38 protein-coding genes (1 of these 38 running past the window's edge) are annotated in these 42,364 nt (G+C 37.6%); 16 read left to right on the top strand and 22 right to left on the bottom strand.

What is annotated here, in order from left to right; all coding sequences use genetic code 11:
- Positions 1–464: 464 nt before the first annotated feature.
- From LIV57_RS18145 to LIV57_RS18130, 4 genes are all read right to left on the bottom strand, one after another.
- Positions 465–1,934, bottom strand: a complete 1,470-nt coding sequence (locus LIV57_RS18145) for a TolC family protein (RefSeq protein WP_227943739.1) — start codon at positions 1,932–1,934, stop codon at positions 465–467.
- Positions 1,927–5,088: an efflux RND transporter permease subunit gene (locus tag LIV57_RS18140; RefSeq protein ID WP_202839316.1), complete on the bottom strand. Its 3,162-nt coding sequence runs from the start codon at positions 5,086–5,088 to the stop codon at positions 1,927–1,929. Before LIV57_RS18140 ends, LIV57_RS18145 begins: the two co-directional genes overlap by 8 nt.
- A 15-nt stretch (positions 5,089–5,103) precedes the next feature.
- Positions 5,104–6,189 carry an efflux RND transporter periplasmic adaptor subunit gene (locus LIV57_RS18135; RefSeq protein WP_227943738.1) on the bottom strand — a complete coding sequence of 362 codons (1,086 nt, stop codon included), beginning with the start codon at positions 6,187–6,189 and terminating at the stop codon, positions 5,104–5,106.
- 105 nt (positions 6,190–6,294) lie between these two features.
- Positions 6,295–6,753 (bottom strand): hypothetical protein, encoded by a 459-nt coding sequence (locus tag LIV57_RS18130; protein WP_227943737.1) that lies wholly within the window; start codon positions 6,751–6,753, stop codon positions 6,295–6,297.
- 401 nt (positions 6,754–7,154) lie between these two features.
- Between LIV57_RS18130 and LIV57_RS18125 the strand changes: the two genes are divergently transcribed.
- A complete protein-coding gene (locus LIV57_RS18125; RefSeq protein WP_227943736.1) occupies positions 7,155–8,663 on the top strand; it encodes an adenosine kinase in 1,509 nt (502 codons plus the stop codon).
- 77 nt (positions 8,664–8,740) lie between these two features.
- On the opposite strand, the gene LIV57_RS18120 is transcribed toward LIV57_RS18125, so the two are convergent.
- A complete protein-coding gene (locus LIV57_RS18120) occupies positions 8,741–9,952 on the bottom strand; it encodes a winged helix-turn-helix domain-containing protein (protein WP_227943735.1) in 1,212 nt (403 codons plus the stop codon).
- 106 nt (positions 9,953–10,058) lie between these two features.
- Complete coding sequence (locus LIV57_RS18115; protein WP_202839323.1) at positions 10,059–11,006, bottom strand: beta-1,6-N-acetylglucosaminyltransferase; 948 nt, start codon at positions 11,004–11,006, stop codon at positions 10,059–10,061.
- Positions 11,007–11,348: 342 nt separating this feature from the next.
- On the opposite strand from LIV57_RS18115, the gene LIV57_RS18110 reads away from it, so the two are divergent.
- The 3 genes from LIV57_RS18110 (at position 11,349) to LIV57_RS18100 (ending at position 13,217) form a co-directional block, all read left to right on the top strand.
- On the top strand, positions 11,349–12,164 hold the full coding sequence (locus LIV57_RS18110; protein WP_227943733.1) for a DEAD/DEAH box helicase: 816 nt from the start codon (positions 11,349–11,351) through the stop codon (positions 12,162–12,164).
- Between the two features lie 54 nt (positions 12,165–12,218).
- The gene (locus tag LIV57_RS18105) at positions 12,219–12,413 is read left to right on the top strand and encodes a cold-shock protein (RefSeq protein ID WP_227943732.1); all 195 of its coding nucleotides are present in this window, start codon (positions 12,219–12,221) and stop codon (positions 12,411–12,413) included.
- 342 nt (positions 12,414–12,755) lie between these two features.
- Positions 12,756–13,217: a MaoC family dehydratase gene (locus LIV57_RS18100; protein ID WP_227943731.1), complete on the top strand. Its 462-nt coding sequence runs from the start codon at positions 12,756–12,758 to the stop codon at positions 13,215–13,217.
- A 134-nt stretch (positions 13,218–13,351) separates the two neighbouring features.
- On the opposite strand, the gene LIV57_RS18095 is transcribed toward LIV57_RS18100, so the two are convergent.
- Positions 13,352–13,627 (bottom strand): hypothetical protein, encoded by a 276-nt coding sequence (locus LIV57_RS18095; RefSeq protein ID WP_227943730.1) that lies wholly within the window; start codon positions 13,625–13,627, stop codon positions 13,352–13,354.
- A 16-nt stretch (positions 13,628–13,643) separates the two neighbouring features.
- Between LIV57_RS18095 and LIV57_RS18090 the strand changes: the two genes are divergently transcribed.
- Positions 13,644–15,314, top strand: a complete 1,671-nt coding sequence (locus LIV57_RS18090) for a lamin tail domain-containing protein (protein ID WP_227943729.1) — start codon at positions 13,644–13,646, stop codon at positions 15,312–15,314.
- A gap of 84 nt (positions 15,315–15,398) precedes the next feature.
- Here the strand turns inward: LIV57_RS18090 and LIV57_RS18085 are convergent, their stop codons facing one another.
- On the bottom strand, positions 15,399–15,863 hold the full coding sequence (locus LIV57_RS18085; protein ID WP_227943728.1) for a hypothetical protein: 465 nt from the start codon (positions 15,861–15,863) through the stop codon (positions 15,399–15,401).
- 515 nt (positions 15,864–16,378) lie between these two features.
- Between LIV57_RS18085 and LIV57_RS18080 the strand changes: the two genes are divergently transcribed.
- Positions 16,379–17,743, top strand: a complete 1,365-nt coding sequence (locus LIV57_RS18080; protein WP_227943727.1) for a hypothetical protein — start codon at positions 16,379–16,381, stop codon at positions 17,741–17,743.
- Between the two features lie 276 nt (positions 17,744–18,019).
- A complete protein-coding gene (locus LIV57_RS18075; RefSeq protein WP_227943726.1) occupies positions 18,020–18,838 on the top strand; it encodes a hypothetical protein in 819 nt (272 codons plus the stop codon).
- A 257-nt stretch (positions 18,839–19,095) separates the two neighbouring features.
- On the opposite strand, the gene LIV57_RS18070 is transcribed toward LIV57_RS18075, so the two are convergent.
- Positions 19,096–21,492 carry a hypothetical protein gene (locus LIV57_RS18070; RefSeq protein ID WP_227943725.1) on the bottom strand — a complete coding sequence of 799 codons (2,397 nt, stop codon included), beginning with the start codon at positions 21,490–21,492 and terminating at the stop codon, positions 19,096–19,098.
- A 347-nt stretch (positions 21,493–21,839) separates the two neighbouring features.
- Here LIV57_RS18070 and egtD point away from each other — a divergent pair, with 347 nt between their 5' ends.
- Genes egtD through LIV57_RS18050 form a run of 4 tightly spaced genes read left to right on the top strand, consistent with a single transcriptional unit; the run spans position 21,840 to position 26,518 of the window.
- Entirely contained in the window at positions 21,840–22,820 is a 981-nt protein-coding gene (gene egtD / locus LIV57_RS18065) for an L-histidine N(alpha)-methyltransferase (protein ID WP_227943724.1), read from the top strand.
- Between the two features lie 16 nt (positions 22,821–22,836).
- The gene (gene egtB, locus LIV57_RS18060; protein ID WP_227943723.1) at positions 22,837–24,027 is read left to right on the top strand and encodes an ergothioneine biosynthesis protein EgtB; all 1,191 of its coding nucleotides are present in this window, start codon (positions 22,837–22,839) and stop codon (positions 24,025–24,027) included.
- A gap of 8 nt (positions 24,028–24,035) precedes the next feature.
- The gene (locus tag LIV57_RS18055) at positions 24,036–24,956 is read left to right on the top strand and encodes an ABC transporter ATP-binding protein (protein WP_227943722.1); all 921 of its coding nucleotides are present in this window, start codon (positions 24,036–24,038) and stop codon (positions 24,954–24,956) included.
- Positions 24,953–26,518, top strand: coding sequence for an ABC transporter permease/substrate-binding protein (locus LIV57_RS18050; RefSeq protein WP_227943721.1), 1,566 nt, complete (start codon positions 24,953–24,955; stop codon positions 26,516–26,518). Before LIV57_RS18055 ends, LIV57_RS18050 begins: the two co-directional genes overlap by 4 nt.
- A gap of 100 nt (positions 26,519–26,618) precedes the next feature.
- On the opposite strand, the gene LIV57_RS18045 is transcribed toward LIV57_RS18050, so the two are convergent.
- The 4 genes from LIV57_RS18045 to LIV57_RS18030 all read right to left on the bottom strand — a co-directional run bounded on the left by LIV57_RS18045 (position 26,619) and on the right by LIV57_RS18030 (position 28,407).
- Positions 26,619–26,789: a lmo0937 family membrane protein gene (locus LIV57_RS18045; protein WP_047433678.1), complete on the bottom strand. Its 171-nt coding sequence runs from the start codon at positions 26,787–26,789 to the stop codon at positions 26,619–26,621.
- A gap of 56 nt (positions 26,790–26,845) precedes the next feature.
- The gene (locus tag LIV57_RS18040; RefSeq protein WP_202839340.1) at positions 26,846–27,163 is read right to left on the bottom strand and encodes a hypothetical protein; all 318 of its coding nucleotides are present in this window, start codon (positions 27,161–27,163) and stop codon (positions 26,846–26,848) included.
- 135 nt (positions 27,164–27,298) lie between these two features.
- Positions 27,299–27,847 carry a type 1 glutamine amidotransferase domain-containing protein gene (locus LIV57_RS18035; protein ID WP_227943720.1) on the bottom strand — a complete coding sequence of 183 codons (549 nt, stop codon included), beginning with the start codon at positions 27,845–27,847 and terminating at the stop codon, positions 27,299–27,301.
- Between the two features lie 107 nt (positions 27,848–27,954).
- Positions 27,955–28,407 carry a PA2169 family four-helix-bundle protein gene (locus LIV57_RS18030; protein ID WP_137904655.1) on the bottom strand — a complete coding sequence of 151 codons (453 nt, stop codon included), beginning with the start codon at positions 28,405–28,407 and terminating at the stop codon, positions 27,955–27,957.
- A gap of 450 nt (positions 28,408–28,857) precedes the next feature.
- On the opposite strand from LIV57_RS18030, the gene LIV57_RS18025 reads away from it, so the two are divergent.
- On the top strand, positions 28,858–29,529 hold the full coding sequence (locus LIV57_RS18025; protein ID WP_227943719.1) for a hypothetical protein: 672 nt from the start codon (positions 28,858–28,860) through the stop codon (positions 29,527–29,529).
- A 335-nt stretch (positions 29,530–29,864) separates the two neighbouring features.
- Here the strand turns inward: LIV57_RS18025 and LIV57_RS18020 are convergent, their stop codons facing one another.
- The 5 genes from LIV57_RS18020 to LIV57_RS18000 form a co-directional block, all read right to left on the bottom strand.
- Entirely contained in the window at positions 29,865–31,820 is a 1,956-nt protein-coding gene (locus LIV57_RS18020) for an AAA family ATPase (protein WP_227943718.1), read from the bottom strand.
- On the bottom strand, positions 31,807–32,280 hold the full coding sequence (locus LIV57_RS18015) for an ABC-three component system middle component 5 (RefSeq protein ID WP_227943717.1): 474 nt from the start codon (positions 32,278–32,280) through the stop codon (positions 31,807–31,809). The genes LIV57_RS18020 and LIV57_RS18015 overlap by 14 nt, the downstream gene beginning before the upstream one ends.
- A 31-nt stretch (positions 32,281–32,311) precedes the next feature.
- The gene (locus tag LIV57_RS18010; protein ID WP_227943716.1) at positions 32,312–32,890 is read right to left on the bottom strand and encodes an ABC-three component system protein; all 579 of its coding nucleotides are present in this window, start codon (positions 32,888–32,890) and stop codon (positions 32,312–32,314) included.
- 2 nt (positions 32,891–32,892) lie between these two features.
- Positions 32,893–33,234 (bottom strand): hypothetical protein, encoded by a 342-nt coding sequence (locus LIV57_RS18005; protein ID WP_227943715.1) that lies wholly within the window; start codon positions 33,232–33,234, stop codon positions 32,893–32,895.
- 165 nt (positions 33,235–33,399) lie between these two features.
- Positions 33,400–33,633, bottom strand: coding sequence for a helix-turn-helix domain-containing protein (locus tag LIV57_RS18000; RefSeq protein ID WP_047486272.1), 234 nt, complete (start codon positions 33,631–33,633; stop codon positions 33,400–33,402).
- Between the two features lie 214 nt (positions 33,634–33,847).
- Between LIV57_RS18000 and LIV57_RS17995 the strand changes: the two genes are divergently transcribed.
- Complete coding sequence (locus tag LIV57_RS17995; protein ID WP_227943714.1) at positions 33,848–34,387, top strand: hypothetical protein; 540 nt, start codon at positions 33,848–33,850, stop codon at positions 34,385–34,387.
- Between the two features lie 34 nt (positions 34,388–34,421).
- On the opposite strand, the gene LIV57_RS17990 is transcribed toward LIV57_RS17995, so the two are convergent.
- Entirely contained in the window at positions 34,422–35,639 is a 1,218-nt protein-coding gene (locus LIV57_RS17990; protein WP_227943713.1) for a DUF5412 domain-containing protein, read from the bottom strand.
- Positions 35,640–36,009: 370 nt separating this feature from the next.
- Between LIV57_RS17990 and LIV57_RS17985 the strand changes: the two genes are divergently transcribed.
- From LIV57_RS17985 to LIV57_RS17975, 3 genes are all read left to right on the top strand, one after another.
- Positions 36,010–38,514, top strand: a complete 2,505-nt coding sequence (locus LIV57_RS17985) for a PIG-L family deacetylase (RefSeq protein ID WP_227943712.1) — start codon at positions 36,010–36,012, stop codon at positions 38,512–38,514.
- A gap of 100 nt (positions 38,515–38,614) precedes the next feature.
- Complete coding sequence (locus LIV57_RS17980; RefSeq protein WP_227943711.1) at positions 38,615–40,306, top strand: sodium:solute symporter; 1,692 nt, start codon at positions 38,615–38,617, stop codon at positions 40,304–40,306.
- 35 nt (positions 40,307–40,341) lie between these two features.
- On the top strand, positions 40,342–40,860 hold the full coding sequence (locus LIV57_RS17975) for a DUF2911 domain-containing protein (RefSeq protein ID WP_227943710.1): 519 nt from the start codon (positions 40,342–40,344) through the stop codon (positions 40,858–40,860).
- A 131-nt stretch (positions 40,861–40,991) separates the two neighbouring features.
- On the opposite strand, the gene LIV57_RS17970 is transcribed toward LIV57_RS17975, so the two are convergent.
- From LIV57_RS17970 to LIV57_RS17960, 3 genes are all read right to left on the bottom strand, one after another.
- Entirely contained in the window at positions 40,992–41,675 is a 684-nt protein-coding gene (locus LIV57_RS17970; protein WP_227943709.1) for a hypothetical protein, read from the bottom strand.
- Positions 41,676–41,898: 223 nt separating this feature from the next.
- On the bottom strand, positions 41,899–42,216 hold the full coding sequence (locus LIV57_RS17965; RefSeq protein WP_227943708.1) for a nuclear transport factor 2 family protein: 318 nt from the start codon (positions 42,214–42,216) through the stop codon (positions 41,899–41,901).
- 20 nt (positions 42,217–42,236) lie between these two features.
- A protein-coding gene (locus LIV57_RS17960; RefSeq protein WP_227943707.1) for an SDR family oxidoreductase crosses the window boundary here: on the bottom strand, positions 42,237–42,364 show its final stretch. Its footprint extends 736 nt past the window's final position; 128 of the gene's 864 nt are visible here — the last part of the coding sequence; the start codon falls outside the window, past its right edge — the gene reads right to left on this strand; its stop codon occupies positions 42,237–42,239.

Below are 42,364 nucleotides of genomic sequence, written 5' to 3'. Positions count from 1 at the left end.
GTCAAAAGTGTATAAGAGACAGAAATTTATGAATCGTAAATATTTGATTTTTAATTAATTAATTCCATGTTTGAAAATGTTAAAAAATGTTAAAAAATAATAAAAAAGTTAATTTTCATGTGTGAATTAAAATTAAAATTAGAAGTCTATTTATTTTGTAGACTTTTTATTTATTTTATAGCTGTATTTTCATGATAATAAGGATAAGGAGCTTCATCCTGCTATCCGCTCATACTCCTCGCACCTGGCTGAATCCACTTTCTGCTGCGGGGTAACCGCTGCTATCAGGGCTAAGGACGGTTTGAATTATAAGTGATGAATGATCAATTATCAAGCATCAATTATGAATCATCATATAAAATTATCCCAAACCTCTGTGTCAATCCGTTAGATCTGCGGTGATAACAAAAAAAGAAGCCCATCTTTCGATAGACTTCTTATGAAAACAAGATTAAAATATGGATTTACTCTTTCTTAATATCCGGAACTGCCAACGGAGCCTGATCCCAACCACCGCCAAGCGCTCTGTAAACAGCAACACTCGCTTTAAGTTGGTTCACTTTCTTTTCTACAAGCTCAAATTTGGATTCCAGAGCATCCCTTTGGGTTAGTAAAACTTCCATGTAATCAGCACGGGCATATTTGAACAGGTCGTTGGAAATATCTATAGACTTTGTTAAAGCATTCACTTCCTTCGTTTTGATATTCACACTGCTTTCCAGATTATGAATTTTAGACAACTGGTTTGCTACCTCAATATAAGCTCCCAAAACAGTCTGCTCATAATGATACACTGCCTGAATCTGTTTCGCATTGGCATTATAATAGGCGGCCTTAATCGCCCTTCTGTTAATCAGCGGAGCCGTAAGTTCTCCTGCAAGAGAAAACAGAAACGACTGAGGCTTGATGATATACAGTGGATTAAAAGCCTGTAATCCGACTCCTGCAGAAAGATCAAGAGAAGGGTAGAACCTTGCTTTGGCCACTTTAATGTCAAGCTTGGCAGCGGCCAGTTCATATTCAGCCTGCTTGATATCCGGACGGTTTTCCAAAAGTTCAGAAGGAATTCCTCCATACACCGCTTGCGGAACAATAGAATCAAAAGAATTCTGACTTCTTTCCACGGGTTGTGGAAATCTTCCCACCAGATAATTGATCCTGTTCTCCGTTTCAACTATCTTCTGCTGGATGTCATACTGCATTCCTTGGGTTTTCAGAACCTGGGCTTCAAATCTCTGTACTGCCAGTTCATTGGATCGCGCATTCTTTTTTAACTCTTTGATAATATCCAGCGCATCATTCTGAATTTTAATATTCTGATTCAAAATAACCAGCTCATTATCCAGTGCCAGCAGCTCATAATAAGAATCTGCAATCTCAGAAATAAGATGAGTCGTCATGAAATTCTTTCCTTCAATACTGGCAAGATATCGCTGTACCTGTGCTTTTGTTGCATTATGCAGCTTTCCCCAGATATCCGTTTCCCATTGTGCCTGGGCACCAACACCAAAATCAAATAAAGGTTCCGGCATTTCTCTGCCGGGCTCTATTTCAGTATTGGCTTCCATGGCTCCGATATTGGTGTAACGGCTTACCTTGTCCACGCCAGCTCCGGCTTTTAAACCTACAGAAGGAAGATATTCACCTTTTCTGGCTTTGATTTCATTTTTAGACATTTCAATTTCCTGAAGGACAATATTCAGCTCCTGATTATTCTGAAGGGCCTGGGTAATCAGTTCCTGAAGATGCGGATCACTGAAATATTCATTCCATTTCATTTTTCCGGTATTGATGGTGTCATTTTCTGCTGAACCATATTTTTCAGGAACAGTTTTGTTCTCAGTACGTTGTGCTATTTCTATAGGTTTACAGGCAGTAAGACTTAATAAGAAGACTGCCAGACCTGCATATTGATATATTTTTCTTTTATTCATAATGGATCATGTCTTCGCTTAATGGAGATTCATCTTCGTCTTTAATCATTTTTTTACCATCAGACCACTTGGCAAATATGTAGTAGAGCCCGGGAATTACTATCACTCCGAATAAAGTTCCGATCAGCATTCCTCCCAGTGAAGATGCCCCAATGGTATGGTTTCCGATCGCTCCCGCACCTCTTGCAAAAACAAGCGGAACCAATCCTGCAATAAAGGCAAAAGAGGTCATCAGAATCGGTCTGAAACGGGCTTTGGAACCTTCTACAGCGGCTTCGAGAATAGAATCTCCTGCCTGACGTCTTTTCACGGCAAATTCTACAATAAGTACTGCGTTTTTACCCAGTAATCCGATAATCATGATCAATCCTACCTGCGCGTAGATGTCATTTTCCAGTCCCATCGCTTTTAATAACAGGAAAGACCCGAAAACTCCCACCGGTAAAGAGCAAAGTACCGCAAACGGAATAAGGAAACTTTCATATTGTGCCGCCAGAACCAGATACACAAATACCAAAACAACAAGGAATACATAGATCGCTTCATTACCACGTTGCGCCTCATCATAAGACAATCCTTCCCATGCCACTTTGTATCCGTGAGGAAGTGTTTTAGCTGCCGTTTCGTTGATAGCCTGAATAGCATCTGCCGTTGTATAGCCTGCAGCCGGAAGTCCGCGGATTGCCGCAGAATTGTACATGTTGTAACGGGTAATCTCGTTTGGTCCCTGTGTCTTTTTCATGGTCATAAATGCTGAATAAGGCACCATTTCATCACGGTCATTTTTCACATACAGATTCATAATATCCGTAGGAAGCCTTCTGAATTCCGGAGACGACTGCACATACACTTTGAAGAACTGTCCGAAACGGATAAAGCCCTGTTCATACGTACTACCGATCAGAATGTTGAGGTTGTCCATCGCTTTTCCGATAGAAACTCCTTTCTGCATCGCTGCATTATTATCAAAAACCAGCTCATACTGAGGATAATTAGCCGCAAAAAAGGTGAAGACTCCTGAAAGCTCCTTACGTTTTTTAAGCTGCGCGATGAAATCTTTATTGGCTTTATCAAATTCCTGGTAATCAGTCGTTCTGTTCAGGTCAAGAAGTCTCATAGAGAAACCTCCCGAAGATCCGAATCCCGGTACAGCCGGTGGTTCAAAGAATTCAATGGTCGCTCCGAGATCTTTTGATTTTTCTTCCAGCTCTTCCATAATTTCTTTTACAGAATGATCACGGTCGTTCCAGCTTTTAAGGTTGATCAGACAGGTTCCTGCATTCGATCCACGGCCTTCCGTCATGATTTCATATCCTGCCAGGGATGATACAGATTCCACACCGTTTACTCCCATACAGATTTTCTGCAATGTTCTGGAAACCTTATTCGTCTGCTCCAAAGTAGAACCCGGAGGAGTCTGGATGATGGCATAGATAGTTCCCTGGTCTTCATTCGGGATAAACCCGCCCGGAAGAACCTTATTGATCATCACAATTCCGGCACAGAATGCGATCAGAATTCCCCACGTTACTACTTTTCGGCTTACGATTTTTCTAAGGAATGAAGCATATTTTCCGGTTACTTTATCAAAACCGCTATTGAATGAGTCTAAAGCTTTGGTGAAAATATTGGCTTTTTTAGGCTTTCCATGGTGGTTTTTCAATAACATTGCGGCCAAAACAGGAGTCAGCGTAAGGGCTACTACCGCTGAAATCACAATAGAACTCGCCATAGTAATCGAAAACTGACGGTAGAAAGTTCCCACCGGACCCGTCATAAATGAAATAGGAATGAATACAGCTACCATCACGGCTGTAATGGCAATAATAGCACCCGCAATTTCACCCATCACTTCTTTTACTGCTTTATAAGGCGAAATATTACTGTCTTCCATTTTGGCGTGAACAGCCTCAATGACAACAATCGCGTTATCAACCACAATACCGATCGCCAGTACCAAAGCAAAAAGGGTAACAAGGTTGATGGTTAACCCAAAGAACTGAATGACAAAGAAAGTTCCGATCAAAGAAACCGGTACGGCAATAATAGGAATCAGCGTAGAACGCCAGTCGCCAAGGAAAATGAAAACTACAATGGCCACCAGAATAAATGCATCTCTTAAGGTATGTATCACCTGTTCAATAGAAGCATCAAGGAACTGGGATACGTCATAACTGATTTTATAATCAACTCCCGGAGGAAAGTTTCCTTTCATTTCTGCCAGTTTCGCTTTCACATCTCTGATCACGTCATTGGCATTACTTCCGTAGTTTTGTTTCAATACAATGGAAGCAGAAGGATGCCCGTCAAGATTGGAATAAATATCAAAGAATTCACTTCCAAGCTCTACCTTGGCAATATCTTTCAGTTTCACATTTTCTCCTTCGGCATTGGAACGCACGATAATATTTTCATATTCTTCCGGTTTGTTGTATTGCCCTTTATAAGTCAGTACATATTCCAGTGACTGTGCTGCGATACCGGAGCTTTGCCCGATTCTTCCCGGGCGTCCGATGATACTCTGTTCGCCGATAGCTTTCATCACCTCATCTACTGAGATGTCATAAGCACGCATACGGTCAGGGTTCAGCCAGATACGCATGGCATATCTTCGGCTTCCCAGGATCTGAGATTTTGCAATCCCGTGGATACGGTTAATTTCCGGGATGATATTCACCATAGAGTAGTTGTACAGGAATTTTTCATCCATACTTTTATTCGTACTGTAAAGGTTTACGTACATCAGCATACTCGGCTGAATCGGGTTGACAACAACTCCTTCTTTCTGTACCAGTTCCGGTAATAAAGGCATTACCTGGTCCACTCTGGTTTTTACCAGAACGACTGCCTCATTCGGATCGGTTCCGGGATCGAAGACAACGTTCACAGTGGCTTCTCCTGCACTGGTAGCATCGGTGGTAATGTAACGCATTCCCTGAACTCCATTGATGGCATTTTCAATCGTAATCAAAGATGATTTTACCAATACATCTGCACTCGCGCCGGGATAGGCAATAGAAACGGCTACTGTGGTAGGGGCAATTTTTGGAAACTGTTCCGTAGGAAGCTGCTTCATGGCGATACCTCCCATAAACAGGATCACAACCGATATCACAATGGCGAAAACCGGTCGGTGTATTACTTTTTTAAACATAATGCTGCTTTTGGGTTACTCGGCGTACAGATCCAGGTTCGACATTACTTTTTCAGGCTTTTGGTATTTTGAGCTGATCTTCTGGTTTTCCTGAACCATTCTAAGCCCTTCCAAAAGGATTCTGTCATCCTTTCCAAGCCCTGAAGCGACGACGTAAATATGCGGTAATTCAGCAGCAACTTTTATTTCTCTTGCATGTACCTTACCATCTTTACCGATCACATAGACATATTTCTTTTCCAGCTCTTCGAAAGTCGCTTTCTGTGGAATCATCATTGCATTGGCATAAGGTGAGGTGATAACGATGTTTCCGGTTTCTCCGTATCTCAACAGTCCTTTCGGGTTCGGAAAAGTGGCTCTGTAAGCGATATTTCCTGTTTCATTATCAAAATCAGACTCTATGGTTTGTACGATACCGTCTTGTGTAAACTCTTTGCCATTGGCCATTCTTAAACGTACATGCATTGGAGTATTATCCTTTTTGGCATCCATCTGATTAAGATATTCAGCTTCCGGTACATTGAAATATACCCACATTTTGCTGTTGTCGGAAAGCTCAGTTACAAGCTCGCCTTCATCTACAAGACTTCCTTTACGTACGTGTAGTTTTCCTACAATTCCATTGAAAGGAGCACGGATTTCGGTAAATTTTAAATGGGTATTCATTGAAGCAAGTTCGGCCTGGGCTTTTTCATACCTTGCTTTAGCCATAGCCATTTCCTGAGGGGCAACAATGTTTTTGTCAGAAAGGTTTTTGGTATTCTGATATTCGATTTGTGCGTATTTGGTTTCAGCTTTGGCACGGTTTACATCAGATTCATAAAGATTAGGCATGATTTTGAACAGCAGCTGCCCTTTCTGTACAAACTGTCCTTCATCTACATAAATAGACTGGATGTATCCTTTTTCCTGGGCTCGAAGCTCAATATGATTAATAGAACGGATTTGTGCAACATAATCTTTGTTCACCAAAGTATCTTTAATAAGCGGGCTTGTTACGTTGAATGACGCTGCTTCTGTTTTTTCCTTTTTTTCAGATTGACAGCTTACAAACAAGAGAATAAGGCACAAGTTGATATACATGAGACTTTTCTTGACCATGATAATATATTGTTTTATAATAATTTATAATTGAAAAAATAGAGTGATCGGCTTTCACAATAAAGTATGAAAGCGGATAAGGTTTTCGAAAAAATTAGTATAAAATCACAGTCGGATGACCCTGTACTGGAGGTACAGATCATCATGTAAGGTCTTTAAAAGTTCTGATTGGGCAAGTGAAACAGCGATTTGTCTGTTGTGAAATGTAGTAACGAAACCTGAAATCAGATGCCAGAAACCATCTTTGAAAAGAGCAAGAAGCTCGGTAGAACCAGAGGTCTCTACGTTGTCGTCATTTTCATTGTCGTTTTCAGAAAGATTAGCTCTGATTTTGTTGTACAGGGGATGGCTGACATTGTAAGTATCATGAGCTTCATTATTTTTAAGAAATGCAAAAGAGTCTTTGAAACTCTTTTTTTCGTGAACAAGAAGATCAGTGGTAAAATGAAGATCGGAAGAGATATCCGTTGAAATATACTGCTGAATTTGCCCGTAATACCATCCTAAAACGGTAAGCATCGCAAATAACAAGCTGTACAAATATTGATAAAATCTTTTCCGCATCCCAGAGACAAAGGTAATTAAACTTAAAAATAGGTGCAACGGCTAAAGATTAAAAAAGTGTTAAAAATTAGGCTGTTTCATTGAAAAAATAAGTAAAATTGTGTACGAACTAAGTTTTGAGCATCCATAATCCTTCACCAAACTGTTTAAAAATAACACCAGTCTTTCTCCTCTGCATTTCAGAACTTCTTTCCCGTAAAGGATGATAAATAATGTTTGATCAATATAAGTCTGTAGCATTGATGTTACATACTTTTTTATTCCATTATAATGACTTGGAGGTTTTAAAAATTTAATATTATTTTTGAATTAGCTTTATTTTGCACAATTTTTGCTGTAAAAAGCTACTTTTAACGGTTAAAGCATAGCCGATAGTACAAAAAACTCCTCCAATATTTATTATGATGAAAAAATACCTTATTTATATATCACTTTTTGGAGCACCCTTACTTTGGGGCCAGGGTAAAGTGACTGAAAAATCTATATACCAACAGAATCTGGCGTTATCAGAGACAGAAAATGCATTAGTGGCATTTGATGCTGATATAAAATTGTCTGATGAAGAAATCGCTTTGGATAAAAAACTATTCCAGATTCGTAAACAGTTTCTCAGTGATTCGGAAGCAAAGAAAATATCTTTATATAACAGCTCTTTTAATGAATTAAAACCATTAATAGAAAGCAGCAAGCTGTTTGAAATTCTTCAGGCAATGCCGAAAGGAGGTTTGCTGCATACCCATAGCGGTGGAATAACAGACGTAAAATGGATTATTTCAACGGCCAGAAAATACCAGGAATGCTATGTTTACGATCAGAAAGATAATGATCAGTACATTTTCGGACAGCTGGCTTTTTTTGAAAAAGGAAAAGTTCCGGACGGATTTGTAAGTCTTGATAAAAAGCTTACTTCAAACCCCGGTTTTGAAAAAGAACTGCAGGATCTTCTTACATTGAGACGAGACAACCTTTGCTCTTACACAGATTATTGGATTGAATTTGAAAAACGTTTTAAACGTATTAACCTGTTGCTTCCATACCGTCCTTTCTTTAAAGAATATTATCTGAAAGGATTTCAGGATTTGATAAAAGACAAAGTTCAGCACGTAGAAATCAGATATATCTTTGATGAGCTTTACGATTTTAAGCAGGGAAAATATCCTTTGAAAACTTCTGTTACAGATCTGCAGGACATTCTTAAAACAGTACACCAATCAGATCCGCAGTTCACCCTGAAACTGATTTATTCAAGTTTTAAATTCCTGGATAATGAAAGCATCGGGAAACAACTGGAAACAGCATTTGAAATGAAGAAAGAATTTCCGGATATGATCTCAGGTTTTGACCTTGTAGCGGATGAAGCAGCAGGTCATCATATCAGTTTTTTTGAAAAAAGCTGGGCAAAAATGAATGAACTTAGTGCAAAGTATAAGGTAGAGCTGCCTCTTTTCCTTCATGCCGGAGAAAGCAATTCTATGTTGAATACAAATGTTCTGGATGTAGCACCTCTCAATAATAAAAGAATCGGTCACGGACTGAATCTCATCTATTTTCCAAAAACCATGGAGCAGATCAGAAAACAAAACAAGCTGGTTGAGGTAAGCCCGATCAGTAATCAGATCTTAGGATATGTAAGTGATCTGAGAAATCATCCGGCAAGAGTTTTATTAAGTAACGGAGTACAGTGTTCCATCAGTAGTGATGACCCTTCTGTCTATGGATATACCGGTCTCAGCTATGATTTCTGGGTAACACAGGTGTATTGGGAGCTGGATGTGAAAGCCCTGAAAAAACTGGTTTTCAATTCCATTAATTATTCTTCTATGAATGATGGTGAAAAAAAGAAAGCAATAACTTATTTGAACCAGCAGTGGAATGATTTTGTTCAGAAAACAAATCAGAAATTAAATTAATAGGATTCTTTCCTGTAAAAATAAATCGCATTATTGACCTTCAATAATGCGATTTATCCTTTTAACAGACACGTCTGTTACTTTTTAAACTTTGCTCTGGACAATTCTTTTTTTACAGATGTACTCAACTTTGACGGACTTACTTTAGTCAGAACCAAAGATTCACAGCCATTGAAAACAGCAAAACGTTTTACGGTTTCTACGAAAGGTTTTAGCCATAACCCTATGTCTACAGTATTGTTTTCAATATGCAGATGAATAAGCTCCAGTTTTTTTTCCTTTCTGTGCGCTTTACAGTCAACCCTTCCGATAAACTGATCCCCAAACAGGATGGGCAGACAGAAATAGCCGTATTGTCTTTTTTCTTTTGGAGTATAGCATTCCAGGCGGAAATTAAAATCAAAGATCTGTTTGATTCTGTCCCGATGGATAATAGCGTTATCAAACGGAGACAAAAGCCAGATATTGGAATCTCCGGGATCAAATGTCTTTTCAAGAACATGGTTCAGCATAAAGACAGAAGATAATCCTTCTGTTTTCACCTGAGATATCAATCCTTCTTCAAGCATTGTCTGCAAGACCTTATTGACATCTTTCTTTACATCATTTCCCTTCCGAAGATGAGTGATCTGCTTTAATGTAGTAAATCCATAAGCTCTCAGATTGGTTTTTACCAGATATTCTGCAAACTCAAGTGGAGTAGGTTCTGTAGTATCAATAGAAGAAGGTAAAACCCTCTCGGTGAGATCATATGTTTTCTGCATTCCCGCACGTCCGCTTATCATCAGGTCTCCCTGCATGAAAAGTCTTTCAAGAGCCAGCTTGGCAGGTTTCCAGTTCCACCAGCTTCCTGTCTTATGGCTTTCATTTTCAAAATCTCTCGCTCTTTTAGGGCCTTCGTTACGAATGGTGTCTCTCACATATTCCATTACCCTGTGATCAGCATTGTAGTAACGGGATTCTCCTCTTTTAATCATCAGCATCTGAGGCAAAACATACCGGAAATCCTGCATAGGAAGATAAGACGCAGCATGAAACCAGTACTCAAATACCTTACGTTCTTCTACCAGTTCCTCCAGATAATCTGCATGAAAATCAGGGATTCTTGTCCAGAGAGTATGATGATGAGCACGCTCCACCATAGATAAAGTATCGATCTGTATATATCCAAGGTGCTCCAAAGCCTTAAGAACCACATCTTTTCCGGTTCCGAACGGCGCGTGTTGCGTTAATCCCTGGCTATCCAGTGTTGCAAGTTTCAATTGTCCTGATGCCAACTTCTTTTCCATATTTGAAATTCGGAGAAACAGCTTTTATGATGTTTCTATCAAATATAGTGATTTAAGGGAAAAGCACTGAACAGGATCTGTTAATACTCGGGGCGGCTGGTTAAAATCAGTTGTTTTGACGATTATCTCTTTTCAGCTCCCTTTCAATTTCATTCACATAGGGAAGAGGAGTAAGGTAACTTTCTTCAATATATTGTCTGATACTTTCATCCGTTTTTTTGTTAACCTTCCGGATAAAAAGCTGATTGCCGGATTTTAAAGATTGAATATAATTGAATGTATTCTGTGTATTTTGAAAAAAGGAGGTCTCAAGTACTGCTCTTTTATCATCATTGACGATAATATCATTGAATGATGTGTTCATAAGAACAGTCTGAAAAAATGAATCTGCCGGTAAAAAAGTATGAAGATAATAGTCTTCAAAATCCATTACCATTTTGTTGTTGGTTAAAAATAAGCAGGTTTCTCTTGTAAACATAAACCATTTACCACCTATATAAGGAATCACATCTTTCATAAAAGATCGTTTGTAGATGAAAGACGAGATCATATAAGCCAATTCCGTAAAGTGATTTTGTATTCTTTTCAGCGTGTCGGGTCTGTAAAACTTCTGATCATAATAAAAAAGATAATTCCTGCCTTTATTGATGGTAAGAAATTTACGGATAATATTTTGTGATTTCAGTGGATAATCTTCACCGCTCAGATTGATAAAATAATCCCATTCTTTACTTGCATTCAGGAGAAATTCCATAGCGTTCAATTCTGCCTGAACGATGTTGAAACCTCCCGAAACTATATTCATACTGTCCAGAATATAGACATTGGGAAAATGAACGATATAAAGTTGTATTTCTTCAATGAACTCTTGTTTCGCTTTTTTATCAATATGGATAAGATAAAACTGATCCCTTGTATAGATCTTCTCAAACATGTTTTTAAATACTTCAGGTTTATGATGTATCATAATGAAATAAGCAATTCTTACATGTGGGCCTGAATGGGATTCTAATATTCTGGGAGAAGGTTGGGGGATGGGGGAAGAAGTTTGCATATTCCGGAGTTTAAAATCATCCGCGTCAGCAAACAATTTGGTTAATTGGCAGAAGGTACGAATAAATTTTTGATAATCAGTTAATTAAATAAAGTTATGTTCGTTTTTTTTATTGTAGGTTTGCAGTACATTTATAAAAACAGGTCACTGCCTTTGCTATTCTGTCATAGTTTAAATCACTTTTTTCTTTCAGTTTTGCTTTTTCAGCTACCAATTTATAGTCTTTATTTTCATTACGGGAATAAGAGATTATAAAGTTCTATTGTAGATAAGAGCGACACGTTATTGCCGGTTAATCCATGATATATTCAAGGATATTATGATAGCTGAAGCAAGAAAAAGATGAGCAGAAAAGAATTCTCTTTTGTGTATCATTATAATACTCCAATTCAAATTCTGCCCAGCAGGTTTGTTTGTAAAATACCGGAATCCGGAATTATAATGAATTTTAAAAATTTAAATCTGATCAATCCTATTATCCGTGCGGTGACAGAAGCAGGATATTCCAGGCCTACTGAGATACAGTATACTGTGATTCCTCATATTTTAGCAGGAAGAGACATTATAGGATCTGCACAAAAAGGTGCCGGGAAAACAGGTGCTTTTGCTATGCCTATTCTGCAGCTGCTGAAAAGACAAACTCCGGATCATAAAGAAGTACGGACTTTAATCCTTACTCCAACAAGAGAATTGGCAATACAGATAGAAGAAAATTTAAAAATTTACAGTAAGTATCTGCCATTATCCCAGCTTTCCATTTATGAGGGCGTTTCCATTGGAAGCCGGCTTGCAGCACTCCGAAAAAGGGTAGATATTCTTATAGCAACACCCGCAGGACTGCTTGATGTAGAAAATCAGAGACATATTGATCTTTCTAAAATTGAGTTGTTTGTTTTGGATGATGCAGATAGGATGCTTGAAATGGGATTCATTAATCATATAAAAAAAATATTGAATCTGGTTTCCCATAAAAGACAAAACATGCTTTTTTCTGCAACAATGCCGGGAAGTTTAAAATATTTTGCCAAAACAATTTTGAATAATCCCGTAGAGATTATTGCAGATCCGGCTTCTTCAATACCCCAGATGGTGAAGCGCCCGGACCTTAAAAATATTCAACCAATGATGGGAAATACAATACCTGTCAGAATATCATAAATAAAATCTGTAGCGTTTACAGATCATAATACACAATTTTTAATAACAATTACAATGCAAGAAGGCACCGTAAAATTTTTCAATGAAGCAAAGGGCTTCGGTTTTATTACTCCGGCAGACGGAAGTAAAGATATATTTGTACATTCTTCAGGATTAAACACGAGAATGATTTGCGAAAACGATAAAGTAGTTTTTGAAGTACAAAAAAGCGATAAAGGTTTAAATGCTGTTAACGTAAAGTTAGCATAATAAAAATCTTGCTTGCAGATAGGTTAGAATAACATTCTTTGCCATATCAAGGTTCGTATTTTACATTTTTTCTCATTCAAAATTCATGAAACTTCAGGATCTGGATATTGTTTGAAAGAACATTGATGTAATGTAGATTATTTTTATTTTTTATTTTCATTATGTTCATTTGCCTCTTGCTTATATGTGAGAGGTTTTTCTGGGATTTAAGAAAATAAGGGCGCAATTGGTCTGAATATTGACACATTAAAACCGGATGCCCGGAAAATAAATAGGCAGACTTGATTTACACTTAATAGATGAGCTGTACATATTTAATCCCTCAAAAGGTTCAGAAAAGATATGATTATTATTAATAATTTTAATGAGTATAAGTCCCTTGAAGGGCAGATGTTAGGTGATTCTGACTGGCATACAATAAATCAGGATCAGATCAATAGATTTGCCGATGCAACCCAGGATCACCAGTGGATTCATACGGATCAGGAAAAGGCAGAAAAAGAAGGCCCTTTTCAATCAACTATTGCTCACGGGTATTTAACATTATCCCTGATTCCTTATCTCTGGAAACAGATTGCAGATGTGAGAAATGTAAAAATGGAAATCAATTACGGAATAGAAAACCTTAAGTTTGGAGAAGCTGTCCCTGTAAATAGTGAAGTAAAACTGCAGGCAACCGTAAAATCTGTGGTTAACCTCAGGGGAACTGTGAAAGCAATTGTGGAGGCCAGACTTCTGATCAAAGATCACATAAAACCTGCTTATACAGGGGATGTTATTTTTCTTTATCACTTTAAGGATTGATTTGTTTTTGAGTGTGTAAAAGGTTCGTATTTAATGTTTTCTTAGTTAATGAGCCACCATCTGGTCGAGTCTGTAAATAAATTCTTCGATTTCCATTTGCCTGGCATTGGCAAAACCTTTATCGGTACCGATTTTTATAAACCCACATTTTTCCAGAACTTTTTGTGAACCCAGATTATCAAAAGCAACACGGCCAAAACAGGCCTTGTGGTTTCCGTGGCTTGATGGTCAGTATTATGTCGTACGTACAAATGCCTATAGGCTACAGTAAAAATACCCGGCTTCAAAATCGGAAATTTATACCCTAAAATCCGTTCTTTTTTCACCGTTACTTTGGTATGTTCAAAAGAAGCTTCGAAACCCTGAACAACGGCAGCATCCGAAAAGCCAGCAAAAAGAGTAGGAACCATACCAAATGTTATTATCATGAAAAATCCAGAAAATGTTGCTCCCTTTGTAGAAGCATCACAAATTATCACAGAACTGAAAGACAGAGCAAATGATATTCTTTCCAGTGTTTTAAGTACAGACCTGTCTGCGATCACCATCAACGGTAAAGGAAATTTTCCTTACTACTGGCAGGATCCGTCTAATCTGAAGTTTAACAAGAAAACGTATGACTGGATCTCTTCCAACCTTAGAGCCAGTACTGAACCCGTGCAGCTGGATCAGGTATTTACCAATTATTTTATTGATGCTTTCTCAAAAGTCAATTATTCTCTATCATTAGAAGATACAGCTGTACTGAATGATGCCCATACAAGAGCTACAGATCAGCAAATGGCTTTGCTTAACGCCTGGGTAGCTGCTTATAATACCCTTCCTCCTGCTACCGACACCATGCAGCCTATTGATATCATTATGGATAAAATTGCTACAGAATGGGCAAATCCCGCTACTACTTTGTACCAGATTCAGAAAAGCGATAACCTCGATGCCTTACTGAATAAGACACCGGCGAGCGGAAAACCTATTATCCCTGTATTGGCCGGTTATCTGGATGCGCTGGGTGCCACCATATCTTTGCAGAACAATGTGACAATGAATAATGGATACTTATCCAAAGCCTTAAAGAATGTACAGAATCCTAAAAAAGAAAACGGCGGACTGCTGCTGAATGACGACAGTATCTTACCGGCTTTTGAGGTGACCACTCCGCTTGACCAGATTTTAAATGGCCTTAAAAATACATCTCAAACCGCTCAGATCGATATGGAAGTAAGCCGTGAATCTGATAGCCGTTTCCGAGTTTCCGTAGAGGGAAAAACGGGTTTTTCTATTCCTATCTTTGATTTCTTTACCTTAGGAATTGGGGGCAATGCCAACTATTTCAGTGAAAATATTGCGACAAGCAAAAACTCCATCAAAATATCCATGATGTTTACAGGGGTTACCCTCGTAAACTTTGGACCAAAAGATTTTAATATTGCCGGCAATATGTACTGGGCATGGTTTGACCCTATCCGTAAAGCACAGATCAACAGCAGAGACAAAGAGGAAGAAAAACACATCTCAGGATACAAGTTTTCTCCGGATCCGGGAATGAAGTTCGGACCTGAAGGACCTTTCGGTTTACTGAACGGGGTGGCCATTTCCAATTATCCTACGGTAGAAATCACCGTAACAGGTGAAGATTATAAAAGCATTCAGAAAACCTTTGAACAGTCTTCTTCTGCTACGCTTTCTTTCTTGGGAATTCCTTTGGCAAGTGTTAAAGAATCTACCTATTCTTCTTCCTTCTCTGTGGATCAGTCAAAATCTACGATCAAGATCACACTCAGCCCTCCGCCAAGTCTGGTAGCCGGTAATAATAGAGATTCCATAGCGTGGGTTCTTGGTGCTATTGTGGATTATCCTGCGGAAGTGAGTGATGATGTTGAGCTTCTTAATGATGAAGAGTTAGTAGCTAAAGGTGCTTATCCTAACTATCAGCTGTATAAAGATAACTTCGGAACGACCTATTGTTCTGTGAAAAAAGTAAAATCACATGCTGTAGGTGCTACATGGGTAAGTGAATGTCTTGCCGCCCATCCGGGTACAAGTCCTGCAGGAAAACCATGGACAAGCCCTAAGCAATCCGGGGTGATCTGGCCGTAACCAACAAAAAATAAATAATAAAAACAGACTGTCTCAACAAGGCAGTCTGTTTTGTTAGATTGTATCGTATTAAAGTTTTAAAAACTATTTGACCAAAAGATAGATTCCAACACCAATAGCGGCATAAGCCGTAACGGTAAGAATATCAGCAATAGGCTGTGAAAAGCGTTTTTCTGCAATTCTTTCGCTGTTGATCTGATTCTTATGGAACTTCAGGCTTTTTTTAGCGTTACGAACCGGGTGTACTACCAGACTGTCTCCTTCCCATCGGTCAACAATTACCTTATAACTTTTGCTGTCAACTTCAATTTTAACATTTTTACCAGCAGCCAGTTTCTCCTGAATGTTCACAGGGGCAGGCTGTACGCTAAGGCTTTGCGAGGCAGGGTTTGATCCTGTCATTTCTGCAGAAGTACTATTAGCTGCAGCGGTATTTTTTTTAGGAGCCTGATTATTGCCGGCAGCCGGATCCGCTGGCTTTTTTACCTGATAGGTATAGCAGCTGGTAAGAGTACATAATATAAGGATGAAATAAAAATTCTTTCGCATAAGCCAAATTTAAGAATTAAACGGAATATTTGAGAGTTTCTTTTGAAAGATGATGTTTTTTTTGAAGATTCTCACTGCTCTTCATGCAAAAAGTCTCCACGATATCAGCAGAGCAAAATAACAAAAATTAATTATTGTTTTGTTTTACATAATAAGATAAAGGTACTTTGCTCACAACCTTGTCAAATTTTAAAACCTTAACAGGGCATTTTTTTGCGACAAAAGATAGTGCAATAGTATTATTCTGATGAAAAATATATTAAATGTAATACCAGAAATGAGATGAAGAAATGAATGCAAAAAAAATGAATATGGAAATAAAAATAAATCTGTTACTTTTCAGATTTATAGCTAAAAACAAGTATAAAACAGACTTGAAATATGTCCCTTTAAATAAAGGGAAAATGCATAATTGATGTATGGAAAATTTACTGAAAGTGTATCATTGATGTATGTAGATATTGTTGGTGTACCCTCTTATCTCATTACTTTTGCGCCAACAAAATGATCAAATAATGAAAAAAAAATTTCTATTACTTGGAGGCTTAACAATTAGCCTTCAGGTGTTCTCTCAAGTAGGTATCAATACGCCAGATCCTCAGGCCAGCCTGGATGTGGTAGGTAAGCCCACATCTACAAATGTATTCGATGGTATTATTGCTCCCAGAATTACCGGAGCACAACTCAGAGCAAAGACATATACTCAAAAACAGCAAGGGGCAATGGTGTATGTAACAGCTGCTGATACAGCTCCCGGCGGGCAGACAGCAGAAGTAACCAGCACCGGGTATTTTTATTTTGACAGCAACCTGAACCGCTGGCAAAAACTGAACTCGGGAACTATCGCCGTAGGGGACCCTACAACCGATGCTTTCATAGATGATCCCGCCAATACAATGGTGAAATTAGGAGCATCTTCTAACGGAACTGCCAGATCTTCAAACACTGATTTTGTCATTAAAGACAATGGAAGAGTAGGAATAGGGACTGCTTCCCCTGATACAGCACTGCATATAAAAGAAAACGGAAATCCTGATAGTAATCAGTTGAAAGTTCAGGCAATCAATAATTCTCCATTGATTAATCTTGAAAGAACGGGAACTAATAACTTAACTGCGGGAACAGAGCTTGGAAAATTATCCTTTAACGGGAAGATTTTTGGGGCTAATTACCCATTGGCAGGGATAAAAGCCAATTACTGGGGAGACGGCTCAACCAATTCTTCAGCTCTTACATTTTCTACCAGTGATAGGCCGGCTGCAGTAATTAATGAGAACGGGAATATGGGAATAGGACGTTATGATACCAACTATGCAATGTCTCCTACACAAAAGCTTGATGTAGATGGAAATGTAAGGTTCAGAGGTGTTCCATCATCCACAATGAGCAGCACAGACATGTTGATGGCATTGGATACTAACGGGGTTGCTAAAAAAGTAGATATCACAACGCCGGCTAGTGTTTTGGTTGCGACAAGAACTGGCCCGTCAGTAAAATCCGGTGATGGATCTGAAAACATCCTATGGTTTGAAAATACCCGTCTTTCTAATAATGCTTATCTGACAAGAGTTGACAATGGTACCTTTCAGGCAAACAAAGCAGGATTATATACTATAAGTATCACCGCTTACTTTGACCAGGTTCCTGAAGGTACAGCATTAGAAAGCCATTACAGAGGAGTTACAGTTGGGGTAAGTACCACAGGAGGTAAGCGTACCCAGCATTACGGATCTAACTATTTAGGACAAGGGTTCACTAATATTACTGCTGTTTTTATATTAAATGCAGGTGAACAATTTCATGCATACAGCCAATGTAATAAAGGCGGGTCGTACAGACAAATGGGAGCTACGATGTCTGTTGTTTACACACCTTTATAATAAGTATCTTAAAGATATTGCAGTTATATAAACACTACTTTTAATAAAGGTAAGCAGCTGTTCTGGTCAACTTTATAATTGCCTTTCAACTGCAAACTAGAAAACCCTTTTCAGAAACAGAAAGGGGTTTTGTTGTTTTTAGAGTATTTGATTTATAATGTTGAAACCACACGAAAGTATTCGCGAGACTGCGGGGAGAAGCCTTGTAGAGTAGGGATACGGTTTTCCGTAATTGAGGTTTTATAATCTCATTTATTTTTGCGAATAAAAGCTAATATGATACTAACCATAATTAATATATCATTTGGTATTGGTGAATTTTTTTCAACAACATTCTTAATCTTGATTATCTTGTCATCCTGTGCATATCTTTATAGGATTTCTAAAAAGTACCAGAAATCTAAATATGCAATTTCATCTCTTGCAGTCATGTTGATATTACATTTAGTCGCTTTTCCTTTCTTATATACTTTAATGCTTAAAAGTAACCCAAATAGCTTTGAATTTAAAACGGCGATTCATGATAATCGAAAACAGATAGTGTTGAATGAGTGGATTGATGATTCTAAAGATATTCCCTCTCAGATTAAAGCTCTTGAAAATATCAAACTGGCAAATTATACAATCTTAAACAAATCGTTAAAAGAATTAGAGCAATTAACTTTTACAGAGAATCATATATTACATTCAGATTTTGATCTTAATATTCCTGGAAGGAATTTTATGGCAACAATTTATATATTTGATAAAAAGGGGGTTTTAAAAAGGAAATTTACAAAGACTGGTGGTCAAAACGAATTGGATTCTATGAAATTTGGTAGCGTAATCACTCATGATATTAGTTATTTAAAAGATAAACTCCACTACTACAAAGTTAAAAAAGTTGAGTTAGACAAAAATAATTTTTGGACTTATGCAACATTACTTCCCTATAGCGCATCTTCTTTATTCACAGGAAATATGTCTCCATTAACACCTATAGCCAATATATTTTATACAATTCATTATATCATAATCTATTGTATTGGTATTGGCGTTTTCCTTCATTTTCTGATTAGAAATCTGGAATTAATTATTAGAAACCGAAAATCTTAATTTAAACTATAATGTCGAATGGCTTTGCTGAAGGGATTAGCCACAAATAGGTTTCTCCTTATCCATCTGGGCAAAGCCTCCTGACTCTGAGCTTGCCAATAAATACTTTAAAGAATTTTCGTTGAACTATTGCAAGACGGTAGTCTGTGGTAGATTAGTATAAAAATGAGAAACGTAGCGGTATCTTTATGGCTACTATGATTTCTGATTTTCTTCTTCAAAATAAAATAGAGAGACTGGGATAGTCTCTCTACTTTTTATTTTAGAACCTGCTGATCATACAGGATATTATCATCTTCATCAAAGCTTATGATCAGAACTTTATATTGCTTGGCGCTGTCGTTGTTAAAGAATTTAATTCTTGGAGGAACGTAGTCGCTGTCAAACAAATCAGGGTTCCAGTAGAGGGTTTCGCGGGTATCATTTTCAATTTTTTCCGGAGCATCGTCATCGATCATTTCAATAGGGAACTCCGAAGGTTTATCATATCCTTTGATGATTGATGAATTGTTCTTCTTCGCTTCTTTTTCATTGCTTTTAGATTTCATATTCCCCTTCATGGTGTAGATTGCTACGGCATCGCCTATTAATCCGGATCCTTTAATGATCTTTACCATCGCAATATTATTAACCGGAAGACTGGTAATCATGGTAGGGTCGGTCTGTATTTCATCCAAATACAGCTTAGCCTGCTGCCCGCGGATATAAGGAACGCTTGCTCCTGAGTTGTTTTTCTGAAATGTCAGGCCGGCAGCTCTTCCCTGCAGCCAGTCTAAAATATTGCTTGATCCTGAAATATGCTGGTCTTCATTAACGAAATCAAATACCGTAGAATTGACAGAGCTGAACATGCCGCTAGACAGTTGTTTATCAAGCTCCGCTTTCGGATCTTTCTTTTTTCCTACTAAAGCTACTGCCTGGATTTGTATATCATTACTCTCTTTCTTTTTAGTATTTTTCTGAGTGTTGATCGCTCTGGAAATGGTTGGAGGCAGGCTTTTATTTTTGTCGGTTTTTACCAATGTATATGGGGTTGCCGGGAAATTGCCTGTAAATGGGGAGGGAGTTACTAACGGTTCTATGGTAACAAATAAATCATCATTTCCCGATTCTTTATTTTCTGAATTCACAAAGGCCGAGATCTCCAGCGGTTCATCATTATTGAGATTGTTTAAATAGATATACCCATTCTGATCTGTTTTGAACTGACTGAACACAGGTTGATTTTCTCCCGATTTTGATAATAAATTGACCGCCGAATTGATCATCAGGGCATTGTTTTTAATAGGTTTCACCCTGTAAGACAGATATTGCTGAGACTGTGTTTTAATGGTGGGTGCCGCGCCGCTGAGTACGGAATTCCAGTCGAATCTTTTCCAGTTTTCTGAAATAAGCAGGGCGTCCAGCGCTTCAGTGTTGGCATTTTTAGAAAAATATTGCGCCGGGCTGTCTATTCTTGTTGTAAAATCTCCCGTCAGCCAAAGTCTACTCAGCATATTTTCCTCTTCAGGAGTCTGGCTGCCGTCATCTTCACTCACCAAAACTGTGTAATGTTTAAAATAAGACTCAGGGGAAAGATCAATACTATTGAATGCTCTTGGCGTTGGTTTTAAGCTCTGGCCTATTATTTCTGCTTTCTCAATTTTTAGATCAGCAGGTTTTATAAAGCAAAGCCTTTTTGCCACGATATTGTCCTGCTCATCAAAAATAACCAACTGTAAAATACCATTCGCGCCATTACTTACTTTTGTAGGAATGAGACTTGATACATCACTGGTTAGATGGTTGATATTGGCTCTGTAAGCAAGATGGTTGTTGATGAGTCCTACAACTTTATAACCCTGAAGCTGTTGTTTCAGATGAATACCCTTTATGTTGTATTTTATCCCTTCTTTGGAACTTACAACCTCTATACTCAGACCGCTGTCTGCAGCTTGCGGCAGATCAATGGTCTGGCTTTTTCCTTTATTATCCTGAATAATGGCCTGGTATTTTTTTCCTGATACCGGAGTTATTTTAAAGGAAGCCACATTTTTATCAAAAGATTTGAATGTAGTAACAGGAGTGTTGGGAGCTTGAATATCAATTATCTTTCCGGACCAGCTCTCCGGAAGGGAAGAATTACCCGATAACCTTACAGCAAATTTGGTAGAGGTGCCGTTAATGAAAGTCCCGCCTTCCGGAAATACTTTGGCAGACCAATCGGAATTTTTTGCAATAACCAATGATTCCACAGAGTTCGGATTGTAAACCGGAATGGTTTTGACAATCTGAAAATCTTCATTGAAATTGGTCATATAAGGAGTGTAGGCTCTCACAAAGTAAACCTGTTCCGGGAGATCTTCTTTCAGTTGAAAATCCCCGCTGCCTTCCCCGTTCGTAAGAAGTACAGTTTTCCAGTCGATTAATTTTTTATCAGCATTGTACAGTTCTACAAATAGGGTAGTAGAGAGTGGCGATCGGTTATAACCGTTAAATACAAAACTTTTAAACCAGATTTTATCACCTGCTGCATATTGTGATTTGTCGGTAAGTACATATACTTTCTCCTGCTCGTAATGATCTTCAAGATTGGTAATTGCTTTTTCCAGTCTGGTTTGTGCCATAATAGGCTGTACCATCGAAAGAAGCATTACACAGAATATTTTTTTCATAGAAATCTCAGCACATTTTAATTCTTTGCTAATGTAATCATTTAAAGACTTCCGGAAAGGTTAAAAACTTATAATTATCCAATGTATAGGCTATTTTTTACTAAAGTTTTTACTTGCAGAACTACCGATGTTTTTTAACAATATGATGTTTTTTAAAACAATACAGTCTCATAAAATCACCTGACAAAATTGATAATTTTCTCAATAAGGTGAGATGTGGTACATTAAAACCGTAAATAAAACCTATCTTTAATTATATGAATTGAAGAAGCTTACAGATATGCGGAAAGTGATCCGGTGTCGGCAAGATAGTTGTACTCAATGAACGACCAAACAGAATATAAACTATGAATGTACAGTTAAAACAGAATTGTCATTTTAAAAATGACGGTGCCGATAATTTCGGTTCGGACATTTTAAAAGGATTGTCCGCTCATCCGAAAAAATTATCTTCAAAATATTTTTACGACAAAACAGGCGATCATCTCTTCCAGCAGATTATGGCGATGCCGGAATATTATCTTACCAATTGTGAACTGGATATATTTCAAAATAAAACAGAGGAACTTGTAAAAGCAATTTCCAATATCAATGAATCTTTTGATCTGATAGAACTGGGAGCTGGCGATGCGATGAAATCATCTTACCTTCTCAGAAATTTAGTAGAGAAAGGAACAAACTTCACCTATATGCCTATTGATATTTCTGGAAATATTCTTTCTGTTTTGCAGGAAAACCTGAAAAAAAGCCTGCCAAAACTGGAAGTTTTACCGTTGGAAGGAGAGTATTTTGATATGCTTGATAAAGCCACCGGAATTTCGAAAAGGAAAAAGGTAGTTCTTTTCTTAGGTGGAAATATAGGGAATATGGAAAGTGAGGAAGCCGCCCATTTTTGCAGTGAAGTGAAAAGAAAACTGAATTCCGGGGATCTGTTTCTTGTAGGATTTGACCTCAAGAAAAATCCGCACACCATTCTTGCTGCTTACAACGATCCTGCGGGAATTACCGCTTCATTCAATTTAAATCTTCTTACAAGAATCAACCGCGAACTGCAAGCAGATTTCAAGGTGGAAAATTTTCAGCATTATCAAAATTATGACCCGGTTTCAGGAGATTGCAGAAGTTTCCTGGTAAGTCTTTGTGATCAGGAAGTTCATATAGGAAACTGTTTGTTTTCCTTTAAAAAAGATGAACTCATTGATATGGAGATCTCCCGGAAATTTTCTGAACAGGATATCAGAAAACTGGCTGGCGACTCGGGTTTTCATATTCTTGCTGAAATTAAAGATTCTAAAAACTGGTTTGTAGATTCTATCTGGATGGTATAATTTAAAATGATTTTTTATGAAAAAAGATGCATTACCTGTAAAGGCAAATCCTCATAAAGACTGGGTTAAGAAATACTTTGAAGTCAGAAATCGTTCCGTTGAAATTTGCAGTCCTCTGGAAATTGAAGACTATGTAGTTCAGCCCGTAGTAGATGTGAGTCCTCCGAAATGGCATTTGGGACATACCACCTGGTTTTTTGAAACTTTTATTTTACAGTCCAATTTTCCAGGGTATGAAGTTTTTGATCCTCAGTATAATTTTGTGTTCAACAGTTATTACGAAACCATCGGTGCCCGTGTTATCCGCACCGACAGGGGAAACCTGAGCCGTCCATCTGTTTCGGATGTCTTTAAATACCGCGAATATGTGGATCAAAAGATGGATGAATTTCTTCAGAGCGGATATCTTGCACAGCCATTGGAATCCCTGCTGGAATTAGGGTTAAACCACGAACAGCAGCATCAGGAATTGTTACTTACAGATATCAAATACATTTTAGGACACAATCCTTTATTTCCTGCTTATAAAAAAGAAAAGAATTTAAAAAAAGAAACTGCCGGAAATTCAGAAATGATCAGTTTTTCAGAAGGAATTTATGAAATCGGTTTTAAAGGGGACGGGTTCTGTTTTGATAATGAGCTGGGTAGGCACAAGGTATATCTGAATGATTTTAAAATTTCCAGTCAATTGGTGACTAATAAAGAATATATAGAATTTATGGAAGCCGGAGGCTATGAAGATTTCAGACACTGGCACGCCGAGGGTTGGGACTGGGTAAAGCAAAATAATGTAAAATCCCCTTTATACTGGCATTTCATTGATGGGAACTGGATGAACTATACTTTAAACGGATTACAGGAAATCGACTTAGAGGAAGAGGTCTGCCACATCAGTTTTTTCGAAGCCTCTGCTTTTGCTTCATGGAAAGGAAAACGCCTGCCAACCGAAGCTGAATGGGAAGCTGCATCAGCCTGTTTCAACTGGGGAAGCCGCTGGGAATGGACGAATTCCGCTTATCTTCCGTATCCGGGATATACAAAAGAAGCTGGAGCAGTAGGAGAGTATAACGGAAAATTCATGGTTAATCAGATGGTGCTTCGTGGTGCTTCGGTGGCCACCCCGCCGGGACACAGCAGAAATACCTACCGGAACTTTTTCCCGACTCATTTACAGTGGCAGTTCACAGGAATCAGACTTGCACAATAATTTTGCCTATGATTACAGTTCAATCGGTTTCAAAAAGTTTTAACGGAAAAAAAGCAGTTGATGATATTTCCTTTCAGGCTAATGATAAGGAAATTCTGGTGCTTCTGGGAACAAGCGGCTGCGGAAAAACCACCATGCTGAAAATGATAAACCGCCTCATCGAAGTAGATTCCGGAACTATTTTGATTGATGGCAAGAATATTCAGTCACAAAAAGTGGAAGAGCTGCGCATGGGAATTGGATTTGTCATGCAGCATTCCGGGTTGTTCCCCCATTACACCATACAACAGAATATAGCAGTTATTCCCGATTTGCTGAAATGGGATAAAAAAAAGACAGCCGGAAAAATCCTTGAATTATTGCACAAACTCCATCTCTCTGAAGACGTGCTTACACGGTTTCCCAACGAATTAAGCGGCGGACAGCAGCAAAGAGTGGGAATTGCCAGGGCTTTGATTGCCGATGCCCCTGTCTTGCTGATGGACGAGCCGTTCGGAGCGCTGGACAATATCACCAAAAGTGATATTCATTCAGAATTCAAATCACTCGAAGAACTTAAAAATAAAACCATTATTCTGGTGACCCACGATGTTCAGGAAGCCTTCGATTTAGGTCATAAAATCTGCCTGATGGATCAGGGAAAAATTATTCAGTCAGGAACTCCGGGAGAAATGTTGTATCAGCCCAAAAATGATTTTGTCAAGAATTTCTTTGCTAAAAACCGGCTTTTACTGGAATACAAAGTAGGCAGACTGAAAGATCTGAACTCTCTGATTGAAGGCAGCCGCTTTTATGAAGAGCTTCAGTTTTCAGACCATACGAGTGTTTGGGATGCTTTGCAACAGTTGAGTGCAGATACTTTGCTTTCCGCAGATTACGAAAATCTGGTTAAAGCCTTTAGTGAATACCGAAAATTCCAGACTGTATGAGCGAGCAAAGTTTTTGGCAGTTTATCACAGAGCAGCATGAAAAACTGCTTACTCAGGTTGTACAGCATCTGGGACTCACTTTTTTATCCCTGTTTCTGGCCATCATGATTGGGGTGCCTTTAGGAATTCTCATTGCCCGAAAAAGAAAATTATCAGGTTCTGTTTTAGGAACGGCAGGGATTTTACAGACTATTCCCAGTATTGCGCTGCTTGGTTTTATGATTCCTGTTTTCGGGATTGGAGCAGCTCCGGCCATTGTTGCATTGCTGATCTATGCTCTTTTACCGATTATCAGGAATACATACACCGGAATAACGGAAGTAGATCCGGCGGTAACCGAAGCTGCAAAAGCAATGGGAATGAATGGAAAACAGCTGCTTTTCAAAGTTCAGCTTCCTTTGGCGATGCCTGTTATTATTGCAGGAATCAGGACGGCGGCAGTGATCAATGTGGGGGTGGCAACTTTAGCTTCATTTGTGGCGGCAGGCGGTTTGGGTGAATTTATTTTTGGTGGAATTTCCCTCAATAATACCCATATGATTCTGGCCGGTGCAATTCCCGCCGCTTTACTGGCTGTTCTCTTAGATCAGACCATTGCCGTTTTACAGAAATTAAGCTATCAGTCTGTAAAGAAATTAAAATATATTATTCCGGCTGTTTTGGCAGTTATCGGGATTATTTATTTTTTAACTTCTGTTTCAAACCATAAGATTAAGGCAGGTTTTACCCCTGAGTTTATGGGCCGGCAGGACGGAAATCTGGGACTTCGTTCGGTATATGGGCTTGATGCACATCCACTGGTTGTAAGCGATGCCATTATGTACAAAGCAGCCTACGAAAAAGAGCTGGACCTCATCAGCGGATATTCAACAGACGGAAGGATCAAAGCTTTTGATTTGTATGTTCTGGAAGATGACAGAAAGATTTTTCCTCCTTATTTTGCGGCTCCGGTGATCAAAACAAAAACATTGGAAAAATTTCCCGGACTGGAAAAAACACTGAACCTTTTGGCAGGTAAATTCAATGATTCTATCATGACTGAACTGAATTACAAAGCCGATTATCTTAAACAGACTCCCGAAAAAATTGCTAAAGATTTTTTAATGAAAACAAATTTATATAAAGATCCACGCAAAGGAAATTCCCAAACCATAAAAATCGGATCCAAAATTTTTGGTGAGCAATATATTCTGGCCGAAATGTACAAAATGCTCATTGAAGGCTACACAGATTATAAAGTAGAAACAAAAACAGGTCTCGGCGGAACGAAAATCTGCTTTGATGCTCTGATGAATGATGCCATTGATGTGTATCCTGAATACACAGGAACCGGACTGCTGGTTTTGCTGAAACCTTCGGCAAAAACGATAGAAGAAGTGTCTAAGAGCCCGGAAAAAACATTGGAGTATGTTAACCGGGAATTCCGTAAACAGTACGGAATTGAATGGCTGCAGCCACTTGGTTTTAATAATGCATATGCTTTGATGATGCGGAGGAAACAGGCTGATGAACTTAAAATCAAAACTATTTCAGACCTGAAAAAATATATGGATTCCCAATGATGACGGACAGTTTTTAACAAAAAGAATTCTAACCTTATCTTATATAGCTTATTAAAATTAATCAGAGTAGATGGTTTTTCCTACTCTGATTTTTTTGTTTTTAATTAAGAGGCTTTCTGCCGGTAAAAATATTGATCAGAACGACAATAATGGCAACCACCAGAAGGGTGTGGATTAAACTTCCTGTGTCCATACCGGGAATGATTCCAAGCATTCCGAGTAGCCAGACTGCGATGCAGATGACTGCAACAAGCCATAATAAATTTCTCATACTATTATTTTTTTTGTGGTTAGTGTTGTGGTGTAGTGTATAGCTGCGGCCTCGTTTTATTGATGCCTTATACCTTTGTGGTGATATTGGGTGCTTTTATGATCGGTTTTATAGTTGGAATAAACAGTATCAGTAACCGTACTGTAATTTTTATTGAAAGACTGATCATCCTCTAACTGTGGCATGGAATAATGAAACTCCTTGCCGTTCTTATAAAGCTTATTATCGTAAGTACGGTAAATCTGGTTTTCTTTATAAGTATTTCCGTCAGGAGCAAGATATACTTTGCTTTTCTTGCTTTTTTTTCGCAGGCCCAGATAAAGCAAAGAACTTCCTGCTGCAAGAGCCAATGTAATTTTTACTATATTGTTCATACGATTGTGATTTGGATTTAAATAGGTACAAATTTTTTGCCATAGGAGAGAAATGTGGTACTTTTTAAGTATTTACATAGCTCTTATCAAATTTTGAGAGAAGAAAAAAGTCTGGCAGAACCAGACTTTTTAGTTTCAGAGCGTTTGTTCCTTATGTTTTCCTTCCCTGATCTCTTCTACCATTTTGGCATTAAAGGCAGGAAGATCTTTTGGTGTTCTGCTCGTAACAAGTCCCTCATCTACTACCACCTCGCTGTCTTCCCAGCGTGCGCCTGCATTTTTTAAATCCTGGCTGATGGAGTTGACGGAAGTCAGATTCCGGCCTTCTACCACACCCGCGTTGATCAGTACCTGCGGTCCGTGGCAAATGGCTGCTACAGGTTTATGCTGGGCAAAAAAATCTTTTACAAAGGTGAGTGCTTTTTCATTGGTTCTCAGCTGATCGGGATTAATAACGCCTCCCGGTAATACCAGCGCATCATAATCTGAAGCCGCTGCATTGTCCAGCGTTTGATCTACAGGATATTGCTTACCCCAGTCTTTTTCTGCCCAGGCTTTAATGCTTCCCGCTTCAGGACTTACGATATGGGCGGTCCATCCCTGTTGTTCAAGATATTCTTTTGGTGAGCTTAATTCACTCTCTTCAAAGCCATGTGTGGCCAGTATTGCGATTTTCTTTGACATAGTACTGTTTTTTGTGTTAAGTATCGTAAGGTCTTTGACCTCCGATTACAACGTTCGATTGTTGTGTGATGATTAAATAAAAACTTACCTCGTGAGAAAGAGGATATCTACTTTTTTAAATCTTCAAGAACTTCAAATTTATCATGAGAAGCCTTAAGCTGATGAAGCTGATCCAGTACCACTCTGGAACTTTCCGGACAAAGATCACCGCTGTCTAAAGCATCCTGATAAGCATCTATAGCCGCATTTTCACCATATACAACATTTCCTAACGTAGAGCCGGCTGTATCTGTGGCAAAAGAATTTTTAACATCAATCCATGCTCTGTGGATGGCTCCTGCAGTAGATCCTGATTGATCCGGTGTGCCTCCTCTTTCTGTAATCAGATTGCTCAATTCGTTTTTCATCTTGTGAGACTGGGCCACCATCGTATCATAATCTGCTCTCAGCTGTGGATACTCATCCCATACTTTGTCTTCCACTTTTGAAAATCCCTGAATTCTGTCGTTGGTAATGTTCAGTAAATCATTTAATACTGAAACTGTTTTCTCGTTGTTCATATTTTTATATTTTAAATTGGTACTATGAACTTTGCAAGCGCCGTGCCTCAAACACCATATCTGCAAAGATGTGGTATTTAAAAAAAACTTAAAATTTTGAAAACAAATCTTAATTAAAAATACCTGAAGAACTGCAAAGAACTCCATAATCAAAAGCACCACAGAGGTTTATTCGTTTTTGTACTGCGAACAAATGCTTCACTGAAAAAGCATTTACCGCTAGCTATTTTATCAGCAAAAAGAATTGATAACGGTTTCAGGGTTGGCTTCTTTTGATGGAGTAGAAGACTGCTGTAATAAAATATAATCGGGCATACAGGTAGATGATGCCATAATTTTTTCTATATTTAGAAGAAGTAAGTGTATGATTTACTTATGTTTAGAAAAAAATGGCTTGTGTTTGTATTTTACATTCCAAAACAGGCCTTTCAATATAATATAAAAAAGAGGATGCCGATAAACCCGATACCTCCGGATGGAGGCCTGTTATATAAAGAAACAGATATGACTCAGTTGTTCCCTGAGCCTTTCAATGCATTAACAGCCTTATTATTTTTAGCCATAGCCATTTTCTGGACCATTAAGCTGAAAGGTAACTTCAAAGAATATCCTTTTTTAACCTACTGCCTGGTTTTATTATATATCGGTGCCATTGGGGGAACGGTTTACCATTCTTTCAGACAATGGCCCGTCTTTATTATGATGGACTGGCTGCCTATTATGTTGCTATGTCTGTCTGCCGGGTTTTATTTTGTAGCGCAGAGCACCAGATGGTACTATGCTGCTGTAATGGTTCTGGGATATGTCATTCTGATGTTTGCTTTAAGAAACTGGATTCTGATAGATAATCCTTCTCTTTTTATCAACGTCAATTATGCTATCATGGCCTCATTTGTAGTTTTCTCGGTACTCAGGTATCTGATGTATACCCAATGGAAGGCTGGCAAATGGGTAGGCTTTGCTGTATTGTCATTTGTTTTTGCACTGACCTTCCGTATTGCTGATAAGTGGGAATGGTTCAGCTTCGGAACCCACTTTTTGTGGCATACTTTCGGGGCAGTGGCGACGTTTTGTATGTTTAATTATATTTATCTTACGAGGGATAGAATTAGAAAAACATAATAGTTATTTCTCTTCGCAAAGTTTTCCGACTTTGAGTTGTTGATTAAGGTAGGTTATCCAAAAAAATAAAGAACATGAAATCATGACCAATCAGAAATTAAGAGAGGAAGAAAGTAAGCATGTTAAAAATAGACTTGGATTTGCTTATTAACTTGATGAAATAGCTTAGAAACTTCAGATCAGTCAAGACTTGCTTAAAAATCCCAACGAAAAGCTGGGATTTTTTTTTGATTTTTGGTATGGAAGTGATCCTGATTTTAAGCTGGTGAAATATGGTTATTTTCTTTGAACTTGCTCTGAAGTTGGGAGACTTCGGAGAGCGGGTATTAAAAAAGCTAATTAATATTTTTCAAACTTGGATTATCCTTAGTGTGATATTCACCAACAATATAATCACTTTCTTTTAATTCTTTTGTAATATATGAAGTGGTATATATAAGTTGAAAATTTTCTACAGGAAAACTGTTTACTCTGTCAATCAATATTTTTTGAAGATTTTGCGCTCTTGCTACTTCAATACCTTTGTCTTCCATATTATCAGCGAAAATAAATCGAGGAAATCGCATTTTTGCATTTGATAGAGATGCCAAAAATATAGCAAATCTAGCTGATATTTTTAAATAAAAATTTGAACTAGCAGAAAACTTTTGATACATCTTATATTTTTCACTATTTGGACTTCTTAAATACACTAAATTATTAGAAAAATCAATAATGAAATCTTCCGAATCTGCATTCTTAAAATCTCGTTGGCGCTCTAAATCATTGTTTAGCAAGTATACTCCTTCCTCTTGTATTTTCTCAATTACTTCTTTTTTTAATTTATTCTGGCTTTTTCTTATACCGTCAATAGTATACCCTAATTTACGAATTTTAGCTTCTAATAAGCTTCGCTCTTCAAGCAATTTTCCATATATCTGTGCTTGCTCAAGCATAGTTCTAAATTGGAGAATTTCTCCCTCTGCTAAGCCTTTTTCAAAATTTAAGCTGTCCAACTTCTCAAGTTCAAAAGGTCTTACATCTATAATTGAGTTGTTAACTTTTATCTGTAAATCACTAAGTTTGACATTTTCATTTGCATACTCAATTTCTTTCCTTGTTAGAACATCTCTTTTTATCTTTAAAAGTTTAGATGATTCATCAATCTGAAATTTTATCTCAAGCTGCATTCTCTTTGCCTGATTAATTCCTAACTTATCATCTGTTGTCTGTTTACATAGCTTACAACTTGTTTCGTCTAAATGTTCTGATAATTTACTTAGGCACTCTGGGCAATATTCAAGAGGTAACCCTCCTAGAAAATCTCTTGTTTGTATTGAATTATTTAATGATCTATATTTGTCATCTAATACTTCAATGAAATATTCAGAATCAATAATTTCTTTTTTTAAAAGATCAATATCACTTTTAAACTCTATTACTTTGTCCCTATGCTCTATTACCTTGTCCTGTAATTTTTGAAATTCTAATTGAGTGTTTTTGTCAAATTCTATATCTCTAATGCCATTTCTTATATCTTGAATTTGACTTTGAATATTGTAAATTTCAATTTCCTTGTTCTTTATTTGGGTATTTAAGTGTTCAATATCCAATGAAAAATTATCAGGAAAAAACCTTTTTGTTATTCTTATTTCACTCTTAATATCTTCTAACTCTTTTTCACTATTATATAATTCTAACTTATAATCATATAAACTTTGATTGTATATACCTAATAGTAAATCTGCAACAGCTTCTCTTTTATTTTGTTTATCAAACTCATCATAATAGAACAATGAGCCCGTAGGCGATTCTTGATCAATATACAGCAATCGAAGAATCTGATGCATAGTGATATTGTTCTCTTCTTTAACTTCAGGGAAGTTCAAAACCTCAAATAATACATTTGAAAAACTTTTCTTTCGTGGAGTTGTATTGTATTCATATTTTTGCCAATATTTCTGGGGAGGGGGATTTGTACTCTCTTCAAAATTCCCCCAAAAAATATGAATAGCAATTCTTGAATTTATGTTTTGAGTCTTTTCATTAATTTCAATATATCTTTTTAAAGTTAAAATCGTACCGTTAGCTTCTATTTCAGCATATACAACTTGGCATTCTCTTGCTTCTGGAACGAAATCATTAAATTCACCACCTAGTACAAAAAAGATGAAATGTGTAATAGTAGATTTGCCACTACTATTATCACCACAAATGATATTTACACCTTTATGAAATACCTCATCATAAGCAATTTTACCATTATTAGTATAAATAACAAGTCTTTTTAAAAATAAATTATTCTGCATCATATTTACTTTCTAAAAGATTACTTCTACATTTCAAACCATTATCTCCAAATAATGAAATTTCATAAAATTGGGATGTGACAATTGTAATGATATTTTTTTCTCGTGCTGATAAGTTTCCTATTGAATTAACATACTGAGCAAGTAATTCTTTTGAAATTATAGAAACTTTATCTTCTAAAAGTTCATCCTTGCTTATAATATTATAAGAAGCTAAGCAATTTAAAGCAGAGATTTGATAAGGCTTAATTTTTTCCAAAATCATTCTTTCGTCGGAAATTTTTTGATAAGGATTTTCTTTTGTTACATTTAATTGTTTAAGGAGCTTTTTAAATTCAGTCTCATTTCGACGAGGTTTAATTTGAAAAATTTGACTTGGAAATAATAAATAGTAATCCCATATTCGAACTCTATCAACCTCTATCTTATCATTATTGCTTATTTTACCAATAAGATGAAGCATTCGAAAAATTGTATGGTATAAATCAAAAGCGTTATTGTAGAGAATCATAATCTTTCCAATTTAAATGACATTTTCCTGTCAAAAAATAAATCATACCATAAATATCATTAGCTGTATAGTTTAAAAAATCATCGGACTCTCCTTCTTTATTTAAAGTGTCAAGAATAGGTTGGACAATTTTTTCCATAAGACATTCTAGAATAATATTTTTATTGCAATTATCTATTATTTTTTGGAAGACATATGTTTCAAAGTTATTATCTATTATGGAAAATATTTCTACATCAATTTCTTGTTGCGCTTGAAACATTTCACCTTTTACTACACGTTTTGTATATTTTTCTTTAAATCTCATTGCTCTTAGAATTTCCCTTTCTGAAAAGCCAGCATCAATTAGTTTTTGTTCTAGCCCAATGCCATCCTGAATAGTATTGTAGGTATTGAAATCTTCTATAAAACTTTCATATTTTCTATCATTTTTTACCTCCTCTTGCAGTTTTTCAATTTTTTTTTGCCAACGAGTTTTTGGAGCTAATCTAACATCTCCTTGTACATTTCCAATATTGTTCTGCTGAATGATTTTATTTTTATTGTTGCCTACTTCCTGCATTATTATAAATGAATATTTCCAATATTATTTCCAATATTAACTTGCTTTTCGATACTTCCATTATTTTGAATATTTTGACTAACCGTGGAAAGTTGAGATTGAGCATTAATAATAAAGTCCTCCAGTTCTTTTTTGAAATTGGGATCTTCAGATAAAATTTGTTTCAACTGAGAACTTATCTCATCCTCATTTAGTTTTTCGATATTTTTTCCTTTTTTGGAGAATGGCTTTTTCATAAGGTTCCAAATGTCTTCTCCAATCTTTCTTGCAGTTCCTTCACCAATTTTATTAATAAATGGAGATGCTAAGGATAATGCCATTGCAGTAAGTGTAATAATTTCCATATTTTTTAGTTTTCCATGGTATAAATAACATCATTAGTAATGAGACGTATTATGATAAATTATAAGTAACAAGTTTACCAAACTTTCTCTCGCTCAAAATACAAAGAATTTTTTAATGTTAATTACGGTTTTCCATAAAACAAATAATCCTGACGAAAGTCAGGATTATTCATTTATAAGTTTAAAGAAATCAGATAAACTAATTTTTCTTGCTTCACATATTTTAAAAAGTGTTTCAACGGGTATTCTGTAAGTTTCTTCACTTTTAATTTTTCTAATGGTGCTTTCTTCTACACCATGATTTTTGGCAAAAGAATTTTGTGACTTGCCTTCCTGAAGCCAAGGTATCAACCATTTCTTTGTAATGTATAAACAAATTTTTTCGTTTATATCTGTCATGGAACAAATGAAATAATTAAATAATAAAAAATTACGGTCGATCGACCGTAATTGAATTTCTTTTCTTACATTTATAAAAAAATAACCCATTAAAAAAATTGAAGAAGATAAAACGGTTCGCTTAAAAAATAGCTTCAGCTATTCCTTAACGATTCTTCACCCCTTAAAAGCCCTTAATGGTTAAGAAAAATTTCAACACTAAAAAACACAAACAATGAAAAAAAGCAGAACAAACTTAGATTCCCGGTTTCGGACAGAAAAGAAGAACTCCGGCTTGCAGCTGATAGAAACTTTCTTTCAGTTCAATGAGCTGGATGTTTCCAAAGAAAGGCTCAGCAACATTATGAATTATGCGGTAAAGAGAAATAGCTGGATCCATGAAGATCCGGCGGTGATCTTCCAGTTTCATCAGTCGATGAGGTCATTGGTCCGGGCGGGCTATCTCATGATGCTGAAGGACAGAAAATGGACGGTCGATACACAATCGGAAAAAATTTCCCCGTGGGTTCTTGGTCTGCTTTCGGAGAAGGAATACCGGAATCCTCTGCTGGTTTTCAAAAAAGCATTCAGTGCCTACACCCTCAAAGAATTTGATTATTTTATGTCCGGAATCGTCTATTTTTCAATGGGCGTCTATGAAAATCTGCCGGAAAGAAATATCGTGATGCCCTACATTCATACGGTGAAAATGCTGGATGCTGCACACCTTATTCTTCAGAGAAGGAGAGAAAAAAAGATAGCTGAAACCCATTAAAAATAAAAAATGCCCCTTTTTCAGGGGCATTATATTATTGAGCTTTTACTTGCTCTATCTTTATGTAAATTTTAGAAAGGTTGGGTTGGGCACTCCCTGAGGTGGGGGCTCCTGCCATAATGGTTGCGGTATAAGCAGTTTTTGAAGAAGCGTTGCTGTCTATCCAGGTATATCTTCTATGCTCAGGTCCGCCACTGGAACCATCTATAATCCCTACGTTCCCCCAGTAAGCGCTTCCTACTGCTCCGGTCCCTTGAGGAAACCAGGTAGCTGTTGCATCTCCCATACCGCCCCATACTCCTGAAGTAATATTGTTGGTAGTTTGAGCTGCTCCAATATAACCGCCATATTCGGTGTTATAATTCCAATACAGATTCACGGTAGCCCCTGTATTATTAAATAACTGTACATTTGGAACTGCAGCGGTTGTACCACTGGTGGTGTCAAATATTACTCTGATAGAATACTTACCATCCGGGGTAGCAAGAGGAAAAGTATAGGCTTGTTTCCCGTTGGGATCGGTTGTTAGGGTGGGATATCCCATCACAGCAACAGGAGTAATGTCTGCACGGCTGCTATTTCCCACTGTAGCGGTACAGTTTTGCGCTGCTGTTAGGAAAGAAACCGTACTGCTGGTCATCGGAATAGTCATGTCATTAGCGGTGGTGGGAGTTCCGCTTACTGAGAATACCAGTTCGCCATCACCAAACTCTAAAGTTCCCGGTCTTAGCTGGAAAGTTAATCCGTTGATCGTAAAAGGAGTTCCTGAATTATATGCTCCGCCGTTTCCTCCGTTATAAGTAACTCTCAGGTTTCCGGTGTAAGGAGTACCGGGAGTATAATTAGAAGGACTTAAGTAAGCTGTAGTACATTGTAATGCAGAAATCGCCGGAGCTACGGCATTGGTTGCCTGTGTCAGTCTTTGCCATACTGTTCCGTCAAAATAATAATAGCCCATAGCAGTAACATTGATACGTTGTCCTGTGGCATCTCCGCCGGTGACGTCCGTAATATAAATCAATGCGCCGGTCTGATTGATACCATAGGTAGCGGTATTGGCTGTAAGCTCAGCTCTGGTGAGTCTTGGGGCCTGTAATCCGAATGTTTGTGAGTTATTCGTAATCAGCCCCGAAGTATCTCTTGTAGCAGATACATCCAATGTTGTTTTAGGTGAGGCGGTATTAATCCCTACTTGGGCGAAGAAAACTCCTGAAATAAGAATAGCAGTGAGGTTTGTAAATTTTGTTTTCATATGAGGGTGTTATTTTGTGTGTACCAAATATAATTCTTTTTTTTGTGAAAAATGAAAAAAAAACCTTTGTGATTGATAAAAATTAACTAATTGGTAATATTCAGTTTCATTATGATATGTTTTTTAAGATAAAAATTTCATTTTTTTAACCGTTTAATTTTTGTTTTTTACGAGCAATAAAAGCTACAAAAGCTTTTTAAGCTAGGCTATCTACGTTGTGTATAGAAGTATACTAAAGGTTTTTAAGCAATAAAAACTTTTGCGACTTTGTGGCTAATTTTGAAAAACCTTTCTGTAAAATTCACAGCCTGATTCTTTTAATGTTGAAAAAAGGATGATTTACTTATATTTGCCTGCAAAGCAAATTCAAATGTTCAAAAAAGTAAGCACTGTATTTATCCTTGGATTTTATACTGTTTTTTGTTCGGCCCAGCAGGTCCGGCCTTCAAAATCATCTGAAATTTACCGCGAAATCAAAACCCTTAAAAACCTGCCTAAAGTTTTATATCTTGCGGCGCATCCCGATGATGAAAATACAGGATTGCTTTCCTGGTTAATCAATGGTCAAAATGTAGAAACGGGGTATTTATCTTTAACCAGAGGTGATGGCGGTCAGAATTTATTAGGCACGGAACAGGGTGCTGCATTGGGGTTGATCAGAACACATGAGCTTTTGGAAGCAAGAAAGTTAGACGGTGCCCAACAGTTTTTTACCCGCGCTATTGATTTCGGATTTTCTAAAAATACAACCGATACTTTTAAACAATGGGATGCAGACAGCATTACAGCGGATGTGGTTTGGGTAATCCGCCAATTCCGGCCTGATGTTATCATTTGCCGTTTTCCTCCTACGGCAGCAGCTGGCCATGGACAGCATGCGGCTTCGGCGGTAGTTGCGGAAAAAGCTTTTAAGCTGGCAGGAGATAAAAATGCTTTCCCGGATCAGCTGAAATATGTGAATATATGGCAGCCAAAACGCGTATTGTGGAATACCTTCCGGTTTGGCGGAGTCAATACTACAGCTGAAAATCAACTGAAAGTTACCGTCGGGCAATATGACGCTCAACTGGGAATGGGCTATGGAGAACTGGCAGGATTAAGCAGAAGTTTACATAAAAGCCAGGGTGCAGGAACACAGTCTGTAGCCGGCATCAGAACAGAATATTTTGCCCACGTTGCCGGCGAGCCTGCAAAAGCAAGCCTTTTTGACGGAGTTACTAAAACATGGACTTCACAGGGAAATGCTGATATTGACCAGTCATTAGATCAGATTATTTCTGCTTTCAATTTCAATAACCCCGATCAGAGCCTGCCTGCTTTGCTTGCATTAAGAAAAAAGGTCATGGCGCTGCGGGATTCGGAACAGAAAAAGGATAAAATTAAATCTCTTGACAACATTATTTTAAGCTGTGCCGGGTTTATGGGTGAGGTGGTTACCAATCAGGCTGAAGCAGTTGCCGGAGATCATTATAATTTCAGGTTAAATCTGATTTCAAGAACTGTAAATCCTGTCGTTTTAGAAGACGTTAAATGGTTAAGCCAATCAGAAAGCTTCAACAGGGAACTGTCAAAAGATTCTTTAATTACCATTCAGCATGATATTCAGATTCCTGCAGATGCAGCACTTACAGAACCTTACTGGCTGGCAAAACCACCTGTGAACGCAGCAACTTTCGCTGTTCCGGATGAAACTTTAGTTGGTCTGCCTGAGGCAGAATCACCATTGAATGTTTTGGTCGGTTTAAAAATCGGTTCGGAAAAGTTTCAGGTTAAACTTCCTTTATCTTTCAAGAAATTGGACCCTGTGCGTGGTGATGTGGTGGAAGCCTTGCGTATTGTTCCTGCTGTGGAGCTGAAATTTACACAGCCGCTTTATCTGGTCAAAGAAAATGAAGACCTGCATGTAAGTTTAAATTTTAAGGTTAATTCCAACAAACCGTTCAATAAAGGTATTCTAAACCTGGTGTATAACGGAGAACGATTAGGAAGCACTGATGTAAGAGCTGTAAAAGAGAAAGATTTCACTTTCGATTACGTTATTCCAAAAGCTAAGCTTGCTTCCATAAGCTCAAACCGTTTGCAACTGGGTGCCAATTATGTTGCAGATGGAGTCACTTATCATAAAAAACAAGTGTTAATTCAGTATCCGCATTTACCTTCCTTACAATACTTTGAGCCTGCCACTGTGACGGTGATGAAAGGCGATATTCAAGCGAAAGTGAAAAAAGTAGGTTATATACAAGGTGCGGGTGATTTTATTCCTGAGTTTCTGCGCATTGCAGGTGTTCAGGTAGATATCCTGAAAGACGGAGATTTTTATGGTAACTTAGATGAATCCGGTGGAAACGGCAGTCAAAACAAGCTGTCGCAATATGATGCCATCGTGCTTGGTGTCCGTGCCAACAATACGGAGAAAAAGCTGGGGCGCTGGATGCCTTTTTTATGGTCTTATGCAAAGGCTGGTGGCAATCTGGTGATGCAGTATAACACCAACCAGGATACCACCGTTGATCAATTGGGAATGTACAATTTCAGTATTGCCAATAAACGGGTTACGGAAGAAAATGCTGCGGTAAAGTTTTTAAATCCCAGTCATAAACTACTGAACTTTCCGAATAAAATCACTGCGGATGACTTTAAGGGCTGGGTACAGGAGCGCGGTGCCTATTTCCCCGCTCAATGGGATGCAGCGTATGAACCGCTTTTTGAAATGCACGATGCAGATGAAGAGCCTCTTCAGGGTTCAACTTTATACGCGAAGTACGGGAAAGGTAATTTTATTTATACGCCATTGGCATTTTTCAGACAGCTGCCTGCAGGAAATGCCGGAGCAGCACGTTTATTTTTAAACTTTTTATCTGCACAGAAAAACTAATGAACAAAAAACTTAAAAATTGGAATACCTGGTATCTGTTATTAACAGCTGCATTAATCTTGCAGATTGCATTTTATTATTGGTTTACTAAATTTTGGGCATGAGTACTATAGATTGGACCGTTCTCGTTATTACACTTGTTGCAGTGGTGGTTTACGGCGTATTCATCGGCCGTGGCCAGAAAAGCAACGAATCCTACCTGAAAGCAGATAATAAAATGCCCTGGTATATTGTGCTGATCGGCATTATGGCCACCCAGGCGAGTGCTATTACATTTCTTTCAGCACCGGGACAGGCGTATACAGATGGAATGCGCTTTGTGCAGTATTATTTTGGTTTGCCTTTGGCGATGATTGTGATCTGTATTACTTTCATCCCGATATTTCAGCGCTTAAATGTTTACACCGCCTACGAATATTTAGAAAACCGTTTTGATAAAAAAACAAGGGTACTCACTTCATTGCTTTTCCTTTTTTCCAGAGGCTTGTCAACGGGGATCAGCATTTATGCTCCGAGTATCATCTTGTCAAGTGTTTTAAACTGGAATATTTATTTAACCAATGTTTTAACAGGTGGCATTTTGTTGATTTATACCTACGTTGGCGGGGCAAAAGCTATTGCTCATACCCAGAAATTACAGTTTCTTATTATTCTGGGAACCATGGCTTTTGCAGGGTATCTCCTTATTCAGAATATGCCGGATGGAATTGGTTTTAATGATGCGCTGTATCTGGCGGGGAAATCCGGGAAACTCAATGTCATCACCACAGAATTCGACTGGAAAGATAAATACAATATCTGGAGTGGAATAATCGGTGGTTTTTTTCTGGCGCTTTCTTATTTCGGGACAGACCAGAGTCAGGTTGGAAGGTATATCACTGCGAAAGACAATACCAATGCAAAAATGGGCTTGCTGTTGAACGGACTGGTTAAAATTCCGATGCAGTTTGCTATTCTCCTGATTGGTGCTCTGCTTTTCGCATTCTTTTCTCTGAAACCGGCTCCGATTTATTTTAACGAACGCTCTTATCAGTATTTAAAGGAAAGACAACCTGAGCAGGCAGCAGTTTTTGAAAAAGAGCATCAGGATTTACAACTAAAATTTAATGCAGAATCGAAAGAAATTTTAAAGCTGAAAGAACAAAATTCTCCTCAGCTTGCCAAAACGATTCAGGATTTTAAAGATACGCAATCGCAAGTAAAAGCATTGCATGGAAGGGTAGAGGAAGCTATTAATAATTCAAACTATAATGCAGAGAAAACGGACACGAATTATATTTTCCTGTATTTCGTGAAAAATACACTGCCTGCAGGAATGATCGGGTTGCTTTTTGCCGTCATTTTTCTGGCCAGCTGGGGGTCCATTTCGGCAGCACTGAATTCCCTTGCCGCCTGCTCATTAAAAGATGTTCATTTACTATACAGCAAAGAAATTCCTGATGATAAAACCGAATTGAAGTACAGCCGCCTGCACACCTTAGCCTGGGGTATTTTTTCAATTGGTGTAGCTATGTTTGCCACTCAGATGGGTTCACTTATTGAAGCGGTTAACGTATTAGGTTCTCTTTTCTACGGACCTATATTGGGGATTTTCCTTGTTGCATTTTACTATAAAAAGATCAACGGTCCGAATGTATTTATTGCTGCCATTGTATCGGAAATTACAGTTATTGCCGTGTATCAGTTCGATATCGTTTCTTTCCTCTGGCTTAATGTAATCGGGGCAGCAGCAGTCATTATATTTTCTGCAATCGGTTTGCTGTTTTATAAGCAGAAAACAGTAAATTCGTAAACGAACAATATTAAAAACAAACAAATAAAAATATTATGAAAACGATTCTTAAATCTGCAACTGTACTTGTTGCTACGATGACGATCTCAATGAATGCCTTTGCACAGGAAGCTAAAAAACCTGCCAGCCCTCCGGCTACGGCTACGGGAAAAATTAAAGATGCCAACATTACAATAAACTATAGCAGCCCTTCTGTGAAAGGGCGTACAATCTGGGGCGGTCTGGAAGCTTATGATAAAGTTTGGCGGGCGGGAGCTAATGAAGCAACTACTTTCGAAACGGATAAAGACATTACCGTTCAGGGTAAAAAACTGCCTGCAGGAAAATACAGCTTTTTCTTAATCCCTAAACAAAGCGGAACCTGGACAGCCATTTTTAACAAAGAACCAAAACAATGGGGTGCTTATAAATACGAACAATCTAAAGATGCTTTACGTGTTGATGTAAAAACAAAGGCTTTACCAGCAACACAGGAAGCTTTAGTTTATAAAATAAACAGTAATGGATTTACAATGGATTGGGATAAAATCTCCGTTCCTGTAGAGATAAAATAATTTGAATTACAAATTAAAATCCCGGTTTATCCGGGATTTTTTGTTTACAATTTTGATATTGTATAAGGCTGCTGTTGCAGTTCTAATCATTTCCTGTTTAAGTTTTAAAATGCAGAACAGTCTCAATTACATTATAATACAGCCTCTGACCATTCCTCAGCCATCTTTTCAACATAATCTACAAAATTGTCAACATCTTGTATTGTGTAAAAAGTGTATTCAGGCTGATCTTCAAGGGGATCAACATTCTCAAACCAATGATCATGTGCAAATAAAAGTACCTTCCCTGAATTCTTTTCATACATTGTCATATTGCCATTAGCTTCCAGGGCAAAGCAAATGAAGTCATTATATTGTATCGGTTGTTTGTGTTCTTCTTCACAAAGATTTTCATAATATTCTTCCCATTCGCCGATTCCCGTCATGCAGGCAGATTTTAAGAATAAATAGTCCTGATTATTAGTCAGGGCCGGTTCGGGCTGATGATAAGATTCTGAAATCCCGCCTATCTCTTTAAGTAATAATTCATGTTCTTTTGCTAACACAATATTATCCGTATCTTCTAACTCAATTTTGGTTAACCATCCACAGCTTTTATTGTACTTATTGGTCCATGAGAACAATCGGTAGGGATTATTGTTTACACTAAATTCCAGTTTTCTGGCCTTTTGAATAAGTTGAGATAATTTAGGGAATGTTGATGTAAAATTATCGGAAAGATTCAGAACTGATTCTGTATCATACAATGTAACAAGATCATTTGGCCTGATAAACCAATTGATGTCTTTTTTAAATGTTTCAAAGTCTAAATTCATTTGATTTTGATTGAATAAACAATAAATATAGGGAAGAAAATAATAATTGAGTTACCTACATCGAAATTAGAGTATATCAACTGTAAACGAAACGGTCAAAAGTAGATTTTAATGAAAGCTGTGCTTACGCTTCAAAGGGATTCTGAAATACGGTAATAATCTGTAAATCATTAAGATGTAGTACTTTGAAATATAATCCAGTACATTCAGGTTTATTGAAATATTAACCCGTTATTTTCAGAGATTGAATGAGTCCGTCAGACAATTGAAAATGATATTTTAAAACAATTGGGCTGCCCGGAAATGTTCCCGAAGCTTCCGCCGACAAGATGTTTTCACTTTCGTTATAATCTAATGGTTTCATACTGGCTTTGTAATCTTTGTTGGCTTTGTCAATCCAGCTTTCAATTTCTGCTTTTCCGTTATGGGTTTTGCCTTCATCAAATACCTCTGCATTTTCAGCAAAACAATTTGCATAGGCTGCACTGTTAAATTCGTTTTGGGCTTTCACCAATTCTGAAATAATGTTTGGTAAATTCATAGTATGGTATTTTAAGATGATTAAATGGTTGGCACTGTACCGCCATCGATTATAAATTCAGTTCCGGTTAAATAACTGGCTTTTGGTGAAACAAGAAAACCAACTAATTCAGCTACTTCTTTCGGTTCGGCAGGCCTTCCGAAAGGTA

This window comes from Chryseobacterium sp. X308, from assembly GCF_020733145.1.
GTDB classification, from domain to species: Bacteria; Bacteroidota; Bacteroidia; order Flavobacteriales; family Weeksellaceae; genus Chryseobacterium; species Chryseobacterium cupriresistens.
The sequence above is the reverse complement of the archived record's forward strand: the minus strand, read 5'-3'. Positions and strand labels throughout refer to the sequence as shown.

Coding starts and splice junctions, on each gene's coding strand:
- LIV57_RS18090 (WP_227943729.1), top strand. CDS start 13,644: ATGAAAAATCCAGAAAATGTTGCTCCCTTTGTAGAAGCATCACAAATT.
- LIV57_RS18095 (WP_227943730.1), bottom strand. CDS start 13,627: ATGGTTCCTACTCTTTTTGCTGGCTTTTCGGATGCTGCCGTTGTTCAG.
- LIV57_RS18080 (WP_227943727.1), top strand. CDS start 16,379: ATGAAAAAAAAATTTCTATTACTTGGAGGCTTAACAATTAGCCTTCAG.
- LIV57_RS18020 (WP_227943718.1), bottom strand. CDS start 31,820: ATGATGCAGAATAATTTATTTTTAAAAAGACTTGTTATTTATACTAAT.
- LIV57_RS18015 (WP_227943717.1), bottom strand. CDS start 32,280: ATGCTTCATCTTATTGGTAAAATAAGCAATAATGATAAGATAGAGGTT.
- LIV57_RS18145 (WP_227943739.1), bottom strand. CDS start 1,934: ATGAATAAAAGAAAAATATATCAATATGCAGGTCTGGCAGTCTTCTTA.
- LIV57_RS17985 (WP_227943712.1), top strand. CDS start 36,010: ATGTTCAAAAAAGTAAGCACTGTATTTATCCTTGGATTTTATACTGTT.
- LIV57_RS17980 (WP_227943711.1), top strand. CDS start 38,615: ATGAGTACTATAGATTGGACCGTTCTCGTTATTACACTTGTTGCAGTG.
- LIV57_RS18100 (WP_227943731.1), top strand. CDS start 12,756: ATGATTATTATTAATAATTTTAATGAGTATAAGTCCCTTGAAGGGCAG.
- LIV57_RS18005 (WP_227943715.1), bottom strand. CDS start 33,234: ATGGAAATTATTACACTTACTGCAATGGCATTATCCTTAGCATCTCCA.
- LIV57_RS17995 (WP_227943714.1), top strand. CDS start 33,848: ATGAAAAAAAGCAGAACAAACTTAGATTCCCGGTTTCGGACAGAAAAG.
- LIV57_RS18050 (WP_227943721.1), top strand. CDS start 24,953: ATGAGCGAGCAAAGTTTTTGGCAGTTTATCACAGAGCAGCATGAAAAA.
- LIV57_RS18085 (WP_227943728.1), bottom strand. CDS start 15,863: ATGCGAAAGAATTTTTATTTCATCCTTATATTATGTACTCTTACCAGC.
- LIV57_RS18105 (WP_227943732.1), top strand. CDS start 12,219: ATGCAAGAAGGCACCGTAAAATTTTTCAATGAAGCAAAGGGCTTCGGT.
- LIV57_RS18135 (WP_227943738.1), bottom strand. CDS start 6,189: ATGGTCAAGAAAAGTCTCATGTATATCAACTTGTGCCTTATTCTCTTG.
- egtB (WP_227943723.1), top strand. CDS start 22,837: ATGAAAAAAGATGCATTACCTGTAAAGGCAAATCCTCATAAAGACTGG.
- LIV57_RS18120 (WP_227943735.1), bottom strand. CDS start 9,952: ATGGAAAAGAAGTTGGCATCAGGACAATTGAAACTTGCAACACTGGAT.
- LIV57_RS18125 (WP_227943736.1), top strand. CDS start 7,155: ATGATGAAAAAATACCTTATTTATATATCACTTTTTGGAGCACCCTTA.
- LIV57_RS17970 (WP_227943709.1), bottom strand. CDS start 41,675: ATGAATTTAGACTTTGAAACATTTAAAAAAGACATCAATTGGTTTATC.
- egtD (WP_227943724.1), top strand. CDS start 21,840: ATGAATGTACAGTTAAAACAGAATTGTCATTTTAAAAATGACGGTGCC.
- LIV57_RS18030 (WP_137904655.1), bottom strand. CDS start 28,407: ATGAACAACGAGAAAACAGTTTCAGTATTAAATGATTTACTGAACATT.
- LIV57_RS18025 (WP_227943719.1), top strand. CDS start 28,858: ATGCCGATAAACCCGATACCTCCGGATGGAGGCCTGTTATATAAAGAA.
- LIV57_RS17975 (WP_227943710.1), top strand. CDS start 40,342: ATGAAAACGATTCTTAAATCTGCAACTGTACTTGTTGCTACGATGACG.
- LIV57_RS18130 (WP_227943737.1), bottom strand. CDS start 6,753: ATGCGGAAAAGATTTTATCAATATTTGTACAGCTTGTTATTTGCGATG.
- LIV57_RS18035 (WP_227943720.1), bottom strand. CDS start 27,847: ATGTCAAAGAAAATCGCAATACTGGCCACACATGGCTTTGAAGAGAGT.
- LIV57_RS18110 (WP_227943733.1), top strand. CDS start 11,349: ATGAGCAGAAAAGAATTCTCTTTTGTGTATCATTATAATACTCCAATT.
- LIV57_RS18045 (WP_047433678.1), bottom strand. CDS start 26,789: ATGAGAAATTTATTATGGCTTGTTGCAGTCATCTGCATCGCAGTCTGG.
- LIV57_RS18040 (WP_202839340.1), bottom strand. CDS start 27,163: ATGAACAATATAGTAAAAATTACATTGGCTCTTGCAGCAGGAAGTTCT.
- LIV57_RS18010 (WP_227943716.1), bottom strand. CDS start 32,890: ATGCAGGAAGTAGGCAACAATAAAAATAAAATCATTCAGCAGAACAAT.
- LIV57_RS18070 (WP_227943725.1), bottom strand. CDS start 21,492: ATGAAAAAAATATTCTGTGTAATGCTTCTTTCGATGGTACAGCCTATT.
- LIV57_RS18115 (WP_202839323.1), bottom strand. CDS start 11,006: ATGCAAACTTCTTCCCCCATCCCCCAACCTTCTCCCAGAATATTAGAA.
- LIV57_RS18000 (WP_047486272.1), bottom strand. CDS start 33,633: ATGACAGATATAAACGAAAAAATTTGTTTATACATTACAAAGAAATGG.
- LIV57_RS18140 (WP_202839316.1), bottom strand. CDS start 5,088: ATGTTTAAAAAAGTAATACACCGACCGGTTTTCGCCATTGTGATATCG.
- LIV57_RS17965 (WP_227943708.1), bottom strand. CDS start 42,216: ATGAATTTACCAAACATTATTTCAGAATTGGTGAAAGCCCAAAACGAA.
- LIV57_RS17990 (WP_227943713.1), bottom strand. CDS start 35,639: ATGAAAACAAAATTTACAAACCTCACTGCTATTCTTATTTCAGGAGTT.
- LIV57_RS18075 (WP_227943726.1), top strand. CDS start 18,020: ATGATACTAACCATAATTAATATATCATTTGGTATTGGTGAATTTTTT.
- LIV57_RS18055 (WP_227943722.1), top strand. CDS start 24,036: ATGATTACAGTTCAATCGGTTTCAAAAAGTTTTAACGGAAAAAAAGCA.